The following is a 54482-nucleotide window of genomic DNA, read 5'->3' as shown; positions in this document are numbered from 1 at the left end:
GGGAGCGTCCAGTGTGCCGAGCGTTGGCAAGAACTGCAGGGCACGCAGCCGGCCGCTCCAAGCGTCATCGCCACGGGCGATGACGATATGGGTTGGCAGTTGGCCGGCGGGATGGTCGCCGATCTCTGCCATCGTCGAGCCTGACAAAGCGGCCACGAGCCACATGCCAATGCGCCATGTCTTCATGGTCCGCCCACCTGCGGTCGATAGACCGTTTGAAGCATCACGTTGATTTCCCTGTCCGTGCCAAAGCCGACAGCGGTAATGCGGAACAGCGAGGGCGCGTGTGCCGAGCCTGCGTGGACCCAATGGCCGGATAACCCATCGGGAATCGGCTCGATGACGTAGCGCGCCGGTAAGGCCGGCTGGCGTGCACCGGTTTGAACGGTAGGCGACAGGGTTGCCGCGTCGGGTTCATCGGCCAACAGTCTGGAAAGCGATTGCGCAGGCTGCTCCTGCAGCGGCCAGCACAGACCGCGCGTCATGCCGGTCCCGCAGCGGCCCGGCACAAAGCCGGCAAGTGTGGAGGGGTCCAAGGCTGCCATCTCCTCGGCGTCGAGCGTGGCATCGCAGCTCTCCCGACGGGGCGTGCCGGTGGCAACGGCGATCCGGCATTCAGCAGCAGCGAGTGCCGCTTCGGCTTCCTGCTGCGCGAGCGCGTGGTCGGCAAACAGGGATGCCCGGCGCCGATGATCGAGCACGAGGTGCAATGCGGCCGCCATCAGCAAGCTCATGATGATCAGCGCACCGGCGACGGAGATGATGGAGAAGCCGCCATCGCGCATGTGCGGGTTCAGCATGCGTCCACCTCGCAGCGCAGCGGGTTGCGCACGGCCAGCGTGATCGTGAAGCGTGCGCGATGGCGGCGCGGCTCCGCCGGCATGAAGCTCACATCCTCCGGCTGCATGCCCTCCGGTGATGCAAGCACCGGGAACAGCGCGATGTGTTCCGATTGTGCGGCATTGGCCGCAAACCTCTCGCCGCGCACAACCACTGCCACGTGGACACGCTGGACGCGATGCCAGTCGTTGTCGTCCATTGCGCGCGCTGATTTGGTCACGGCCGGCGATGTCGCCGTTGGGCCGAGCGTGTATAGCAGTTGAAGAGTTTCCACGCCCCGCACGAAGCCGTCGCCGGTGGCTTCCTCTGGTGAGTGCTCGTAATCGCGCTTGATGGATCTGCACATCAGCTGCGGCGCGCGCTCCGCGTCGGAGCTACGTGCGATATACAGGAGCATGTAACCCGCACGCGGGTCGCTTTCTCCAGCGATGCGCTCGGGTACGCCATGGCCAGTGCAGTCCCGCGTTGCACCATCGTTATCCCGGCCATTGGGTTCGGTGCTGCGACCCGCGAAGCGGATCAGCAGGGCATCGCTGTGCGCGACGACGGGGGCGCCCGCCTGGCAAGTCAGCGCCGGAAGCATACGAGGGCCTCCGCAGTCGTCTTGGCCGACCAGCGAGGGCGTCCCATCGGCATCAGGCCATCGGCGCACCGCGGAAGACGCCGGCGTATCCGTGATCCACCCAGCCTGTTGTACGGCGCGGCTGATGAGGTCCAGCGCCTGCATGCCGCGGTCTTCGATCAGTGCTTCGTCGGCCAGGCGCTCGTAGCGCGCTCGCGCAACCAAGGTGAGCTGCAGCGCGATGCCCAGGATGATCAAGGCGATGATCATGCCGACCAGCAACTCAACCAGCGACACACCGCGGGCCGCCCGGATTGGAGGGCGCCGCATTTCAGTGGGTCTGCGTCTGTTCGAGTGTGCTTCGTCCCGCAGCACCGAGCTGGCTGGCCGCGTGGCCGAGTCCTTCCAGGTAGTCGAATGCCCGGAAAAAGGTCGCCGCTCCGACTGACAGGACAGCGAGGGCGATGAGGGATTCGATGAGGATGGCGCCGTCTTGGCGGGCCGGGCGGAGATGGAGTGACATGAGTCGGCAGACGATTCGGAAAGCCACTCAAGTTAGTGCGAATCTGGCCGTATGACTGTCATATATGGTCAATATCCTGTTTGACCGTAAAGGTGGGTATTTGCCTTGACGTGCTGGCGTTTCGTTATGGTGCGGCGGAATTTCTCGGCAGACGCCTGTTCGGTGGTAATCGATTAAGAATCCCTGCTGGGGACGAACGATGTAGGGTGGGCCGGGGATCTACCGACCATTCCTGAAAGCCGCCCGTCATCTCGACCGGCGCCCCGTATTCGGACAAACCATCGGTAGGGGGTGTCCACTTGATCCCTGGGCAAACCCAGGGTTGCGTCGCTCCAACAAGTGACGTTCACCCGACGGCCAAGGCCTATTGACACTGATCAGCCGAATCCTCCATGATTGCGAAAATTCGACCTGGCGTCGGTCTGCCGGATATCACAGGCAGCAGAATCAAAAGAATGTAATCGGGTAATCGGGAATGGCGCACTGTGGTGCGTCTGTCGTTTAAAGCAGCCGGGGGGCTATATGTATTGGGTCAAGGAAACGCTTCCGCAGTTGATTATTCTGCGGCGACGCTGATATGTCTGCGCCGCTCTGCGCCAACGCAAGCGTGCCGCGTAAGTCCGGTTTTGCGGGTTCCTCTTCGATCAGAAGGGGGCGGTGCCGCCCGGCGGTTGCGCTTGCATCTGGGTTCACGCTTGTCGAACTCATGATCACCGTGGCAATCGTCGCCATTTTGGCCACGATTGCGTATCCCAGCTATACCGACTACATCACGCGTGGCAAGCTTGCCAACGTTACCAATATGCTCGCGGGCATCCGCGCGCAGATGGAGCAGTATTACCAAGATAACCGCACTTACGCGGCGGTCGGGTCATTTACGCCGCCTTGTCAGGCGATTTCGGCTGTCGCCGAGTTTTCGTTGGCTTGCACGATCGGGAACACAGGCAACACCTACACGATGACCGCGACGGGTTCCGGAACCACAGCGGGCTTCACTTACACGGTGAATGAAGCAAACGTTCAGCAAACCAAGACTGCACCCACCGGCTGGAACACTTCCACGACGTGCTGGGTGACCAAGCGAGGGCAGTCGTGCTGATCGGCGGGGGCGCCCGGCGCCATGGCTTCACATTGATCGAATTGATCGTCACGGTTTCCGTGTTTGCCTTTTTGCTGCTCATGGCGGCACCAGGTTTTACGAGCTGGATTCAGGATGCGCAAGTCCGCACTGCGGCCGAATCGCTGCAAAACGGTTTGCGCGTCGCTCAAGCCGAAGCCACGCGCCGCCATCGTCAAGTGGCGCTCGCGCTGACCAACAGCGCACCTGCGGCCGGGGTGACCGCACAAGCCAACGGCAAGAACTGGGTTGTGACAGTCATTGCCAACATTACCGCAAGCGAGACGGACAGCAGCGCAGCGATGATGGTGCAAAGTGGTGCCATTGGTGCGACTGCGCCGAACGCGCAGATTACGGGGCCGGCTTCGATCTGTTTCAATTCGCTGGGCCGCCTGACCACGCTCAACGATGGCACCTACAACTGCAGCATTCCCCCCTCGGGTACGGTCACTTACAACGTTACGAACAGCCGCTTCGCTTCCGCACGTGCGCTCAACGTGACCGTAAGTCTTGGCGGTTTGATCCGTGTGTGCGATCCGAGCAAGTCCCTGTCGCAGAGCAGCCCAGATGCGTGCGCCTAATCCAGTTTCCCATCGCGTTTGTAGCGGCCGAGGCTCGCAGAGCGGAATGACGCTCATCGAAGTGCTGGTCGCGATGATTCTGCTGACCGTTGCATTGACGGCCATGGTCATGGCGCAGATCCGTGCGTCCCAGGTATCCGTTGATGCCGAGGACCGGAATCGTGCTGCCTTGCTGGCCAATGAGCTTGCGAGCATGATGTGGCAGAACCATACAGTCAATCTGCCAGCATCCTCAGTGGCTGCATGGCAAACGATGGTTGGCACCAATGTCAGCTACAGGACCGCTACTGCATCAAGCCCCGTCAGTAGCGGCCTGGGCGGCCTGCCCAACGGCACGGGTTCGGTCTCCGTCGATAGCACCACCAATATCGCGACGATCACCATTACCTGGCAGGCGCCTTCTCACGGAGTGAATGCGTCCGCCGGTATGAGCGGTACGAGCCAGTATGTAACGCAGGTGGTGCTGCCGTGAGCGCCCGGATTCCATACAAGCGGCCATTGCGTGCTGCTCGCCAGACCGGCCTCAGCCTGATCGAGCTGATGGTGGCATTGGTCGTCAGCATGGTCATCGTGGGGGCGGTGTTTGGCCTGATGAGCGTCTCCGAGGGCCGAAAACGCACCACGACGTCTGTCAACGACATCAACCAAAGCGGCGTGTTTGCCTTGTACCAGCTCGACAAGGCAATACGCAGTGCGGGTTCCGGCTATTCCCAGAACTGGCCGCTAACCTATGGCTGCCACCTCAATGTCAATCTGAGCGGTGATCAGATTCTTCCATCACCGGCCAAGATTCCGGCGCCGTTTTCCAATCTACCGACACTGCTCGGCGGGTTCGGGCTGGTGCCGCTATTGATCGTACAGAACGGCACGCCGCTGGCAACCGGTAGTTCTGATGCGCTGATCACAATGGCAGGCAATGCCGGCTATGGCGAGATTCCTACTGAGTTTTCCGGTACCGCACCGTCGATCTCCGGAAGCGTGGTGAACCTCAGCCTCATCAACACCATGACGTTCAACGCGGGCAATCTAGTGCTCGTGGCGGACCGCAATAACGCCAAAGGCAACGTACAGCCCTGCTATGTTGGGCAGGTGCAAGCGGCTTTTACGGGCAGTGTCGCAACGCAATTGCCGCTGGCCGGTGCGTATGACGCATCGGTTGGCCTGGATGGCAACGCAAGCAGTATCTCTGCGACAGGTGTTGCGATGAATCTGGGCAACGTGGGGGGGGGCAACTTGCCGGGCTTCGGTTTGTATGGCGTGGGAGCGAACAACACATTGATGTTCTACGACTTGCTGCAATCGGCAGGCAATGGCTATTCTGCCGTCCCGCTTGCAGACGGCGTGATGGAAATGCATGCCCTGTACGGCATCGATCCGAACAACACCGGAAACGTCAGTTGGCAAGCTCCCACGGGCGCGTTCGACGCGACGACATTGTCCAATGGCACGCAGACCGCCGCGGCGAATCTTTATGCGATCAAGGCTGTACGTATTGGCCTGATCCTGCGCACGTCGTTGCCCGAGCGAGCACAGCAATTTGTGGGGGGGGGCAGCGCCGTCACCGCGACGGGCGTCGTCAGCCCGGGGCCCCTCGTTCTGTTTGCCGACGTACCGGGCCTGGCCTACACACGGACCCTTAAAGGCGCGGAGCAAAACTATCGCTACCGCGTTCTGGAAACGACGATCCCTCTGCGCAACACGTTGTTGCAGCGCTGACGATGCTGACCACGCCAAATGTTCGTCCGAGTCGTGCCCTGCGCATCGTGTTGCGCCGGCGTCAGTCGGGCGTTGTTCTCCTGATCGCGCTCATTGCCGTCGCCATCTTGGCCATCGGTACCGTGGCGGTGTTTCGCTCCTCCGACGCCGCACTGTTCAACGCGGGCAACCTTGCGTTCAAGCGGGATATGACCAATCGTGGTGAGCTGGGCATTGTTGCCGCCAAGACGGCCCTGACCAGTGGGGCACTCAACCTGGAAGCGACGCGACAGAGCAACCAACCGGCGAGCGGCTACTACGCGACGATGCAAGCAACGGACAAGCACGGCATTCCAAACAATCTGGTCGCCCTGACGACGGAAGTTGCCAACACCAAGATCAATGGCGGTGACGGCATTACTGTCTATTACATGATCGATCGCCTGTGTACCGCAGTAGGCTCGACTGACCCTGCGAACGCTTGCGTGGTCAGCTCCATTGGCTCTGCTAAGGGGGGGACGGTCCTACCGTATCGCGGTCAGGCCCAGCCTCCGTCGGTGCCCGTCTACCGTATCAGCGTACGAGTCGATGGGCCGCGAAGTAGCCAGACCTTCCTACAGACCACTGTTTCTCTCTGAGTTGCTGAACTACCATGCACGCCAATCGTGACCGAGGTTGGAAGGCCAGCGCTTCGCGGAGCCCTTCCTTGACGACTTTCCTGCGGCGCTTGCTCACGAGCGCCCTGGCGCTGGTTGTGCTGCAGGTGTCGGCAGCACAAACCGATCTTGCAGACCAGCCGCTCTTCAGTTCCGTGTCGGTGCCGGGCAATTTGCTGCTGTCGCTGTCGGTGGAATATCCGACTGCCAACAGCATTGCGTACGTCAGCAGCTATTCGGCGGGGGTCAAGTACCTGGGCTACTTCGATCCGCTCAAGTGCTATACGTACAACTACGACAGCAACGTCGACGCCAACAATTATTTCGTTCCGGCCACCGCGGCGGATAGCAATTTCCAGTGCGCCAGCGGTAAGAACTACTGGAGCGGTGCGTTCCTGAACTGGGCTGCAATGCAGACCATCGATCCATTTCGATGGGCGCTGACGGGCGGCTATCGCGTCACGGATACGGCATCGCTGACTGTGCTCGAGAAGGCCTGGGCCTCTGGTCAGGGCGGCTCTGGTGAAACCCCAAACCGCACCATCAGTGGCAGCTCCACCGTGGCGGCAATCTCGCCGTTTAGTTGGAACAGCATTGGCGTGCGCATCTACGGGGCGGGCAACAAACTGTATTTCACCAGTAGTGGTGATCTGGATAACGACACGGTCAATACATACGTTCCGGGAGCGACGACACGTTCATCCAAGGTATGGTGGGTCTATGCCCGTGTGAAGGTGTGCGACCCATCGCAACTGGAGACGAACTGTACGAAGTACGGCAGCAACTACAAGCCCGAAGGACTGATGCAGCAGTACTCCCAGCGCATCCGTTTTGGTGCGTTTGGGTACCTCAACGACTCGAACATCAAGCGCGATGGCGGGGTGCTGCGTGCCAGGATGAAGTTCATTGGCCCTACCCAGCCGGTTCCGGGCAAGAACCCCACGACCAACTCGGTGGCCGAATGGAGTGCAACGGACGGCACGATGGTGAGCAACCCCGACACTTCCGACGCCACGGCAACCGGGGTGACGAACAGCGGGGTCATGAACTACCTCAACAAGTTCGGCTCGACCTCGCAAAACTATAAGACGTATGACCCCGTTGGCGAGCTGTACTACGCGGGCATCCGTTACTACAAGAACCTCGGCAACGTGGCCAGCTATTCGTCCAACGCCACGACCACCCAGATAGACGGCTTCCCGGTCATCCAGACATGGGATGACCCCATCCAGTATTCCTGCCAGAAGAACTACATCCTGGGCATCGGTGACATCAATACCCATGCGGATGCCAATTTGCCAGGCAGTACGATCAGAAGTAGCAATGAACCGGCGCTGCCCTCGGAGGTTTCGAGCGATACCACGGTCAATGTGGATTCCGCGACCAACCTCGTGGGGCAAATGGAAGGCATCAGCAATCTCAACAAGATTTCGCCGCCGTGCTGTAACGGCAATACCTACCTGATGGCCGGGCTTGCCTACGATTCGCACGTGCGGGATATTCGCCCGAACGATTTCAAGGACAGCCTGGGTAACAAGTCCAAGATCCAGACCATCTCCACCTATTGGCTGGATGTGCAGGAGTACCAAACATACCGCTACCAGAACCAATTCTGGCTGGCGGCAAAGTACGGCGGCTTCAGTGTCCCGAGCAACTACAACACGAGCAACACTACGGCGCTGGCGCAGTCGCTTTGGAACGTGAGCGGCAATACCGACCCCAACGGCAAGCCGATGCCGGACAACTACTATCTGGCAGGTCAGGCTGACCTGATGGTGAACGGCCTGAATTCCGCATTCCAGAACATTTCCAACGATATTCAGGCGGCCACCACGGCGCTGGCGGTCTCTTCCGCTAATGTGAGCTTGACCGGCAACATTGGATATTCGGCTTCCTACAACTCGTCAACCTGGAGCGGAGACGTCGTCGGTAGTTCGCTCAGTTTTGATGCCAAGACCGGGCTGCCCACGCAGACGAAGGCTTGGTCCGCACAAGCGCAACTCGCGGGCCAATCGAGTTCGGCACGCCTGATTGCCACCAGCAATACCGTTGGGGCCGCGCAAGGTGTTCCGTTCCAGTTCGCGAAGCTGACGACAGCCAACCAGAGCGCGCTCAGCAATTCGGCGATGAAGAACTGGAACAACCAGGACTTCCTCAATTACCTGCGCGGAGACCGCACCAACGAAGGGACCAGCGGCAAGGCGGTCTATCGCCAGCGCACCAGTTTGCTCGGTGACATTGTTGGCTCGAAAGTGGATGCCGTGGGACCGCCCATTGCCGTGCTGTCTAGCGCGACCAACCCAGGCTATGCATCCTTCAAGAGCACCTACGCCAATCGCAACCCGGTCGTCTACGTTGGTGCGAACGACGGCATGATGCACGCGTTCGACGGCACGATCGGCAACACAACCAGTGGCAACGAACTGTTTGCCTATGTGCCGAGCTTCCTTTACCAAGGGCCGTGCACTTCAGGCACTTGCACGTCGACGGTCAATGGTCTGGCATCGCTCGGTTTGTCGGGCACCAATTTCGTCCACCATGCCATGGTCGATGCCACGCCGCAGGCATTCGATATCGACTTGGCCCGCGCGGGCGGCGCCAAGCCATCTTCGTCGAGCACGTCGAGCTGGCGCACGATTCTGATCGGCGGTCTGGGCAAGGGCGGCAAGGGCTACTATGCGCTGGACATTACCGACCCCACGACGGTGACCAGTGAGACTGCCCTGGCCGGGAAAGTGATGTGGGAATTCGGTGGCCCATCCGATTCACGACTGGGAACTCTGGGCTTCACCTATGGGGACCCGATTGTCGTCAAGACCAAGAAGTATGGGTGGATTGTTGCTGTTCCGTCGGGCTACAACAACGCCGACGGCGTGGGCTGGCTCTTCATCCTGAACCCTGCGACCGGTGCGTTGCTGGAATCGATTTCGACCGGAGTCGGTTCTGTAAGCAATCCCGCGGGCTTGGCATATGCGTCCGCCTACGTTGCCGATTACACCGATAACACTGCCGACTCGATCTATGCAGGCGATCTGCTGGGCAACGTCTGGCGTTTCGATCTTACGGGAACAAGCGGCGCTTATCCGGCACCGACGCAGATCGCGAAGCTGACCGACCCGAGCGGAAATCCGCAGCCCGTCACGACACCGCCGTTGATTGAGATTCAGCCCAACTCGCTCAAGCGCTACGTCATGGTTGGCACCGGCCGTCTGCTCGGCAGCACAGATATCGCCAGCACCCAGACGCAGAGCTTCTACGTCATCTACGATGGCGTGGTGCAACGCTTTAACAACAGCACTGATCTTCCGACCGGCGTCACTTTTCCGATCCAGCGCAAGGATCTCAATGCGGACGCCAATCTGTTGAAAGGGATCGGTAGTGCGCCGACATCGGTCATGGGGTACTACATTGACTTGAGCCAGTCGTCCAACGGCGTGGCCGAACGCGTCAACGTGGCGCCGGTTTCGAACTTCGGTACGGTGTCGTTTGCTGCCAATTTACCGAACGGAGATGCATGCAATCCGTCCGGGACGAATCGGGTGTTCTCGATGGACATCGGTACCGGTATCAGCCGCGTTGTCAATAGTGCGGGGGTGCTACAGCCGTACTTCGCGGGTGGCGGACTGGTAGTCGATCTGTCCTATCTGAATGTCAATGGTTCTGTCCGGCTGGAGGCGGGTACCGACAACAGCGCCATCAATTCCGTACCATTGGTACCGACGGTGGTGCAGGCGATTCGCCAGATCAATTGGCGTGAAGTTCCTACGGCTGACTAACGGCGACCGGACAATGGCACCGCTCCTCGACGTGCCGCAGAAGGTCAAGGAAAGATCGGTTGTATGAGGCGTGCGTGGATCGGCTGGGCGGTTGCTGCGGCGGGCCACTTGGCCCTTCTGCATGCTGCCGGATTTTGGACGCCACAAGCACTGGGCGACAAATCGTCAGGTGATCAGCGGCCGTTGTTCGTCAGCCTCCTGGTAACTCCCGCTGCGGAAGCCGCGAGCGATGGCGCGAAGCATGGCACAGGAGTGCCGTTCCCGCCTGCGCCTTCGGTGCTGCCGGTCTCTCCGCGAAAAGCCAGCTTACCCACCGAGGCAAGTCTTTCTCCACAAGCACCCACGCGGGGCGCCTCCCTTCCCGGGGAGGTTGAGGGGCTTCGGTTCTATACCTCTGCGGAAGTGGATCGCCAAGCCTTGCCGGCGAGCACGCTTGAGCTTCTGGAAGTGATGGGGCTCGTGACAGACCCATCATCGATGATGTTGCGCGTTTATATCGACCGTGATGGTGCCGTCGTGCGCGCCGAAATTATCCGCGCCAGTGAAGGAAATCGCGTAGCCGCAGCCAGATTGGCTCTGGTACTCATGGAGACACGCTTCGTTCCCGCCAAGCGCCTGGGTATGGATGTAGCGGCGATGCGGGACTTGGAATTTCAGATTGAACCGCCTGAAAAGCGCTAGCTTGCGTTGCAGTGGTGTATCGAGGGGTTCGGCGCGGGAATTCGTGGTCAGGCGCGTCCCGCTGTCGCCGTTTCGCGGCTAGTGCGAAGACGGCGCACGGCTGCGGTGTCACACCGCAACAACGACGGACTCGATCCGCTTCAAAACCCCGCCCAAAGCGTTATTTCCGCACATTCGTCGCCGCAACCTCGTCCAGCACGTCGCGAAACTCCGCGAGATCCTCAAAACTCCGGTACACCGACGCGAACCGGATGTACCCGATCTTGTCCAGCCGCTTGAGTTCGCGCATCACCAGCTCGCCCACGCGGTCGCTGCCGATTTCCTTCTCGCCGTGGCTGAGGAGTTTTTCTTCGATGCGGGCGATGGCCTCGTCGATGGCTTCGGCGGAAACGGGGCGCTTGCGCAGCGCCAGGCGCATGGAATCCTTGACCTTGTTACGGTCGTAATCGACGCGGCTGCCGTTCTTTTTGACGACGGCCGGGAAGAACAGCTCGATGCGTTCGTAGGTGGTGAAGCGGCGGTCGCAGGATTCGCAGCGGCGGCGGCGGCGTACGGTGTCGCCTTCTTCCGACATGCGGGTATCAATCACCTGGGTGGCCGCGTGGCCGCAAAAGGGGCATTTCATGCCGGTGGTCTCCTCGGCAACCTCAAAGAACGCACTGCGCTAAAAGAACAACGCCGCGATGGCCCGGGTAGGCGCATCGCGGCAGGGTACTACGTGGCCGGAAGATCCGGCCATCGGCGGATGCCTTAGGCGTAGACCGGGAACTGCTTGGTCAGCTCAGCCACCTTGGCGCGCACGGCGGCGATGTTCGCTTCGTCGTGCGGATTGTCCAGCACATCGGCGATCAGGTGAGCGACCTTCACGGCCTCCGCTTCCTTGAAGCCGCGCGTGGTCATGGCCGGCGAACCGAGGCGCACGCCCGACGTCACGAACGGCTTTTCCGGGTCGTTCGGGATGGCGTTCTTGTTGACGGTGATGTGTGCGTCACCCAGCACTTTCTCGGCTTCCTTGCCGGTGATCTTCTTGGCGCGCAGGTCGACCAGCATCACGTGGCTTTCGGTGCGGCCCGAGACGATGCGCAGGCCGCGGGCCATCAGCGTTTCGGCCATGGCGGCAGCGTTCTTCACCACCTGTTGCTGGTAGGCCTTGAATTCCGGCGACAGCGCTTCCTTGAACGCCACCGCCTTGCCGGCGATCACGTGCATCAGCGGGCCGCCCTGGATACCCGGGAAGATCGCCGAGTTGATGGCCTTCTCGTGCTCGGCCTTCATCAGGATCACGCCGCCGCGCGGACCGCGCAGGCTCTTGTGCGTGGTCGTCGTCACGAAGTCGGCGTGCGGCACCGGGTTCGGATACACGCCCGCGGCGATCAGGCCGGCGTAGTGCGCCATGTCCACCATGAAGTACGCACCGATCGACTTGGCGATCTTGCCGATGCGCTCGAAATCGATGCGCAGCGCAAACGCCGAGGCGCCGGCGATGATCAGCTTCGGCTTCTTTTCCTGCGCCAGGGCTTCAAGCGCGTCGTAATCGATGTCTTCCTGCGCGTTCAGGCCGTAGCTCACCACGTTGAACCACTTGCCGCTCATGTTGAGCGCCATGCCGTGCGTCAGGTGGCCGCCTTCGGCCAGGCTCATGCCCATGATCGTGTCGCCCGGCTTGAGCACGGCGAAGAACACACCCTGGTTGGCCTGCGAGCCTGAGTTCGGCTGTACGTTGGCGGCTTCGGCCCCAAAGAGTTGCTTTACGCGGTCGATGGCCAGTTGTTCCACCACGTCCACGTATTCGCAACCGCCGTAGTAACGCTTGCCGGGGTAGCCCTCGGCGTACTTGTTGGTCAGTTGCGAGCCCTGCGCGGCCATCACGGCCGGGGAGGTGTAGTTCTCGGAGGCAATCAGCTCGATGTGGTCTTCCTGACGCTGATTTTCCTTCTGGATGGCGGCGAAGATTTCGGGATCGATCTGGTCGATCGTATAGCGGCTGCGTTCGAACATGGCGAGTGTCTGGTCTGAAACGAAACGGAAATGGCGGAGATCGGGCGAGGCGTGGGGAAACATGCGCGCGGCTTGAACGACTGCGCCCGGTGTTGGCCGATCGCAGCGGGTGTCCAAGTCACCCTGTGCTTCCCATTCGCTGCCCAGGCGAGCGGCAGGCGCCGTTGTGCATGACGCCAGAAACCTTGCGCTTCCTCGTGGTCGCTGCCCACATGTCGAAGCCGCTGAAGCGGCTTCAGGATTCGCCAGTCGCGCAAGGTGGAATGGTTGCCCGCGAGTGTACGACAGCCCCATGGCGGCTGCAAGAAGCGGGCGTGCAGACACGCACATTGCGGTGCAATAGGGCACAAGGCTTCAGGTAAACTCTGATCTTTCGCTTTTTTAGGCCCGGAGACACTTCCATGATCGTATTCGTGACCGGCGCAACGGCCGGGTTCGGCGCGGCCATCGCGCGGCGTTTTGTGCGAGAAGGCCATCGTGTGATCGCGGCAGGCCGCCGCCAGGACCGTCTCGACGCGCTCAAGGCTGAATTGGGCGACGCCGTGCTGCCGTTCGTGCTGGACGTGCTGGATGCCGATGCCGTTGCTGCGCTGCCGGGCACGCTGCCCGAGGGCTGGCGCGAAGTCGACGTGCTGGTCAACAACGCCGGTCTGGCTCTGGGTCTCGAGCCCGCCCAGCGCGCTGACCTGACCGATTGGGATCGCATGATCGGCACCAACTGCTCGGGGTTGGTTCATATGACGCGTGCGTTACTTCCGGCCATGGTCGAGCGCAACCGCGGCCACGTCATCAACATCGGCTCGATCGCGGGGACGTACCCGTACCCGGGCGGCAACGTATATGGCGCCACCAAGGCCTTCGTCCGTCAGTTCTCATTGAACTTGCGGGCGGATCTGACCGGTACCCGCGTGCGCGTATCAAACGTTGAGCCGGGTCTTTGCTCGGGCACAGAGTTTTCCAACGTGCGTTTCAAGGGCGACGATGCCCGTGTGGAGAAGGTCTACGAAGGCACAGAAGCGCTGACTGCCGACGACATCGCCGAGGCCGTCTACTGGATGGCGGCGCTTCCCGCGCACTTCAATGTCAACGCGATGGAGCTGATGCCCGTTTGCCAGTCATTCTCGGCCACGAGCCTGACACGAGGCATGGCCTGAATTCCAGCGCAAGCCCTCGGCCGGTCGGTGGATGGCTGGCTGTCACTTGCGTCTTGGTAAAATTACCTGATGGCTTCTTTTGACTGGAACCTGCGCGTGTATTGGGAAGATACCGACGCAGGTGGCGTGGTGTTTTACGCCAACTATTTGAAATTTTTTGAGCGCGCCCGCACCGAGTGGCTGCGCGCGCTAGGGGTCGATCAGCAGGCGCTGGCCGACACGACCGGCGCCATTTTTGTGGTGCGCAGCACCGCCGTGGATTACCGCGCGCCGGCACGCCTGGATGACCTGCTGCAGATTCGTTCGCGTATGGAACGGGTCGGCCCCGCGTCGGTCCAATTCGCCCAGGAAGGCTGGCGTGGCGACGTTTTACTCGCATCAGGCACGATTCGTGTTGGATGTGTCGACCGGCTCACTTTCCGGCCGACCCCGATTCCCGCTCCCGTACTCGCAACCATCAAAGCCGCCGCATGAATCCCGTCGAGGTCACACAAGATCTGTCGATCGTCTCGCTGGTGCTGCACGCCAGCCTCTTGGTCCAATTCGTCATGGGCCTGCTGCTGGTGATGTCGCTGTTCTCCTGGACGTACATCTTCCGCAAAGCGTTTGCCCTGCGCGCCGCGCGCAGCCAGACCGAATCGTTCGAGCGCGATTTCTGGGCCGGCGGCGACCTGCAGGCGCTGTATCAAAGCGCCGCCAACAACCGACACACCACTGGGGCGCTTGAGCGCATCTTTGAAGCTGGCATGCGCGAATACCTCAAGGCGCGCGAACTGCAGCGCGGCGGTGGCGACCCCAGCGCCATTCTCGATGCTTCGCGTCGTGCCATGCGTGCGGCCTACCAGCGCGAGATGGACTCGCTCGAATCGCACCTGCCGTTTCTGGCGTCGGTCGGCTCGGTCAGCCCGTATATCGGCCTGTTCGGCACCGTCTGGGGGATCATGAACGCCTTCCGCGGCCTGTCCAACGTGCAGCAGGCGACGCTGTCGGCGGTGGCGCCCGGGATTGCCGAAGCGCTGGTCGCTACGGCCATCGGCCTGTTTGCGGCCATTCCGGCGGTGATCGCCTACAACCGCTACGCCACCGAGTTGGACCGCTTGGCCAACCGGTTCGAGAGCTTCATGGAAGAGTTCTCGAACATCCTCCAGCGCCAGACGCGCTAAGGAGCCGCGCTCATGGCTACGATCCAGCGAACGCGCCGCGCCCGACGGGCCAAGGCCGACATCAACGTCGTTCCGTACATCGACGTGATGCTTGTGCTGCTGGTCATCTTCATGGTGGCGGCACCCGTGGTGAACCCGGGCGTGGTCAATCTGCCATCGGTGGCCAACGCCACGCCGCAGCAGACCCAGCCGCCCATCGTCGTGACAATCAAGGGCGACGGCACGATCCTTGCTCGCGTCAAGACAGGTTCGGGAGCAACCGAGCAGAAGCTCGCCAACAACAACGAGCTGCGCGCATTTGTGAAGCAGCGCACTGACGAAAACCCCGATCAGCCCGTCGTGATAGCTGCCGACAAGTCGGTTCAATACGACCGCGTGTTGACGGTGATGAGCGTGCTCAAGGGCGATGGCGTGAAGCGCGTCGGCCTGATGGTGAAATCGTCATGAGCACGTTGATGAACCCGGGCGAGGCAATCTGAACGTCATGGCTACGACGTCATTGCACCGTTACGAGCCTGTTCGCGAGCGCGGAACGCTGCGCGCGTTCGGGCTGGCGGTCCTGACACACATTCTGCTGCTGGTCTTTCTGTACTTTGGCGTGCAGTGGCAGAGCAGCACCCCGCGCGGCGAAGAGGCCGAGCTTTGGGACGAGGCAGCGGTTCAGCAGGCCGTGCAGCAGGCCGCGCCGGTGCCGGACGTCAAGCCGGAACCGGTGATCAAGGCGCCGCCGGCCAAGGTGGAAGAGGAAGCCGATATCGCGCTGGAGCAGCAGAAGCGCAAGCGTGAGCAGGAAGCTGCTGCGGCCCGTGAGGCCGAACTCGCCCGCCGCGCCGCGGAAGAACGCGCCGAAACACAGCGTCAGGCCCGTCTGAAGGAAGAGCAGCAAGCCCGTCAGGCGGAACTCCAACGCAAGGCCCTGGCCGAACAGCAGGCCAAGGAAAAGGCCGCTGAAAAGGCCGCTGCGGACGCGGCGCAGGCCCGCAAGAATGCGCAACTGCAAGCCCAGGCAGAAGCGAAGGCCAAGGCAGAGGCCGATGCGAAGCAGAAGGAACTGAAAGCCAAGGCCGCCGCAGAAGCCAAAGCCAAGGCCGACGCCGAGCGTAAGGCGAATGAATCGCGCGCCAATGCACAACGCCAGGCGCAGCTGGATCGGCTACGCGCGATGGCGGGCGCGGGTGCGACTGGCACAGTGGCGGGCTCCGGCGGTGGTGTCGGCAATGCCCAGGGCACGGGCGGTACAGCGTCGGCCGGGTACGCCGAGCGTGTGCGGGCCAAGGTCAAGCCGAACATCCTGTTCGATCCTTCGGCCGTCAGTGGCAACCCGTCGGCGGTCGTGTCGGTGCAGATGGCGCCGGATGGTTCGATCCTGTCCAAACGCCTGACGAAATCGAGCGGCAACGGTGCCTATGACGAAGCTGTGATGCGTGCGGTCGAGCGTTCTGACCCGCTGCCACGCGATACCAATGGCAAAGCGCCGTCGAGCGTCATCCTGACGTTCCGGCCGAAGGAATAACCGGTCGGCGCCCGCCCGGGCGGCGCTGGCCACCGGTACTCAGATTCCGGATTTGATAGTAGGGAAGATGAACATGATGCGAACGATGTGGATCCCGATGTTCCGGCGCGCAGCGCAAGCACTGCTGCTGACCGCGGCGTGCGCGGGCGTGGCCCATGCCCAGCTCAACGTGGAGATCTCGGGCGTCGGCGCCAGTCAGTACCCGATCGCGATCGCCAACTTCCAGGGCGAGTCGCAGGCTCCGCAAAACCTATCGGCCATCGTCCGGGCGGACCTGGCGCGCAGCGGCCGCTTCTCCAACGTCGATGTTGCCGGCGCCGTGGTGCCGGAGAGCCCCGCGCCTGACCTCGGCGCGTGGAAAGTCAAGGGCGCTGCAGCATTCGTGGGCGGCACCGTGACCCGCAACGGCGACCGCTACGAAATCCGCTTCCGTCTGTACGACACCGCCAAGGGCGAAAGCCTGGGCGGCCTGTCGCTCACGCGGGGCCCTGGCCAACTGCGCCTGGCCGCGCACGAAATCGCCGATTACATCTACCAGAAGCTGATTGGCGAGCGCGGTATTTTTGCGACGCGGCTGTCGTACGTGTCCAAGGTGGGTCGCCGCTTCCAGCTGCAGATTTCCGACTCGGACGGCGCCAACCCGCAGATTGCATTGACGAGCAATGAGCCGATCATCTCGCCGTCGTGGTCGCCGGACGGCACCAAGGTCGCGTATGTGTCGTTCGAGAGCAAGAAGCCGGTGGTGTACGTGCATGACCTGGTGGCAGGCCGTCGCACGGTCATCTCGAACCAGAAGGGCAACAACTCGGCGCCGGCCTGGTCGCCGGATGGCCGCCACGTGGCGGTGTCGCTCTCGCGCGATGGCAATACGCAGGTCTACCTGGTCAACGCCGATGGCTCGGGCCTGCGCCGCCTGAGCCGCAGCAGCGCGATCGATACCGAGCCCTCGTTCTCGCCCGATGGCCGTTACATCTACTTCACCAGCGACCGTGGCGGTGCACCGCAGATCTATCGCATGTCGGTGGACGGCGAAGAGTCGGGCGGTGCGCAACGCGTGACGTTCAAGGGCGGCTACAACACGAGCCCCCGTGTGTCGCCGGACGGCAAGCTGCTGGCCTATATCTCGCGCGTGGGCGGCGCGTTCCGTCTGTACACGCAAGACTTGTCCAACGGCGATGTGAATGCGCTGACAGACACGTCGTACGATGAATCGCCGAGCTTCGCGGCCAACGGGAAGTTCATCCTGTATTCCACGCGCGTGGGCGGCAAATCGGTGTTGGCCGCCGTGTCGACCGATGGCCGTACGCGTCAGGTTCTTTCCCTCCAGGCCGGCGAAGTGCGTGAGCCGGCGTGGGGTCCTTTCATGCAATAACGAAACTGTTCCACTAGGAGAAATCGGACATGTCGAAGTCCCAAACCATGATCAAACTTGCAGCCATTGCCGCGCTGCTGGCCCTGGGCGCTTGCAGCTCGGGCGTGAAGCTCGATGACACCGCCAAGAACGGTACGGGCGGTGCCGCCGGCACGGGCGCTGATGCCCGTACGGTGACCCCGGTGGACGTGGGCCGTGACGAGCTGACCGACCCCAACAGCCCGCTGGCCAAGCGCAGCATCTACTTTGATTTCGACAGCTACTCGGTCAAGTCGGAGTACCAAGGCCTGCTGGGCCAGCACTCGCGCTACCTGCAATCGCACAACCAGCGCAAGGTCCTGATCCAGGGCAACACCGACGAGCGCGGCACGAGCGAATACAACCTCGCACTGGGCCAGAAGCGTGCCGAGGCCGTGCGTCGCGCCCTGTCGTCGATGGGCGTGCCTGACAGCCAGATGGAAGCCGTGAGCCTGGGCAAGGAAAAGCCGCAAGCGACCGGCCACGACGAAGACTCGTGGGCACAGAACCGCCGCGCCGATATCGTCTATTGATCGGTACGGTTTGAAGTGGAACGCGCCGGCTGCGAGGTTGCGGCCGGCGTTCTTACGTTGGCAATCACATGAATACGATGATGAAACAGCGCGCTTATGGGGCCACGCGTCGGGCCATCCTGATGGCGACGCTCGTCGCGGGTGGCGCCCTCACCATGGCCGGCCCGGCGGCAGCGGGGGTGTTTGACGACGATGAGGCGCGCCGCGCCATCATCGACATGCGCGACAAGTTCAACAACTTCCAGTCGACGGCGGCCCAGCGCATCGATCAGAACAGCAAGAACCTGATCGACGCGCAAAACCAGATCGAGACGCTCAAATCCGAAGTGGCGCGCCTGCGCGGGCAGAACGAAGTGCTGCAGAACAGCGTCGATACGCTGACCAAGCAGCAGAAGGACTACTACTCCGACCTCGATGCGCGCCTAAAGAAGTTCGAGCCGCAGCAAGCCACGGTCGACGGTCGCGAAGGCATGGTCCAGCCGGGCGAGAAGCCGGAATATGACGCTGCGCTCAAGACATTCCAGGCCGGAGACTTCAAGGGCGCGGGCAACCAGTTCTCGGCGTTCGTGAAGAAGTATCCGCAAAGCCCGTATCTGCCGCTGGCGCAGTTCTGGCTGGGCAATGCGCTCTATGCGCAGCGCGACTACAAAGGCTCGAGCTACGTGCTGGAGAACATGGCGCGCAGCAACCCGCAGCATCCGAAGGCACCCGATGCGCTGCTGCAGGTGGCGACCAACCAGGGCGAGTCGGGCCAGAAGGCAGCTGCACGCAAGACGCTGGAATCGGTGGCTTCGCAGTATCCTGGCACCGAGCAGGCCAAGACCGCGCAAAGCCGCCTGAAGACCATGCGCTGATCGGCAAGCCGCTCGGCACGTGAACAATCGCCCGCCCGTGGTTGCACCGGCGGGCGTTTTTCATGGGGCGCCAAATGGCCGGCATATGCCGCGCCGGGCGCGGGCGGGGCGGCGGCACGCTAAAATGCGGGCCTTCCCGATTTGCTTTGCAAGGCTTCGCACATGAAAAAACGCGCCATCGTCCTGCTCTCCGGCGGACTGGACTCTGCCACCGTGCTCGCCATCGCCAATGCCGCCGGCTTTGAGACTTACGCGCTGTCGATGCGGTACGGCCAGCGTCACTCGTCCGAGCTGGAGGCGGCCAAGAAAGTGGCGGCGGCGCTCGGCGCAGTGCGCCATGAAATCGTCGATCTGGACTTGCGCAAGTTCGGCGGTTCCGCGTTGACGGACGATGCGCTCGACGTGCCGACCGACGGCGCGCAATCCGGCATCCCCATCACGTATGTGCCGGCGCGCAACACGATCATGCTGTCGCTGGCGCTTGGCTGGGCCGAGGCGGTTGGCGCACGTGACCTGTTCTTTGGCGCGAATGCGGTGGACTACTCCGGCTACCCGGATTGCCGTCCCGAATACGTTGCCGCTTACGAAACGCTCGCCAACCTGGCGACGAAGGCCGGCGTGGAAGGCGAGCGCATCCGCGTGAACGCACCCATCATCGACATGACCAAGGCGGAGATCATCCAGGCCGGCGTGCGGCTGGGCGTGGACTATGGCATGACCGTGTCTTGCTACAAGGCCGACGACGACGGCCGTGCTTGCGGCGTGTGCGATTCGTGTCGCATCCGCAAGGCCGGGTTTGACGCCGCCGGCGTGCCCGACCCCACCCGCTACGTCTGACGCACCATGCCCGATATCGATCTCAACGCGTTGTCCCACACGGTGCTGTGGGGGACGTTCGCGCTTACGTTCGTGTTTGGCGCCGTCCTTCAGCGCACGCACTTCTGCACGATGGGTGCGGTGTCCGACGTCGTCAACATCGGCGACTGGAACCGGCTGCGCATGTGGGCACTGGCCATCGGCGTGGCGATGATCGGCACAGGGTGCCTGAGCTGGCTTGGCCTGATCGATACGAGCAAGACGATCTACACGGCGAGCAAGCTGCTGTGGCTGTCGTCACTGGTGGGTGGGCTGCTGTTCGGCTTCGGCATGGTGCTAGGCTCGGGGTGCGGCAGCAAGACGCTGGTGCGCATCGGCGGCGGCAATCTCAAGTCGGTCGTGGTGTTCGTGTTCCTGGGGCTGGCGGCGTACATGACGCTCAAGGGCGTGTTTGGCGTGGCGCGTGTGGCAACGGTGGACAGCGTTGCCATTGCGTTGACGACACCCCAGGATTTGCCCAGCGTACTGGGCCACGCGTTCTCCGTCGATGCGCGCATGCTGCGCCTGGTGCTGGCGCTGGTCATCGGCGGGGCGTTGTCGCTGTGGGCGCTGTTCGGACGCGATTTCCGCACGGGTGACAACCTGCTCGGCGGCATTGGCGTCGGGCTCATCATCGTCGGCATGTGGTACGTGTCGGGGCATCTTGGTTACGTACAGGAAGATCCGAACACGCTGCAGGAAGCGTTTGTGGCGACCAACAGCGGGCGCATGGAAGCGCTGAGCTTCGTGGCCCCGGTGTCGTACACGCTGGAGTGGCTGATGTTCTTCAGCGATACGTCGAAGGTGCTGACCGTCGGCATCGTGAGCGTGCTGGGCGTCATTGCCGGCTCGGCGGCAGTGGCGCTGGCGATGCGCACGTTCCGTTGGGAGGGCTTTGCCAATGCCGAGGACACCGGCAATCACATCGTTGGCGGCATCCTGATGGGCATTGGCGGAGTCACGGCGCTGGGCTGCACGATCGGACAGGGATTGTCGGGCGTGTCAACGCTGGCGATCGGCTCGTTCATTGCGCTGGCCGGCATCGTGATCGGCGCGGTGCTGGCGTTCCGCTACCAGACGTGGCGGATGGACCGCCTGATCTGACCTGACAGGCGTTGACAGAATCGCAGGTATCTTCCTATAATCGCGGTCTTTGGGGTCTTTAGCTCAGTCGGTAGAGCAGTAGACTTTTAATCTATTGGTCGCGGGTTCGAATCCCGCAGGACCCACCAAATTTCAGAGGGCTCGACAGCAATGTCGGGCCCTTTGTCTTTGTGCGGCGCTATCCTGCGCATGTCACTCCCGCGACTACGGTCATGCCTGTGCGCCTCTACCTCGCCGGTCCCGATGTCTTCCGCCCGCAACCCGCTTCCCATGGCGAAGCGCTCAAGATGCTGTGCGCGGAATTCGGCTTTACCGGCCTCTACCCGCTCGACAATGCAATCGCCCCACAGGCCGATGGCCGTGCGACCGCCGCGGAGATCTACCGCCAGAACATCGCGCTGATCGACTCTGCTGATGCTGTGATCGCCAACGTCGCGGATTTTCGCGGCCACGAGCCCGATTCCGGCACGTGCTTCGAAATTGGCTACGCCATCGCCCGCGGCAAAGACGTGTGGTGCTACAACGTGCCCGCGGTGCCGCTCGTCGAGCAGGTGCCGAACATCAATGGCAACGATGCCGACGGCTGGACCGTGGAAGATTTCGGCTTGCCGCGCAACCTCATGATCGCTTGCAGTTGCCACCTCGTGGTCGGTGATGCGCGCGAGTGCCTGGAGTGCATGCGCGCGCACTACGCATAGTTGCGCGCTGGATATCCGTATGCGGATTGCTTCCTTCAGGGCGGCTGGGGCCGTCCGTATAGTGCCTGCACCGGATAGCGTCTCCGAGGCGAGGCACGCGCATGAAGCTCGACGATCTGTATCAACTTCCTGACCTTACGCACCTGCTGGCTGAGCTGGCAGCAACCGCTGCGCAACGCGACCAGCAAGGCGGCCATGCCGCGCACGAAAAAGCTGCGATTGCGCGCGCGGGCTTGCTGCCACTGGTTATCCCCACGCAATACGGCGGAGCCGGCGTCAGTTGGGCTGATGCCTTTGCCACCGTGCGCGCCATTGCCGCGATCGACAGCTCGCTCGGGCACTTGCTCGCGTTCCAGTATCTGCAAACCGCGACCGTCTATTTATACGGCTCCGACGCGCAGCGCGAACGCTTCCTGCGACCGACCGCAGAGCTGGGCTGGTGGTGGGGCAACGCCGTCAATCCGCTCGACCACCGCCTGCGCGCACAGCGCGTGGGCGGCGGCTGGCTGCTCGATGGCGAAAAGGGTTTCTGTTCTGGCACGCTCGGCTCGGATGTGATGGTCGTGTCTGCCCACGACGCGGCCAGCGGCAACCCCGTTGTGGCGGTGGTGCCAACAGCGCGCTACGGCATCACGGTGCGCGACGACTGGCATCCGATCGGGCAGCGCCAGACCGACAGCGCGTCTGTGCAATTCCGGCACGTGCAGGTCAGCGAAGACGAAGTGCTGGTCCGCCCCGAAGTCGTCCTCACGCCATATCAGACCTTGCGCTCCTGCATCGCCCAGAACGTGCTCGTCAATCTCTACACCGGCATTGCCGCAGGCGCGCTGGACGAAGCGCGCAAGCACACGCTGCAATCGTCACGGCCGTGGATCACGTCAGGCGTGGAGCGCGCGGCGGACGATCCCTACCAAATCCACCGCTTTGGCGAGATGCGGGTGCAATCGCTGGCTGCAGAAGCGCTGGCCGACCGTGCCATCCAGCGGTTGGACCGCGCGTGGCGTAAAGGCGCTGCGCTCAGCGCCAATGAGCGTGCAGAGGTGTCGCTGGCCACGGCCGAGGCCAAGGTGTTGGCGCATCGCGCCGCATTGTTCATCGCGCAGGAATTGTTCGAGGCGACGGGCGCACGTTCGACCAAGGCGGCGCTGGCGCTCGACCGTTTCTGGCGCAACGCGCGCACGCACACATTGCACGATCCGCTCGACTACAAGCTGCGCGCCATCGGCCGCTACGCACTGGAAGGCATCCTGCCCGACGCCACCGTCTACGGTTGAACGCGTATCGATCTGCGGATTCCTTCGTTGGCGCGCGCGGGCGCAGACGGTGTAATGTGGAATTCATCGATTGCCGCGTGCTTTCATCATGTCAGACGCCGTTGTTGCCGCTGATGCACCCGCCGTTCACACGGCCCGCTTCCACGTTCGCCGCTTGCCTGATGCGCCGCTGGGCGCAGAAATACTGGGCCTGGGCGATGCGGCCGATCTGTCTGACGCCGACATCGCCGTCATCCGCCAGGCCTGGCTCGCGCACGACGGCTTGCTGGTCTTCCGTGACGTGCAGTTCACGCCGCAAGCGCAGGTTGCGTTCAGTCGCCGCTTCGGGCCGCAGCAGGTGCACGTGCTGAACCAGTTCCATCTGCCCGGATATCCGGAAATCCTGGTCGTCTCCAACGTGGTCGAGAACGGCAAGCCGATCGGCCTGGGCGATGCGGGGCGGGACTGGCACTCGGACCTCTCCTACAAGCCGCTGCCGAGCCTCGGTTCAATGTTGCTGACCCGTGAATTGCCGGAAGAGGGTGGCGACACGCTGTTCGCGAACATGGTTCGCGCATACGAAACGCTGCCCGCCGATCTCAAGCGCGTGATCGAAGGCCGCCGCGCGGTGCATTCGTATGTGTACCGCTACGAGCGACTGCGCGCGCTATCGACCTGGCGCCCGCCACTCACGCAAGCACAGCGCGATGCGGTGCCGCCGGTCGATCATCCCGTTGTGCGCAGGCATCCGGAAACGGGCAAGCGCGCGCTCTTCGTCAACGAGGGCTTCACCTCGCACATCCTCGGTCTGTCCGCAGGCGAAAGCACCAACGTGCTGGAGCAGCTCTTCGCCCACAGCATCCGCACCGACAACGTCTACACGCACCGCTGGCGCGACGGCGACATGCTGTTCTGGGATAACCGTTCAACCATCCACTTCGCGCCAGGGTGCCCGGACAAATATCGGCGCACGCTGCATCGCACCACCATTGAAGGCGACGTACCGGTTTAGGTGTCGATCGTCTACAGCCCGGCCTCGGCCAGGCGGGCATCGATGCTCGCCAGCGTCAACGTCTGCGCAAACAGCCGCGTGAGCGATTGGCTCGCATACTGCGGCACCTCGTCTACGGTGGCCCAGCGGTAGGCGTCCATCTCGGGGATGAGCCGGCCGGTGTGATAGCTGTTGAACATCGACGTGCACGTCAGCGTGTCGAGCGCAACTTCTGCGCGGCGCAGGCGCGTGGCAAACAGGTGCAGTTCCTTGTCACGGCGATAGGGGAAACGGCCGAGTTCGATCAGTGTGTGGCTGTCGAGCACCAGGCCGGTTTCCTCGCGGGCCTCGCGCAGGGCGGTATCGCGGTGGTTCTCGCCGGGGTCGGGCGCGCCTTTGGGGATGTCCCAGTGGCGCGTTTCGGTGGCGTGGGCGAGCAGCACGTCGCCATCTTCGTTGAGCAGCACGAGGCCGCAAGACAGGGTGATCGGCATGCTATTTCGCTCCGCCGCGCTGCGTGATGCGTGCACTCAGCAATTGATGATCTGGGCTGAACAGGCGGCGATAGGCCAGCAGCACGGCCGCGACCGTCCCCAGCCCGGAAGACGCCGCCAGCAGGAACATGATGACGATCTGGTAGCGCACGGCCTCCAGCGGTGACTGCCCGGCCAGCACCTGGCCCGTCATCATGCCGGGTAGGCTCACCACGCCCACTACGGTCATCTGATTGATGATCGGCGTCATGCCGGCGCGCACCGCCGTGCGAGCGGCATTGCGCGCCGCCTCCCACCGCGTGCCGCCGAGTGCAAGAATCGTCTCCACCTGATCGCGCGTGGCGGTGAGTTCGCCGGTCATGCGCTCCAGCGCAAGACCCACCCCGGTGAGCGTGTTACCCAGAATCATCCCCATGATCGGGATGGCGTATTGCGGCTCATACCATGGCCGCGCATGCAGCACGACCACCAGCCCGATCGCACCGATCAGCCATGTGCTGCCGAAGACCGACAACGTACCGTCCAGCCGCAGACCCGCATAGCCGCGTGCGCCCCGGCTGCCGGTGGCGTGCCCGGCAATCAGCGTCATGACGGTCACGATGCCCAGCACGACCGCCCAGTGCGCATTGGCAAATACCCATTCGAGTACGAAGCCCACCGCCAGCAACTGCACGACGGTGCGCACGGCTGCCCACGCCAGGCGTCGCTCCAGCCCCAGTCCTAGCCCGATGGACAGCGCGCCGTTGACGAGGATCAGCGCAGCCGCAATGCCGACCTGCCAGGCCGAGAGCGAGAGATCCTGCCCGTTCACCGCGCGGGCTCCGTGTCCAGTTGCCCGGCAACCATGCGCCAATGTTGACGGCCGATGCGTTCCGCTTGCGCCGGATCGTGCGTCACCCATATCCACGCATGCCGCTCGGGCGCCTGAGCAAACCAATGCTGCAACAGCGCCTCAACCGCGCGCGCAGAGGCAGGGTCCAGGGCGGCCGTAGGCTCGTCGAGCAACAGAACGGTCGGCCTTGTCTGCAGCGTGCGGACCAGCGCTGCGATCTGCGCCTCACCGCCGGAAAGATCGCCGGCATTTTTTTCGAGAAAGCTGGCGTCGCGCTCGGCGCCCGCAAGCAGGGCGAGGGCGGCGTCGCGGTCGAATCCGGTGCCGTGTCGCCGCGCGTGCAGGTGATAGGGCATGTGCAGGTTGTCTTCCACCGTACCGGGCAGCAGCGCGGGGCGTTGGCGCACGTACGCCACGTGACAGCGATAGGTCGGAATCGCGCGCGCGCCGACCGCCTGACCATGCCATGTCACCTGCCCGCCATCGAGCGGATCGAGCAGCGCCAGCGCGCGCAAAAGCACGCTCTTGCCCGCGCCGGACGGCCCGGTCAATGCAATGCGATCGCCCGCAAGCACGGCAAGCGTGGCGGGTTGCAGCAGCGTGACACCGGTGCGTGCATCGCGGCGTTGGAGGTGGGTGGTGGCCAGCATGGGGGGGCGAGTGTGTTGCGTACGGTACGGCATCAATGCATCGCTTTTATGCATTATGCATATGAGCGGGTGTGGCGGTCCTCCACCGTAATCCTGCACACGCCTGCGCAGGCGCCGTGCCGTCGTCCCGTTGTGACGCCATCCGCGTGCCGTGCGGAGGGGGCCCTAGCCCAAACGGATCAGCCCGAAGGCCTTGACGGGGTACCGATGTCGGACGAATCCCACATGCCATTCAGCGACGGCCGGCTCGCCATTTGCGCATGTGAGACTTAGGATCGAAGCATCACTAGAAGAAGCGACGGAGGGCGCCATGGAGACCGACAAAGTGCACGTTGCCCACCCATGGTGGCAACCGGGAGTCTTTGCATCCGCGCCGGCGATTTTTCTGTGGATCTGTGCGGAGTTGCCTCCGGATATGCTCGGCGCCATCTTCCATGCGGGCACGTCGCCCGATTCCCTCCGGCATGTGGGCGACACGCTCTTCGTGGTGGGGTGGACAGCCAGCGGCGCGCTGATGTGGCATGGCCGACGGCGCGTCGCGCATGACGCTGACGTGACAGCGCAACCCGTTCAAGCCGAGGTGGGCGCGCCTGGTCAACCGCACGGCCTCGCTGCTTTGCGCCAGAGCGTGGCCCGACGATGGGAGCGCATGCGGCACCCGATTCCGCTGCACTGATGTTGCGCCGCCACAAGCGAGAAAGGCCGGATTGCTCCGGCCTTTTTTGGCGTGCGCGCAGGACTCAGGAGGTACTGCCTGGGATGATCTCGTCGGCATCGACGTGAGGCGCCGACGTGGATGTGATGGCGTGCTCGCCTTGTGCTTCTTGCCATTTCTTGTAGCCCCACCAGGCCGCCCCGGCCACGATGCCCACCTTGCCGAGCTTGCGCGCAATCCGGCCGACGACGGTGCGGCGCAATCCTGCATACGCGAGCGAGAGGGCGGTGCCCACCAGCGGATATTCGCGCACGATGCCAAGCGTCCGCATCAGGCCGTTTGGCTGCGCCAGCGGACGGATCAGGCTTGGCAGCAGCGCTCCGAAGCCGCCCAGGCTGAACGTGCGGCTGGTGGCGCGATGTACATCATTGCGGGCTTGGGCGTAGTCGTAGCGCTCCAGCGCGGCGCGCGTCAGCAGCAATTCCTTGCGGACGCTCAATGGCAGACGTGTTTCGGCACCGCGGCGTGATGGCCGCACATGATGTCGCGCGCTCGATGCGGGTTCGTTCAGGGTCGTGCCGGGCGACGGCGCGTGTTCGGTCGGATCAGTCATCGGCGCAGGATCTCCCGGTCTTTGTCGAGTTCGGCCAGGGTGGCCTCGAACAGCGGCGGTGCGTTGCGCAGCAGCGAGCGAACCTTCCAAAGGCACGCCGCCGCGCCCAGGGCGTACAGCGCCGCCATCACGGCCAGGGACTGCCAGCGATACGTATCCCAGCACAGGATGACCACCAGCGCCGTCAGCGTCATGATGGACAGGGCGATCAGGCTCACGGCCAGCATGCCCAGGAAGGCGGTGCCGAGCAGCCGTTCTTTTTCTTCAGCCAGTTCGACGCTCGCCAGCTCGAGCCGCGTCTGCAGCATCGAGACGACCGTGCCGGCCAGTTTCTTCAAGGAAGCGAACAGCTTTGGGCTGGTGTCGTCGGTCATGAGGTGTGGAAAGGGTGCGAGGTGAACGGCGCCACTACGGACGCAGCACGCGCCATGCCCGGAATGAAACCGCCAGAATGCAACTGGCCGATGGCGCGATCCACAGGGTACGCGCCATCGGCCAGAAAGGGTGCTGCGGGTTACTTGCGGTTGAGCAGAAGGCCGATCAGCAGGCCCACGCCGGCTGCCACGCCCACGGCTTGCCACGGATGATCGTGCACATAGTCATCGGTGGCGCGGGCGGCAGCCTTGCTCTTGTGGACGACCGCGTCTTGCAGGTCCTGCGCCTTTTCCTTGGCTTGGCGGAGCATCCCCATGCCGCGCTCGCGCAGCTCGGCAGCCTTTTCGCCGCTGCTGGAAGCAGCTTGTTTGAGCAGGGTTTCAGCGTCGGACAGTACAGTCTTCACGTCGGTCATCAGTTTCTCCTTATTGACGGAATCGGCCAGGTTGGGGGAAGTATTCGTCATGGTCGGGTCCTTAGTATCGGGGGTAGTTCAATCGTCAATATGTCGGCGCGCTTATTCGCTAGCATATGTGTGGGCGCTGCGAAACTTCAAGCGCCTGCGTCGCGCATGCTGAGATGGATCAAGGCTTCGGTCATTGTCCGGCAATGTGCGCACGCCTTCCACCATGTCGTCAGCAAATGCCGCGCCTAATGACGAAAAGTGATGTTGTTGTGAATTTATAGTCGTTTTGGTTGGATGGCAATCTGGCTATAGTGGTTCCCAATCTGTGTATGGAGGACACGATGTCTCTACGTTTGGGCGATATCGCCCCTGATTTTGAGCAGGATTCCAGCGAAGGCCGCATCAAGTTTCATGAGTGGCTGGGCAATAGCTGGGGCGTGCTTTTTTCGCACCCGGCCGATTACACGCCGGTTTGCACCACCGAACTGGGCCTGACCGCCAAGCTGAAGGATGAATTTGCCAAGCGCAATGTTAAGGCGATTGCGCTGTCGGTCGATTCGGTCGAGTCGCACAAGGGCTGGATCAACGATATCAACGAGACTCAGAACACCCGCGTCAACTTCCCGATCATTGCCGACTCGGATCGCAAGGTCTCGCAGCTGTACGACATGATCCACCCGAATGCGAGCGAGACGTTTACCGTGCGTTCGCTGTTCGTGATCGATCCGAACAAGAAGGTTCGCCTGACGATTACTTATCCGGCCTCGACGGGGCGCAATTTCAATGAAGTGCTGCGCGTGATCGACTCGTTGCAGTTGACCGACTACCACAGCGTGGCCACGCCGGGTAACTGGCAGGACGGCGACGACGTCGTCATCGTGCCGTCGTTGAAGGACGAAGAAGTCATCAAGCAAAAATTTCCGAAGGGCTACAAGGCGTTGCGGCCGTATCTGCGCCTGACGCCGCAGCCTAACAAGTGACCGTCTCCTTGGTAGTGTGATTGCCGCCCGGCCTTCGTGCCGGGCGTTTTTTGCTTTTGCACGACAGGCTGGCTGCGCGGGAATGCGCAGCGCAAAACAAAACCGGCCAGCCCTTTCGGGTCTGGCCGGTTTGTCTTTTGTGAAGACGGTTCAGTGTGCGATCAGATCGCCCAGCCGCCTGCGTAGAAGGCCACCAGCGCACCGGCAATCGCCACGGTGCCGATGTTCAGCTTGCGCCATTCGCCGGCCACCAGGCGGCCGATCACCAGCGTGCTGAAGCCGAGCATGATGCCGGTGACGATGTTGCAGGTCAGCACGATGAACACGGCGCAGACCAGGCCGGACAGTGCGTCAACCATGTCGTCCATATGCAGCTTGCTCACGCTGGAGAGCATCAGCAGGCCGACATACATCAGTGCCGGGGCCGTTGCGTATGACGGCACCAGGCCAGCCAGGGGCGAGAAGAACATCACCGCCAGGAACAGCAGGCCGACCACCACAGCCGTCAGCCCCGTCTTGCCGCCGGCGGCCACACCAACCGTCGACTCTATGTAGGCTGCCGCCGGAGCACCGCCGAAGAACGCCGAGAAGATCGAACTGATCGAGTCGGCGGTCAGAGCGCGGCCACCATTGATGATGTGGCCCTTGTCGTTGAGCAGGCCGGCTTGACCGGCGACGGCGCGGATCGTGCCGGTGGCATCGAACACGGCGGTCATGACCAGCGCCAGCACGCTCGGCAGCACCGCGGCCGTGAGCGCGCCGCGGATGTCCATTGCGCCGATCAGCGAGGCATGGCCTGCAGCGGCGAGCGAGGGCAGGGCGAACACGCCGGTGAACTTCACGGCCGGGTCAAAGATCAGGCCCAGGATCGAGATGGCGACGATCACGATGAGGATGCCCCCCGGCACGCGGCGACGCTCCATGCCGAAAATGGCGGCCAGACCCAGCACCGACATCATCACCGGGAAGGCGGTGACATGGCCGAGTGACACGGGCAGGCCCTCACCGGCGTTCTTGACCACCAGACCGACGTCGTTGGACGCGATCAGCAGCAGGAACAGACCAATGCCAATGCCCGTGCCATGCGCCACGCCCGAAGGCAGATTGCGCAGGATCCAGGAGCGCACGCCGGTGGCGGAGATGGCGGTGAAGACCACACCCATCAGGAACACCGCGCCCAGTGCGATTTCCGGCGTCAGTTTTTGCCCCAGCACCAGGCCAAAGGCCATGAATGCGGTCAGCGAAATTGCACAGCCGATAGCGATCGGCAGCTTGGCCCACAGGCCCATCAGCAGCGAACCGAAGGCGGTGGTCAGGCAGACCGCAACGAAGACTGCGCTGGTATCAAAGCCGGCCTTGCCCAGCATGCCGGGCACGACAAATACGGCGTACACCATCGCCATGAAGGTGGTGATGCCAGCCACTACCTCGCGCTTTTGCGTGCTGCCGCGTGCAGAAATCTGGAAATAGCGATCAATGGCACGCGCATCGGCGATGCCAGCGGCGCCAAGTTCCGTCGATGACGGAATGGACTGTTCAGCCATGGTGGGTTTGTCTCCTGGCAGGACTCCGCGCCGGCCGATCGAGGTCGTCCGCGTAGGGTGCCCTGTTCTGGTTTTGATATCGGTACGGGTGCCTGCGTACGCGCGCTGACATTCTCCAGACCGTTGTCTCGCGATTGGTTTTGTCGCGTGGCGCTGCAATCTGCGTGTGGACTGCGCGCTCGTTCTATCGGTGTGAGGGGCGTGCGGCCCAACAATCCGCCGACACTTGGACCGAAGCATAGACGCGCGCTACTGCCGATTCATGCGGCGTGGCGTATCCCGGTCATTTGCAAATTGGTATATCGCGTGGGAAGGAGAACAACGGTGCCCAGGACGGGCGAGACATGCGGCGACGGGTGTGGCGAGTCGTGCACGAGTGTGCCCCAACTCGCCCAAAAAACAAAGCGCAATTAGAAGAAGGCCTGAATGCCGGTCTGTGCGCGGCCCAGGATCAGCGCGTGGATATCGTGCGTGCCTTCGTACGTGTTCACCACTTCCAGGTTCACCACGTGGCGGATCACGCCAAACTCATCGGAGATGCCGTTGCCGCCCAGCATGTCGCGTGCGACGCGGGCGATGTCGAGCGACTTGCCGCACGAGTTGCGCTTCATGATCGACGTGATTTCCACCGCGGCCGTGCCTTCGTCCTTCATGCGGCCCAGGCGCAGGCAGCCTTGCAGGCCGAGCGTGATTTCGGTCTGCATGTCGGCCAGCTTCTTCTGCACCAACTGGTTGGCGGCGAGCGGGCGACCGAACTGCTTGCGATCGAGCACGTACTGGCGCGCGATGTGCCAGCAGACTTCGGCTGCACCCAGCGCGCCCCACGCGATGCCGTAGCGCGCCGAGTTCAGGCACGTGAACGGACCCTTCAGGCCGCGCACGTCCGGCATCAGGTTCTCTTCCGGCACGAACACTTCGTCGAGCACGATTTCACCGGTGATCGATGTACGCAGGCCGACCTTGCCGTGGATGGCGGGTGCCGTCAGACCCTTCCAGCCTTTCTCCAGGATGAAACCGCGGATTTCGTCCTCGCCGTTGTCATTCGGCAGCTTGGCCCACACGACGAACACATCGGCGATGGGCGAATTGGTGATCCACATCTTGGCGCCCGACAGCGAATAGCCGCCGTCGACCTTCTTGGCACGCGTGATCATCGAGGCCGGGTCGGAACCGTGGTTCGGCTCGGTCAGGCCAAAGCAACCGATCCACTCGCCGGTCGCCAGCTTGGGCAGGTACTTCTGCTTTTGCGCTTCGCTGCCGAATTCGTAGATCGGCACCATCACCAGCGACGACTGCACGCTCATCATCGAGCGATAGCCCGAATCCACGCGTTCGACTTCACGCGCGATCAGGCCGTAGCTGACATAGTTCAGGCCCGGGCCGCCGTACTGCTCGGGAATCGTCGGGCCCAGCAGGCCCAGCTCGCCCATCTCGCGAAAGATCGATGCGTCGGTCTTCTCATGCCGGAACGACTCCAGCACGCGCGGCATCAGCTTGTCCTGGCAGTACGACGCTGCGGCGTCGCGCACCATGCGCTCGTCGTCGGTCAGTTGTTGGTCGAGCAGCAGCGGGTCGGCCCAGTTGAAGGCATTGCGAGCAGTCACAGCGGTAGTCTCCGAGTCGTTGTTGTTCCGATATGCGGAACACAGTTTCGAAATTTAGAGCTATCATAGCGCAACCACCGACGATTTCCAGGGCTTTTTTGCCATGAGCACGACCCGTCTCCTCGATCCCGAATTCGATACTGCGCCTGTGGAGTCGAGCGATCCGAATTTCGTCACGGCACTCGCGCGCGGGCTGGAGCTGCTGCGCGCATTCCGCCCCGGCGACACGTTGCTCGGCAACCAGGAATTCGTGCGGCGCACGGGGTTTCCCAAAGCCACGGTCAGCCGGTTGGCCGGCACGCTGGTGTCGCTCGGCTACCTGCGTTACGACGAGGCGCTCGGCAAGTACGGACTTGACGCCGGTGTGCTCGCGCTCGGTTTTGCCTATCTGGCATCGAGCGACGTGATCCAGCTTGCGCGGCCGCACATGAGCGCGTTTGCGCAGCGCTTTGGCGTATCGATCTCGCTGGGTAAGCGTGATCGGCTGGATATGGTCTATCTGGAAACGATCCGCCACGACAGCCCGTCGATGAGCGGGTCGTCCGGGCTGGGCGTGGGCTCGCGGCTGTCGCTGCTTTCGAGTTCGATGGGACGGGCGTATCTCGCATCGCTGCCGGCAGCGCGGCGTGAGCGCTTGTACGAAGCATTGCGCACGCAGCAGCCGGCGCAATGGGCGGCAGAAGGTGCCGCTGCAGATGACGCAGTGAAAGCCGGCGTACGCAATGGCTACGCTGTATCCCTGCGCGATTGGCATCCGGCCATCCACGCGTGCGCAGTGGCGTTCTTCGCCCCGAGCCAGCGCGAGCCGTACGTGGTGAGCTGCAGCGCGCCCTACACGGCCGCCGACGCAGAGCGCATTCGCGACGAACTCGCTCCGGCGTTGCGAGAGTTTGCGGCAAGGCTCGGCCGGGTGGTCGAGCCAGCCATGTAGCTCCTGCGTGATCTACCAGAGGTTGCTCTGACTACAGCATTGGCGCCACGACGGTTTGGCCGTTGAGGCCCCAGATGGCACCTTTCTTTTGACACCGCCAATCACAAATCCGTCCGCAACTTCCACAGCTCCGGAAACAGCACCACATCCAGCATCTTCCGCAGGTAGCTGACGCCTTCGGTGCCGCCCGTGCCGCGCTTGAAGCCAATCACGCGCTCCACCGTGGTCACATGCCGGAAACGCCATTGTCTGAACGCGTCTTCCAGATCGACGAACTTCTCGGCCAACTCGTACAACTCCCAGTGGTGCGTCGGGTCGCGATAGACCTCTAGCCACGCCGCTTCCACCGAAGCGTTGTAGGCGACCGGGCGCGACCAGTCACGCTCGATGCAATCTGCGTCGAATGCAAAGCCGTGACGCGCCATGTAACGCACCGCCTCGTCGTACAGCGACGGCGTTTCCAATGCAGTCTTGACCTGTTCGTAATGCTCGGTGCGATGCGCGTGTGGCTTGAGCATCGCCGCGTTCTTGTTGCCGAGGATGAACTCGATCTCGCGGTACTGGTACGACTGGAAGCCCGACGATTGCCCCAGGTGCGGACGCATGGCCGAGTACTCCGGTGGCGTCATCGTGGCGAGCACGTTCCACGCTTGCACCAACTGATCCATGATGCGCGACACGCGTGCCAGCATCTTGAACGCAGGCGGCAGGTTGTCGTTGCGCACGCAATCCCGCGCAGCGCGCAACTCGTGCAGCATCAGCTTCATCCACAGCTCGGTGGTCTGATGCTGGACGATGAACAGCATCTCGTTGTGATCCGGTGAGCGCGGGTGCTGCGCGTTCAGAATCTGGTCGAGCGCGAGGTAGTCGCCATAGCTCATCGACTTCGAAAAATCGAGCTGTGCGTCGTGCCAGCCTTCGCCCTGGGCGGCGTGCATGGGGCAGCCCGAGGCTGCAGGTTGATTCGGGTTCGACATCTCAGGTCACCAGCGTACGTTCGTTGAATTGGGCCGATTGCCATGCGCCGGTTTCCAGCACATCGCGCAGCACCTCCACGGCATCCCACACATCGGCAAAGCTCGTGTACAGCGGCGTGAAACCGAAGCGCATGATGCGCGGCTCGCGGTAGTCGCCGATCACGCCGCGCGCGATCAGAGCCTGCACCACGGCATAGCCGTTCGGGTGTTCATAACTGACGTGGCTGCCTCGCACGGCGTGGTCACGCGGCGTGATGAGCGTGAGCGGAAAGCCCGCACAGCGCGTTTCCACCAGCGTGATGAAGAGGTCGGTCAGCGCAAGCGACTTGCTGCGCAGCGCGGCCATCGACGTCTGCGCGAAGAGGTCGAGCCCGCATTCGACCATCGCCATCGACGTAATCGGCTGCGTGCCGCAGAGGAAGCGGCCGATGCCGGCGCCGGCGTCGTAGCGCGATTCCATCGCGAACGGCCGCGCGTGGCCCCACCAGCCCGACAGCGGCTGCCAGAAGCGCTCGCGCAGGGCGGGTGCGACCCACACGAAGGCCGGCGAGCCGGGGCCGCCGTTCAGGTACTTGTACGTGCAGCCGATGGCGTAATCTGCGCCGCCGGCGTGCAGGTCCACGGGCACGGCACCGGCCGAGTGCGCCAAGTCCCAGATGGCCAGCGCGCCGTGCTTGTGCGCCAGTGCGGAGACGGCCGCCATGTCATACATGTGCCCGCTCTTGTAGTTCACGTGCGTGAGCATGGTGATGGCCACGTCGTCGCCCAGCGCGCCTTCCAGTTCGTCTGGCGAGTCGATCAGGCGCAGCTTGTAGCCGTCGCGCAGCAAGTCGGCCAGTCCTTCGGCGATGTACAGGTCAGTCGGGAAGTTGTGTGTTTCCGAAACGATGATCTTGCGGCTTGGCGCGTCTTCGCGCTGCACGCGAATCGCCGCGGCCAGCACCTTGAACAGGTTGATCGACGTGGTGTCGGTAACGACGACTTCGTCTTCGCGCGCACCAATCAGCGGGGCCAGTTTGTTGCCCAGGCGGCGCGGCAGCTCAAACCAGCCGGCCTGGTTCCAGCTGCGGATCAGGCCGTCGCCCCATTCATTGGCGACGACTTCCTGCGCGCGGGCGAGCGCAGCTTTCGGACGGGCGCCGAGCGAGTTGCCGTCCAGGTAGATCACGCCGTCGGGCAGCGCAAAGGCGTCGCGCAGCGGGGCGATCGGATCGGCCGCGTCGCGTTCGAGGCAGGAGTTGCGGGTAATGGTCATGTGAATGCGGGGGCGAAGAAAGCGGTTGGTGTTCTCTCGTCGTATCGATCAGCGCAGCCTGCGCAGTACAGCGCGTACCGGGCTTGCATCGAGCGTGGCGAACTTGAGCGGCAGGGCGATCAGTTCGTAATCACCGGCAGGCACGTCGTCGAGCAGCAGCCCTTCGAGGATGGCGAGGCCGTGAGCGCCGACAGCGTGGTGCGCGTCCATGGTCTTGGAGGTCTGCGGATCGAGCGACGCGGTGTCGACGCCGATGAGCTTGACGCCGTGCGCGGCCAGCAGCGCGATGGTCTCGGGCGCAACGGCGGCAAAGCGGTCGTCCCACGCGGTCTGCGGCATTTGGGCGTACGTGCGCAGCAGCACGCGCGGCGGCACGTCGGTCAACGCATCACGCACGTGTTCCGGCTCGACGCGCGCGACGCCCATGCAGTGGATCACGCGACACGGGCCGAGGTAGGCGTCCAGCGGCACTTCCCCGATGGCAGCACCGTCGGCGCGGTAGTGCAGTGGCGCATCGGCATGCGCACCCGTGTGCGGCGAGAGCGTGATGCGTCCGACGTTGACCGGGCAGTCACCTTCGAGCTTCCACGCAATTTCCTGCGAAAACGGCGTGTCGCCGGGCCAAGTCGGCGTGGCGGGCGAAAGGGCGGGGCTGATGTCCCACAAAGTGCGTTCCAAGGCGGCTCCAGGGCAGGAAATTCGGTGAATCCGTGCCGAAATGATAGGGAAATCCACGCGCAATGGGTGTGCATAATCGTGCGTGTGATTTCAATAAATTCGCATAAAATTCAACGTATCAACGTAATCACGCAAAGAACAACGACAGATGCAACTCGACACCACCGATCTGCGCATTCTCAAGGTCTTGCAGGAAGATGGCCGCATCAGTAACCAAGACTTGGCCGAGCGCGTCGCGCTGTCGCCGTCGGCCTGCCTGCGGCGCGTGCGGATGCTGGAAGAGGGCGGTGCCATCACCGGTTACCGGGCGCAACTGGGCCGGACGGCGCTCGGGCTCGAACTGGAAGCCATCGTGCAGGTGTCGATGCGCCAGGACGTGACCGGCTGGCACGAGACCTTCATGGCTGCCGTGCAGAATTGGCCCGAGATCGTGGCCGCCTACATCATCACCGGGGATTGCAACTACATCCTGCGCGTGCAGGCGCCCAACCTGCAGCACTACTCGGAGTTCATCATCGAGCGGCTGTACAAGACGCCCGGCGTAATGGACATCCGCTCGAATATCGTCTTGCGGACCATCAAGGACCGGGATGGCGGCCTGGCGCTGCTGATGGAGGCGCGCGGCGTGCGCCCGCTGGAAGGCGGGGCCACGGGCAAGCGCGGGAAGGCAAACTAGCGCTGTACTTTCTGACGAGAATCAATCCCCTACTGAAAGCATGCGCGGATAGTGCTCCTGTGTTGTCGACCGGAGCGGGCCATGGCCAAGAAGTTTCCGCTGCATCCTGTGCACCCCGAGCGCATCTGCTGGGGCTGCGACAAGTATTGCTCCACCGACGCCCTGGGCTGCGGCAACGGCTCGGGCCGCACGCAGCACCCCGCTGAGCTGCTCGGCGACGACTGGTATGAATTCGGGGATTGGGGCATCGACGCGGAAGCGCCGCAGAAGGCAGGCACTCCCGCCTGATGTGGTTGGCTTGTCAGTCGCCGATGGACGTGAGCGACGAGAACGCGCCGCGATGGAACACCAGCGGTGCACCATCCGCGTTGATCACGCCGCAGCGCTCGACTTCACCCACGAAGATGACGTGGTCGCCCTCGTCATATCGGCTGCGGTTATGGCACTCGAACCACGCCAATGATTGCGCGAGGATCGGCAAGCCGGTGGGGCTCAGGCGGTACTCGATGTTGGCAAAACGGTCGCCCTTGAGCGTGGCAAAGCGCTTGCACAGGTCCAGCTGCTCGGCCGCCAGAATATTGATGACGTAGTGCGAGCCGGCGTGGAACAGCGGAAATGAATTCGCCTGCGTGCCCAGGCTCCACAGCACCAGCGGTGGGTCCAGCGACACCGAATTGAACGAGCTGGCCGTCACCCCGACGAACGCCGGCCTACCCGGGCCACCTTCCGAGCGCGTGGTGACCACCGTCACGCCAGTGGCAAACTGGGACAGTGCATGCCGGAAATGCGCGGCATCGAAATCGGGCGGGGTGGCGCGGCCATGTGGGCGACGAGTTGCCGACGTCTCGCGCGCGGAAGATTCCCTGTCGCGCGCATCCATGGGAATGGCTCCGTGTTGGTCCATGCGAACTACCAAAAGTAATACTCAATTGTAACGGACGCCCGATAGGCCGCCCCGGGGTAGGGCTTTGCGTGATGCGGCGGGCACATGGCGGCGACTGTGTCAGGATTAGAGCCCTCGGCCGACCAATGGCAGCCCCATCAACCGCAGGAGAACCCGAATGACCGAACAACGCACCCTTGAAACCGCCGTCCTGGGCGGAGGCTGCTTCTGGTGCCTGGAAGCCGTGTTCCAGCAGGTGCAAGGTGTCCAGAGCGTGGTGTCCGGCTATGCCGGTGGCCATGTCGATCGCCCGAGTTACCGTGCCGTGTGCAACGGCAACACCGGCCACGCTGAAGTGGTGGCTGTGAAGTTCGACCCGGCCGTGATCCCGTATCGCGAGATTCTCGACATCTTCTTCGCCATTCACGACCCGACCACGGTAGACCGCCAGGGCAACGATGTCGGCCCGCAATACCGTTCGGCCATCTTTGCGCAAACACCCGAGCAGTTAGCGGCGGCGCGCGCGGCCATTGCGGAACTCGGCGCCAGCGACATCTTTGAAGCGCCCATCGTGACGGAACTGGTGGATGCCGCCGACGGCAAGGTGACTTTCTGGCGCGCGGAGGATGAGCACCAGAACTACTTCCGCGACCACCCGGCCCAGGGCTACTGCGCGTTCGTCATCTCGCCCAAGGTGGCGAAGTTCCGCAAGCAGTTCGCGCACCGCTTGCAGGGTTAAAGAGGACGCCGAGGCTACGCTGCGTCCGCCGGCAGGCGCGCGGCAATGGCCTCGGCCAGCTTGATGCACGATAACGGGGACGATCCTTCCGCCTTGTTGCTGACCAGGATCGTTACCTTGCGCCCAGCCGCCAGCGCGGCGACCGCCATGTCGGCCAGCGTCTCACGCGAGAACGGATCTTCATCGACGAGCTTGTTGAACGGCTTGTACGCCGCTTCGGCTTGCGCATAGCGATAGCGGCTGTTCAGGTTCCAGCGCACCACCAGCGGGCCCCCCGCGCCTTCATCCAACAACGCAACGGCGGCGGCTTGCCGGTCCACCGCGGGCATCCGCTCATGCAGGCCAACGCAATAACGCACGCCTGCCGCGCGCAGCATCTTGATGAAGCGAGGCGTGAGCAGCGTGGCATCGCGCAATTCCACCGTGTAGACGGCATCGGGATTGCGTTGCGGATCGAGCGGCGGCAGCGAGGTGAGGAACACCTCAAGCCGTTCCACAAAGCCGGCGCCATCTTCGGCCAGCGCCCCCAGCGGCGAAAGCTGAAACACCAGCGGCCCGCACTTCGTCCCGAGCCCGCGGGTGGCCGGCTTAACAAAATCGCGGATCGCAAATTCGGCATTCAGGAAGGCGGGATTGGCCATGCGCCCGCGCCCGTCCGATTCCCGAATCCACGCGTCGCATACGGCAGAGGTTGCCTTGACTGCAAAGCGGAAATCTTCCGGCACGCTAGCCGCGTAGGCGACGTAGTCCGCCAATGGGATCGGCGAATAGAAACCGCGATCGATGCTGACCGTGCGCAGCAACGGGTGTTGGGCATAAGCCGCCAGGCCTTTGCGCGCGAGCATCGACTCGGAATACTCGCCCGCATACACCAGCCCGTCCCACCCCGGATACGACCACGACGAAGTACCGATGCGCAGCGCGCGCGGCAAGCGCTGCGCGAGCCCAGCCACGTCGGGCGCTACCAGGGCCGGCAGCACGCCTTGGCGGGTAGGTGAGCGTTTGGGTTTCGGCGCGGACTTGCCTGGCTCGGCCGCCGCGTTGTCGCTGGAGGCGGGCGGCGCGCCGAACAGATCGTCGATGGGGGAGCTGGCGGTCAAATGGTTACGCGTAGATATAGCGGCGCGACCACGGGATCGACGTCGCCGACTTGCCGGCCTTCTGCAGCACGGTCTGGAAGATCGAGATTTCGTCGGCGTCGAAGGCGTGCGCGCAGCCGGCCAGGTAGACGCGCCAGATGCGGTACTTCTTCTCGCCCACCAAGTTGCGGATGGTCTCGCCGTTGGTTTCGAAGCGCTCGGCCCAGTGCTCAAGCGTGCGCGCATAGTGGCGGCGCAGGCTTTCAACGTCAAGCGCTTCCAGGCCGCCGTCCTGCGCGGCGCTTAGCGCCAGAGAGATGTGCGGCAGTTCACCCTGCGGGAAGACGTAGCGATCGATGAAATCGCCGCCGCCCATCGAGCTTTCGCCGCCAGCCGTGTCGGAAGACGTGATGCCGTGGTTCATGGCGACACCGCCGTCGGCCAGCAGATCGTGCATGCGGCGGAAATACCCCGGCAGGTTCTTGCGGCCGACGTGCTCGAACATGCCGACGCTCGTGATGCGATCAAACTGGCCGGTGAGGTCGCGGTAGTCCTGGATGCGGATTTCGATCTGGTCCTGCAGGCCGGCCGCACGCACGCGTTCGGTGGCAAGGTCGTACTGGTTTTGCGACAGCGTCACGCCCAGGCAGCGTGCGCCGTACTTCTGGGCGGCACGCAGCACCAGCGCGCCCCAGCCGCAGCCGATATCGAGCAGCGTTTGCCCGGGCTGCAAGCGGATCTTGGTGAGGATGTGGTCAATCTTCTTGAGCTGAGCCTCGTCGAGCGTTTCATCGCCGTTCTCGAAGTAGGCGCAGGAGTAGACCATGTTCTGGTCCAGCCACAGCTTGTAGAAATCGTTGGAAACGTCGTAGTGGTACTGGATCGATTCCTTGTCGCCTTCCTTGGTGTGGGCAAAGTGGCGCACCACGCGGGCCAGCGCATTGCCGCTGCGGGCCGCAGCCGCAGAAGCCAGGCCGTAGCTCACGTTGATGATGTCGGCCAGCTTGCCGTCCAGGTCGATCTTCTCCTGGACGTACGCCTCGCCAAGGTTGTTGAGCGTGGGGGTCAGCAGCAGCGGCAGGGCGCTTGCTTCGCGCACGGTGAGCGTGACGCGGGGCTGCTCGAAGCGGCCCAGTTCGTATTGGTCACCATTCCATAACCGCAGGCGTACAGGAAGGTTTGCAGACTCGCGGATGTCCCGGATCCATTGCTCGAGCTTGCGGTCAATCGCCTGTTGGAAAAACATGTCGACGCCTCCCTGATGTGCAAATGTTCGGGACGGCCATCGGATTGCCGCCCGAACGGATCACATTAGCTTACGACAAACTTTCCCGTTGTGCTGTGCGGGTCTTACGGGCGCGTACCGGGCTAGTCCATTGCCAGCAAGCGCCGTGCCGGCATGACGCGATGCGCAATAACGTATTGCGCGTCTGCCCGTCCGACTATGGGGCAAGGCGCACGATCGTCCAGCTGCCGTCTGCCTGTTTGCGGTATTCCAGCCGGTCGTGCAGGCGCGAGGGCCGGCCTTGCCAGAATTCCAGCCGCTCCGGCAGCAACCGGTAGCCGCCCCAGTGCGGCGGGCGTGGCGGCGCATCGCCAAAGCGCTGGCTGTACTCGGCTTCGCGGGCTTCCAGCGTGGCGCGGTCGGGCACTTCGCTGCTCTGTTCCGACGCCCAGGCACCCAGGCGCGAGCCCAGCGGGCGGGAGTGGTAGTACGCGTCGCTCTCTGCGTCGCTCACTTTCTCGACGATGCCCTGGATGCGCACTTGTCGCTCCAGCCCGATCCAGTGGAACAGCAACGCCGCCCGCGGATTGGCGGCCAGTTCCTCACCCTTGTGGCTGGCGTAATTGGTAAAAAAGGTGAAGCCGCGTTCGTCCAGATTCTTGAGCAGTACAATGCGCGCCGCCGGCTGGCCGTGCGGGTCGACAGTGGCGAGCGTCATGGCGTTGACTTCAGCCACCTCGGCCTTCAGGGCCTCGTCGAACCAGCGGCGGAACTGGCGCAGGGGGTTGGCGTCGACGTCGGCGATGTCGAGCGAAGCGCGGGCGTAATCGGTGCGGATATCGGCAATGGAGGTCATGAGCGGCGGATGCGGCATGAGAACGGGCCGAGTATAGACAAACATCGCCCGCCGTCCTTTGCTTGCGCGCAAAGGGCTGGCACGGTTCGCGCTTTGCGCGGGTTGCTGGCGATCTGTTCTGCGCCGCCTATATTGGCTAGTCAAGGGCGTCAGCCTGGCGGCGCCTGCCATGCTCCCCACAAAAATTTCAACAGGATGTCGAAATGGCCCCCCTTTCCCATTCTCCTGACACCGCCTCCGGCCTGACGCGCCGCCAGTGGCTTCAGGGCACGCTGGCATTGGCTGCGGCCGGGCTGGCGGGCTCGCAGATGCTGCGTGCGGTGGCCCAGGCTCCAACCGAATCGCTCGATGCGTTCATGGCGTTGTCACAGGCGCTGACGGCACGGCCGGTGCTGGATCGTGGCGTCGGCACGCGGTTGCTGGCAGCGCTGGGCAAATCCAGTACCGACTTTGCCGCGCAATTGCGGCCGCTGGCGCAGGCATTGGCAGCGGGCTCGCTTTCCGATGCGCAGCAGAAGACCGCGCTGCAGATTCTGGAGGCGTGGTACCTGGGTGTGGTCGACGGCAATGTCGTCACGTACGAGCAGGCGCTGATGTACAGCGTGGTGTCCGATACGCTCGTCATCCGCACGTATTGCCCTAACCAGCCCGGCTTCTGGGCCGAGCCCCCTGTCGAGAGGCAAGCCTGATGGCCGACACCCAACAAGCCGATATCGTGGTGGTGGGCTCCGGCGTGGCCGGGGCGCTGGTGGCGTACGAGCTGGCGCGTGCGGGCAAGTCGGTGCTGATGCTCGAGGCCGGCCCGCGCCTGCCGCGCTGGGAGATCGTCGAGCGCTTCCGCAACCAGGCCGACAAGATGGATTTCATGGCGCCGTATCCATCGTCGCCATGGGCACCGCATCCGGAATATGGCCCGCCCAACAATTACCTCGTGCTCAAGGGCGAGCATCAGTTCAACTCGCAGTACATCCGGGCGGTGGGCGGCACGACGTGGCACTGGGCCGCATCGGCGTGGCGTTTTCTGCCCAATGATTTCAAGCTGCGCAGTGTGTACGGCATCGCGCGCGACTGGCCGATCCAGTATCAGGATCTGGAGCGCTATTACGGCCTGGCCGAAGCGGCCCTGGGCGTGTGGGGTCCGAACGACGAAGATCTCGGCTCGCCGCGTAGCCAGCCGTATCCGATGGCGCCGCTTCCGCTCTCGTTCAGTGAACGCACGATCAAGGAAGCGCTCAACGCGCACGACGCGCGCTTCCATGTGGTGACCGAGCCGGTGGCGCGCAACAGCCGCCCTTACGACGGCCGCCCGACATGCTGCGGCAACAACAACTGCATGCCGATCTGCCCGATCGGCGCGATGTACAACGGCATCTTCCACGTTGAGAAGGCCGAGCAGGCCGGCGCACGGCTGATCGAGAACGCCGTGGTCTTCAAGCTGGAGGTCGGTCCCAACAAACGCATCGTGGCGGCGCGCTACAAAGACTCGAAAGGTGTCGAGCACCGCGTCGAAGGCAAGTGGTTCGTGCTGGCCGCCAACGGCATCGAAACGCCCAAGCTGATGCTCATGTCGACCAGCCAGGATTTTCCGAAAGGCGTGGGCAATAGCTCCGACATGGTGGGGCGCAACCTGATGGATCACCCCGGCACCGGCGTGAGCTTCTATGCCGACCGCAAACTGTGGCCGGGGCGCGGGCCGCAGGAAATGACCTCGCTGATCGGCTTTCGCGACGGGCCATTCCGCGCCACGCAGGCTGGCAAGAAGCTGCACCTGTCGAACATCTCGCGCATCGAGCAGGAGACGCAGCGCATCTTCAAGGAAGGCAAGCTCATCAAGCCCGTCGAACTGGATGCGCGCATCCGCGACCAGGCCGCGCGCTACGTGCAGTTCGACAGCTTTCACGAGATCCTGCCGCTGCCCGAGAACCGCATCGTGCCGAGCGCGACGGAAGTGGATGCCATCGGCATTCCGCGCCCAGAGATCACGTATCACATCGACGACTACGTCAAACGAAGTGCGGTGCATACACGCGAGGTCTACGCTACGGCGGCGCAGGTGATGGGCGGCACCAATGTGGAATTCCACGACGACTTTGCCCCCAACAACCACATCACCGGCGCGACCATCATGGGTGCGGACCCGAAAGACTCCGTGGTCGATAAGGATTGCCGGACGTTTGACCACCCGAACCTGTTCATCAGCAGCAGCTCCACCATGCCGACGGTGGGCACCGTCAACGTGACGCTGACCATCGCGGCGTTGGCGTTGCGTATTGCCGATCAACTGAAGAAGGAGGCGTGAGATGAAAGCGATCGCTTCTTTCTCGTTGGTGGTGCTGACCGGCTTGGTGGCCAACGCATGGGCGAAGGACACACCGGCTGACACCGCGCAGATCAAACGCGGCGAATACCTCGCGATTGCGGCGGACTGTGTGGCCTGCCATACGGCGCCGGGCGGCAAGCCCTTCGCGGGCGGCTTGCCGATGCAGATCCCGATGCTCGGCACGATCTACACGAGCAACATCACGCCCGATGAAGAGACTGGTATCGGCAAATGGAGCTACGAAGAATTCGTGCGGGCCGTGCGCCAAGGCGTGGACGATGAGGGCCACAACCTTTACCCGGCCATGCCATACCCCTCTTTCGCGAAGATCAACGACGCAGACATGCGCGATCTTTACGCGTACTTCCGCAACGGCGTCGCGCCCGTGCGGAACGATCCGCCGCCGAGCACGATTCGGTGGCCATTGAACATGCGCTGGCCGCTCAAGCTGTGGAACCTCGTCTTCCTCAAGAGCGAGCCGTACACCCCCAGGGGAGACAAGTCGCCGACGTGGAATCGCGGTGCGTACCTCACGCAAGGCCTCGCACACTGCGGCACGTGCCATACACCGCGCGGTTTCGCCATGCAGGAGAAGGCGCTGGATGAGCACGGCAGCGGTTATCTGGCGGGCGCAACGCTTGCGGGCTGGACGGCGTTCAATATCACCTCGGACCCAACGAGCGGCATCGGCGCGTGGAAGCCCGAACAGCTCGTGCAATACCTGCGTACCGGCAGCGTGCCCGGGGTGGCGCAAGCTGCAGGGCCGATGGGCGAAGCGGTGCAGCACAGCTTTTCGCGGATGACGATGCAGGATGTCGAGTCCATCGCCGAATACCTGCGCACGGTGCCCGCGGTGAGCAACAACCTTGAACGCGCACGGCAGGATTGGGGCAAGCCCGCCACCGATGTGACTGCGTTGCGCGGCAAGCCCATCGAAACCACCGTCGACGCCGCACGCCTGTACCTCGGCAATTGCGCCACGTGTCACCAAGCCGATGGACGCGGCACGCCCGACGGTTATTACCCGCCATTGCTGCACAACACCACGGTGGGCGCGCGGGACACGACCAATCTTGTGCAGGTGATTCTGTTCGGTATTGAGCGCAAGGCGGGTGACAAGCACATCGGCATGCCCGCGTTTGGGCGTCAGTTGTCCAACGAACAACTCGCCGCGCTGACGAACTACGTCACGCGCCAGTTCGGCGATCCGGCCACGCCGGCGGTGACTGCGGAAGCCATCGCAAAGCGGCGCTCAGCAAAGTAGCAGCGACGATGCCGGCGGCAGGTCAGCCGCCGGTTGTCAGCGGATCGCGCGATGCGGGTGCTGCGCGACGCTGGCGCGCGCCGGTCTTGCTCGAATCGGGCTGCGTCGATTTCAAGTCGCCTTCCGGTGTGCGCCCCGGGTTATTGCTGTGATACGTTTTGCCTGGCGGCGGCGCGGTCGGGCGCTGGCGCACATCGGCCAGCAGCTTGCCGCAAGCGCTCTCCGGTGCAGGCTTGAGTTCCAGCACCGGTAGTACGGCCGCCACCGGCGCCGTCAATGCCAGCGCCACTGCGCCGCCCGCACGCAGCGCCACGACAGCCGGGTTGACCGACACATCCGGATGCTTGTATGTGCCCTTCACATACAGCGGCGTGCGCAGCGAAAACACGCGCAGCCCTTTCGAATCGGGGTGAATGGTGAAGTCCAGCGCCTCTTGCTTGAAGCTCGTCGCGCCGGTCACGTCGATGACGGCATCCTGCGTATCCACCACAAACGTGCGCGCCTGCGCCAAGCCATTGCTCACGGCAAAGTCGCCGGCCGCGCAATTGATGGTGACCTGCTTGTCGCCGAAGAGCTTGGTAAGGATCACGTTGCCCACGTTCAACCCCATGGCTTCCAGGAGGAACTTGCTGATGGTGCCTTGCTCCACCAGGAGCTTGACCTCGCCGTTGGATGAGCCGAGCAGCGCCGCCACCGAGTTGCCTGTGGCCGAGAGCCGCGCATCTCCGTTGATTTCGCCCACGCTGGCGCGTACGGATTCGATCTTCGGGAACAACTGCTTGATCTTGAAGTGACGTGCCGCCAGTGCGGCGCGCGCCTGCATGGGCGTAGCGTGTCCGTCGAGCTGGATGTTGGAGGTGAGCGTGCCGCCCGCAATGCCGAAGTTGAGCGGGTCGAGTGTGAGCACCGCGTTCTGCAGCTTGACGTGCGTGACGAGGTGGTTGATCGGCAGATCTGCTGTGTGGACGATGCGCTCGCCGGTGAACTTCACGTCGGCATCGATGGCGTTCCAGCGATCGGTGCGGAAGGGCTCGACCGGCAGTACCTTGTCTGCGGGCTGGCGCACGGTTTTGCTGTCGCCCGGATCGGCGCTCGGGTCGGCGCGCTGTGCCTTGCTGGCGTTGGAGTCGGCACCGATGATTGGCGCGAGGTCGGCAAACAGCAATTGATGCGAGACCACTTCGCCTGTCAATTGCGGGCGGGGCTCGCGCATCGCAAAGGTGAGCGTGCCGCTCAAATCGGAACCACCCACGCGGCCCGTGAACTTCTCGTAGCGCCAAGTCGATCCTTGCTTGCGCAGTTCGCCGATCAGTTGGCCACGTGTGTCGAACGGCGGCGTGTCGGGCAGCACCACGCCCGTCAGCGGATACAACTGCGCCATGCTCGCGCCCGACAGGTGCAGGCGCAAATCGATCGCCGTCAGGCTTGCGGGGTTGGTGAGCGTGCCAGCCAGATCAATGCGTGTCTTGCCGACGGTCACATCGGCCTGCAGCGGGTAGGGCCGTTGTGCATCCTGCAGACGCAGCACGCCGCCGGCCTTGCCGCTGCCCTTGATGGCGGCGTTGTTGTAGGTGCCCTTGACCGTCCAAGCGATGCCGTAAGGCTGCTGCGGATCCGGCACTACCGGCGTCTGTGCCGCGGTGTCGGATGCTGCCGCGCCGGAAGCATCCGACACCTTGTCGGGCTGGTCCGCGCTCTTGATGGGCGTGCCGTTGGTGGCGGTGTACAACGCTTGGTTGTCGACGGTGTCGATGGTCGCCGCCAGGTGAATGCGCTTGATGTCATCATCCAGCGCCAGCGAGCCCTTGCTGAATGCGATCTCGCGCAGGTCCAGTTTCCAGTCCGAGGGCTTCTTGTTGTCGCCCTCGCTGCCCGCCAGGTTGAATGTCCAGTTGTTGCGGTTCTGCTTGTCGCGCTCCAGCGCAATGGCGGGCGTGTCCAGTGTCACGCTCGGGACGACGATGCGATGTGCCAGCAGTGGCAGCGCCTCCAGCACAAACGTGAGTTGATGGATGGTGGCCACATTCGGCTGCTTGGCCCAGTCCGGGTTGCCGACGGTGATGTCGTTGGCGACCAATCGCGGCCAGGGCACATACGCACGCCAGCCGGATTCGCCCTCGGGCTTCTTCCACGTGAGCATCAGGTCGCCGTTGATGGCGAACGGGCGCCCGATGGCTTGCGAGACGCGGTCGTTCAGATAGGGCTTGGCGCGGTTCCAGTCGAACGTCAGCACAAGAATGGCCGCCGCTGCCACGATGACGACGGGTGAGATGACCAGTCCGAGGGCGAGTTTGCCGGATGTACGCATCGTCTTTTTGTTGGTATTGGCACAAAAATGCGACTGCGCACGTTGATATATAGTTCGGCGCAACCACGATTCAATTGTGTCATGAGCCAAGTAGCAATCAGCGCGCCCGCGCACCCGCCCATCCTCGATGATGAATACGCACGCCGGTTTGGCGGCGTTGCCCGGCTGTACGGCCCGCAAGCGCTCGAGCGTTTTGCGGCGGCGCACGTGTGCGTGATCGGCATCGGCGGCGTGGGGTCGTGGGTAGCCGAGGCGGTGGCGCGCTGCGGTGTCGGCAGGTTCACGTTGATCGACCTCGATCACATCGCGGTGTCCAACACCAACCGACAGATCCACGCGCTGGGCGACGCGTATGGCATGGCCAAGGTCGACGCCATGGCCGAGCGCATCCTGCAGATCAATCCGCGCGCCGAGATCAGCCGCATTGACGATTTCGTGACCGTCGAAAACGTCGAGGCATTGCTCGGTCATCCGTTCGATTACGTGATCGACGCCATCGATGCGGTGAAGGTGAAGACGGCCATCATCGCGTTCTGCAAACGCACCGGCAAACGCGTGGTGACGTGCGGCGCCGCCGGTGGGCAGCTGGACCCGACGCGCATTCGCGTGACGGACCTCTCGCGCACGATTCAAGACCCGCTGCTTGCCAAGGTGCGCGGCAACCTGCGCCGCCAGCACGGCTTCTCGAAAAACCCGAAGTCGCGCTTCGGTATCGACGCAGTGTTCTCGGATGAGCCGCTGCGCTACCCCGAACCCGGGCAGCAGGCGTGCGCCGTCGAGTTGCCGGTCGAGTCGAGCCACGCCGGCATTGACGACCTCGCAGCTGCGGGGGACATTGCTGTGGTCAACGCACCGCCAGCGCCGCAGCCCATGCAGGGCCCGCAAGGCCTGGCATGCGCGGGCTTTGGTTCCTCAGTATGCGTGACGGCGGTGTTCGGGATGGTGGCAGCGTCAACGGCGCTGCGCGCGATTGCCGCCGTATGACGGCATGCCTTAGCGCGGGATGACCTGATCCAGCTTCTCGCGGATGGTGTCGGCATACACGCCCGACCACCCGTCTCGCGGCTGGCTGTTGGCGAAGACCACAAACCCAGGCATGACCGACACGCCGTATCGATCGGCGGTGCCCTGGTTCTCGTCGAAATCCATGGTGACGAATGTGGCGCGTCCGGCGTAGCTCGATTCCATCTGTTCCAAGCTGGCTACGGCGGACTGGCTCGGATGGCTCCACTTTGCGGCAAAGCACACCACCACCGGGTTGCGTTGCGAGGCGTCGATCACATCGGATTGAAACGAGGCATCGTTGACGATCTTCATGGGCGCTCCCAGGGTGGAGTGGACGCCCGCGCAACCAGGGCCAGCGGGCAGGGCCACTCTGACTCTAGGCAGCGGACCGCCGATCGACAACCCGCGTTCAGCCGACGTGCTCGATGTTGCGCATCGAATTGCCCATTTGCGCCAGATATGTCGTCATCATGCGGTCCATCACGTCGACATGCTGGGCAAACCAGGCGGGCAATTCCGCCACCAGCCGGCGGCCCAATTCCATCTCGCCGGCCGCCGCGCGCTTGCGCACTTCGCGGCACAGCGCCAGCACGTTGTCGTGCTCGCCGCGGTGGCAGTGACGCGGGGGAAAATCCGCCGCTTCCATCCATGCGTTTTCTTCGCCGAAATGATGCTCGGTGTGGTCGATGAAGGCGTCGAGCGCGGGGATGAACTCGGCGTCCGATGCATCGGCAACGGCGTTGAGCAGCGCACAGAATTCGACGTGGTTGGCGTCGGTGGCGGCATCTCCGAGGTGGAGTGCTTCAGACCATTCGATCACGGGCATGGCGGCGCAGGGGTAGGGTGGAATGGGCCATCAGCTTACGCGATGGCCCGTGCGCCCGGGTTTGACGTGGGGCAAATCGCCTATTCGGCGTCGGCTGCGGGATGCTGCTGAAGCACTTCTATCGCACGCGTGTACAGCGCGACCGACGGTGCATAGCCGCGCCCGATCTGGTACAGCGTGCCGCCCTGTTCCGCCAGCAGGCTGGGGAAGCCGTTGATGCCCCAGCGGCGTGAGAGGCGGAAGTCTTCACGCGTTTCGTCGCGCAGGGCAGCCGTGTCGAACACGGCATCGAAGTGTTCCGCCGCAACGCCATTGGCGAGTGCAACGTCGCGCAGGACATCGGCGTGTGTGGTGTCGCGGCCGTCGGCATAGAAGGCGCGCTGGATGGCGTGGAAGACGGTGAGCACGCGTTCGTCGTCCTCGGCCCAGTGTTCGCGTGCCATGACGACGGCACGGCAGGCGGGTTCGGTGTCGTACACGAAGCCCTCGCGGCGCATGGCCACCTCGGGTGACTGGTCGAACGGCATGCCGCTGCGTTCGGCCACGGCATGCCAGTGGTGGAGGATTTCGTCGCGCTTGTCTGCGGCCATCGGTTCGCGCTGGCCGGGGCGCAGGCCGCCCGTGACGAGCGTAACCGGCACCGGCGCACCCAGCGTGTCGGCGAGCCGCTTGCGCAGGTCAGCCAACTGCGGGCCGAAGCCGTAGCACCAGGAACACATCGGATCGGCTACGTAGATCAATCGCATGATGGCTCCTCAATTCAATTTGGACGCCAGTTGCCGGCGCCAGTGCGATACCGCCTGCGGCGCGTCGCGCATCATGTCGAATACCGAGACCATCGTCTTGCGGGCAACGTCGTCACGGAACGCGCGATCCCGCTCAACGATGGCGAGCAATTGCTCCAAGGCTGCTTCGTAATCCTGGCCGGCGATGTACTGCTGTGCCAGATCGAGCCGCGCCTGCAGATTACCGGGCTCTGCCTCCACGGCCGTGCGAAGGGCGCTGGCGTCGGGCAGCGTATCAGCCCGTTCTGTGGCCTTCAGGCGCGTTTCCAGCGTAGCGTAGCGCTCGTCCTGCGGCGCCTTGGGCGAAAGCAAGGCGAACTCGCCCTGCGCGGTATGCGCGTCGCCGCTGTCCAGCAGCAGGTTCACCAGTTCAAAGCGGGCGGCGTCGAAACCGGGGTCGAAGGCCAGCGCGTTCTGGAACGCTTCGCGCGCGTGGGCGGTTTCGCCCGCTTGGCTCGCGGCCAGTCCTTCGCGATAGGCGACTTCCGCAGGCTGCGGAATCACACGGTCCAGGAATGCGCGCAATTGTGCTTCCGGCAAGACACCGACGAACTGGTCGACCGGCTTGCCATCCACGAACGCCACCACATACGGGATGCTGCGCACGTGAAACTGGGCGGAAAGCTCGGGGTGTTCGTCCGAGTTGACCTTGGCGAGCTTCCATTTGCCAGCGTACTCGGCCTCCAGCTTTTCCAGCATTGGCCCCAATGTGCGGCACGGACCACACCACGGCGCCCAGAAATCGACCAACACCGGGATTTGGCGAGAGGTTTCGATCACTTCGTGCGCGAAATTCTGCGAGGTGATGTCGCTCATCGTCGGGATTCTCCTGAGGGCAATGGCGCCGGCATGCACCGGCGAGAGGTATCGTGCATTTTAGTTGGGGGTGGACCGGGCCGTTTCCAGGCCGTCCGCCGGCAGTCTGTCCGCCGCAATAACGTATGTCAGGGCAACGGTTGAAAATAGAACGATCGTTCGGATACCATCCGGTAAAAACAACACACAGATTCACGGAGACATGGCATGACACGACCGCACTTCCAGTTCTGGCCCCGACGTTTGCCGCACAACATCAGCTCGCCGCAAACGAGCCTTTGGTACAACCTGGAAGTGTCTGCGCGACGCTATCCGGACAAGGACGCGATCATCTTCTACGGTCGCCATACCCCCTTCCGTGAGCTGCACGACGATGCCGTGGCCGTGGCGGGCTGGCTGCAGCAGGTGGCGGGCGTGCAGAAGGGCGACCGCGTGCTGCTGTACATGCAGAACTGTCCGCAGTTCATGGCCGCGTACTACGGCATCTTGCGCGCGGACGCGGTGGTCGTACCGGTCAACCCGATGAACCGGCCCGAAGAGTTCAAGCATTACATCACCGATTCGGGCGCTGCCACGGTCATCTGCAGCGCAGATCTGGCCGTCAACGTCACCACGGCCAACGCCGAGTTGCCGGAGGCGCAGCGCACCAAGCATCTGCTGGTCACGTCGTACGCCGATGCGCTGCCGGCCCAGTACGAATACCCCGAAGACGCCCCGCCCGCGTGGATCACCGCGCAGCATCCGGCGCAGCCCGGCGCCGTGGCATGGAACGACGCGCTCGCGCAGCGCCTCGTGCCGGGCCCGCACACCGCCGGGCCGGACGACCTGGCCGTGATGCCATACACGTCGGGTACCACCGGCTTCCCAAAAGGCTGCATGCACCCGCATCGCACGGTCATGCACAACGTGGTGGGCGGCTCGCTGTGGTCGAGTTCGACCAAGGAGGGCGTGAGCCTGTCGATCATCCCGCTGTTCCACGTGACCGGTATGCAGTACGGCATGAACGCGCCGATCTACATGGGCTCGACCGTCGTGATGCTGCCGCGCTGGGATCGCGAGGTGGCGGGGCGGCTGATCTCGCGCTACAAGATCACGCATTGGACGAACATCCCCACCATGGTGATCGACTTCCTGGCGAGCCCCCAACTGGCGGAGTTCGACCTGTCGAGCCTGGCCTACATCGGCGGCGGCGGCGCGGCGATGCCCCAGGCCGTGGCCGAGCGGCTGCTGAAGGATTTCAACCTGGCGTACCAGGAAGGCTACGGCCTGTCGGAGACCATCGCGCCCACGCACAGCAATCCGGCCGATCGGGCCAAACAGCAATGCCTGGGCATTCCCGTGTTCAACACCGACGCTCGCATCGTCGATCCGCAGACGCTGAAGGAGCTGCCGATTGGCGAGGTGGGTGAAATCATCGTCAGCGGCCCGCAGGTGTTCCTGGGCTACTGGGGCAAGCCGCAGGCCAGCGCCGAAGTCTTCATCGAGTTCGAGGGCAAGCGGTTCTTCCGCACGGGCGACCTCGGCAGGATGGACGAAGACGGGTACTTCTTCCTCACTGACCGTCTGAAACGCATGATCAACGCGTCGGGCTTCAAGGTCTGGCCGGCTGAAGTGGAAAGCCTGCTGTACAAGCACCCCGACGTGCAGGAGGCCTGCATCATCGGCACGCGCGACGCGTATCGCGGCGAGTCGGTCAAAGCGGTGGTGGTGCTCAAAGCCCACGCCAAGGGCAAGACCACCGAAGACGACATCATCAACTGGGCGCGCGACAATATGGCCGCCTACAAGTACCCGCGCGTCGTGGAGTTTGTGGATGCGCTGCCCAAGTCGGGGACGGGCAAGGTGATGTGGCGCACGTTGCAGGAGCAGGAAAACGCAAGAAATGAAGCCACCGAGAAACCGGCGGCGGCGTAAAGGAGAAAGGGAGAAAGGGGCCCGAGTGGCCCCTTTTTCAATGTCCGCGCGCCTTGAACAGCAGTGCGCCGATTCCGTGGAAACCACGCTGACGCGCGTGCCGCATCGGCGTGACGCCACCGCGGTCGGCCAGGTTCGGGTCGGCGCCGCCGTCGAGCAGGAGTTGCACGGTCTTCTCGTATTTGTCGCTGCCATCGCCCAGGGCCACGGCTTCGAGCAGCGCGGTCAGGCCCAGGTTGTTGGTGGCATCGGGCGGTACGCCGGCCTTGACGAGTTCGTTGACCACTTCTACGTAGCCACGGCGCGCGGCCGGAATGAGCGCGGTGTCGCCGTCAGCGTTGGTGGCGCGCAGATTGGCGCCGTGCGACAGGGCTAGGCGCACCGTTTCCGCATCGCCCTGGATGGCAGCGAGCAGGAAGGCGCTGTTTTGCGTGTTGTCCTGCAGGTTGACGTCGGCGCCAGCCTGGATGAGCAGGCGTGCCGCTGCACCCATGTGCGCCGTGACGGCGGCGATGAGGGCCGTGCGGCCATCGGCATCGCGTGCCTTGAGGCTGGCGCCTTCGGCCAGCAACTGCTGGATGGCCATCGTGTTGCCGGCCTGCGCGGCGAGGATCAGGTCGCGGTCGCGTGTGGCGGGTTCGCTGCGGCGGACGGGGCGTGCGTCGGGCGTACGGGCCGCGCCGGGTGCCACTTTGGCGCTGGCGTTGGCCGCGACGTGCAGGACCGGCAGATGCTGCTCCTGCCACGCGTTGGCCATGTCGCCCACGGCCAGTGCCATCCCCAGCATGACGCCGATGAGCTGGTTGAGCGCGGGATGCGGGGCGATAAGCATGGCGGGCGGGTTCAGGCGCTGAGATAGGGGTCGGGCAGCGGCGCGGTGTCCGTTGTGTCTGCTGCCGTGGCGGGGCTGTTTGCCGCGTCGGTGGCCTGCAGGCGCGACCACAGGCGGTCCAGATACGGATCGTGCAGCCCATTGCTGGCCAGGCCGATCAGCGTGCGCTGCAGGTATTCGCGTGCCGGGCCGTACAGCCCGACTGCCTCGCGCAGGCAGCCCACCACGCGCTCGTCGGGCAGGCGGCCGGCATAGGCTTCGTGCGAGCGGTTCATAACGAAGGCCAGCGCCAAGACACGTCGACCGTTGATCTCGGTGGGCAGCCAGCGGGGGAGGTAGGCCCCGGTCAGCATTTCGCGGCGCCAGAGCACGCGGAATTCATGCTCGGCATGCTCGCGCGGCACGCGGAAGGCCACGCCCCGGCAGCTGCCGCCACGGTCCAGGCCGAGCACCAGCCCTGGGTTGTCCCAGGTGCCGCGGTTGATGCGGGAATAGAGATAGAAGCCACGGTGATAGCCGTGCACCGTGGCGCGGGCGGCCTCGGTGTGGAAGATCATCGGGTTCCAGATGAGTGAGCCGTAGCCGAACACCCAGGCGTCCTGGCATTCGCCGTGCGCAGCCGACAACCGCGCGAGCGTCGATGCAAGCGACGCTTCCAGCGCAGCCTCGGTCAGCAACGACGACGCGACGGGCGAATCACCCAGGGCGGCGCGCAACCGGTTCTGTTCGAGATCCTCTCGGGTGACGGCCATGTCGCAAGCATAGAGCAATCGTTACGAGTGGTCACGCAGGCGGACGGCCTATAGCCCGGAAACAGGGCGTTGCGAGTCGCGGGGAGGGTTGACTATGGCGCGGCCGCAACGGTGAAGCATTGCGCAGCCGGAAAACTGGAGGCGGGGGATCGGAATTGAACCGTCTTATACGGCTTTGCAAGCCGCAGCATTGACCACTCTGCCACCCCGCCGGGGGAGGCGGGGGGGGGGGGGGTGGGGGGGGGGGGGGCGGAGGGGGGGCGGCGCGGCG

General features: G+C 63.6%; 59 protein-coding genes, 2 tRNA genes and 1 riboswitch (1 of these 62 running past the window's edge). Of the genes, 32 read left to right on the top strand and 29 right to left on the bottom strand.

Annotation, left to right across the window (positions count from 1 at the left end; all coding sequences use genetic code 11):
• The 4 genes in view from R2N16_RS00305 to R2N16_RS00290 are tightly spaced (at most 1 nt apart) and all read right to left on the bottom strand, a layout consistent with a single transcriptional unit that may run on beyond the window.
• On the bottom strand, positions 1 to 186 hold the 5' portion of the coding sequence (locus R2N16_RS00305) for a pilus assembly protein (RefSeq protein WP_316663395.1). Its footprint begins 1644 nt before the window's first position; the window shows 186 of its 1830 coding nt (coding positions 1-186); it begins with the start codon at positions 184 to 186; its stop codon lies beyond the left edge, outside the window.
• Positions 183 to 800: a pilus assembly protein PilZ gene (locus R2N16_RS00300; protein WP_316663393.1), complete on the bottom strand. Its 618-nt coding sequence runs from the start codon at positions 798 to 800 to the stop codon at positions 183 to 185. Before R2N16_RS00300 ends, R2N16_RS00305 begins: the two co-directional genes overlap by 4 nt.
• Complete coding sequence (locus R2N16_RS00295; protein ID WP_316663391.1) at positions 794 to 1732, bottom strand: PilW family protein; 939 nt, start codon at positions 1730 to 1732, stop codon at positions 794 to 796. The genes R2N16_RS00300 and R2N16_RS00295 overlap by 7 nt, the downstream gene beginning before the upstream one ends.
• A gap of 1 nt (position 1733) precedes the next feature.
• Positions 1734 to 1925: a type IV pilus modification PilV family protein gene (locus R2N16_RS00290; protein WP_316663389.1), complete on the bottom strand. Its 192-nt coding sequence runs from the start codon at positions 1923 to 1925 to the stop codon at positions 1734 to 1736.
• 577 nt (positions 1926 to 2502) lie between these two features.
• On the opposite strand from R2N16_RS00290, the gene R2N16_RS00285 reads away from it, so the two are divergent.
• The 7 genes from R2N16_RS00285 (at position 2503) to R2N16_RS00255 (ending at position 10431) form a co-directional block, all read left to right on the top strand.
• Positions 2503 to 3024, top strand: coding sequence for a type IV pilin protein (locus tag R2N16_RS00285; RefSeq protein ID WP_316663388.1), 522 nt, complete (start codon positions 2503 to 2505; stop codon positions 3022 to 3024).
• Positions 3018 to 3623, top strand: a complete 606-nt coding sequence (locus R2N16_RS00280; RefSeq protein ID WP_316663386.1) for a GspH/FimT family pseudopilin — start codon at positions 3018 to 3020, stop codon at positions 3621 to 3623. Before R2N16_RS00285 ends, R2N16_RS00280 begins: the two co-directional genes overlap by 7 nt.
• On the top strand, positions 3610 to 4095 hold the full coding sequence (locus R2N16_RS00275; RefSeq protein ID WP_316663384.1) for a type IV pilus modification PilV family protein: 486 nt from the start codon (positions 3610 to 3612) through the stop codon (positions 4093 to 4095). The genes R2N16_RS00280 and R2N16_RS00275 overlap by 14 nt, the downstream gene beginning before the upstream one ends.
• Entirely contained in the window at positions 4092 to 5339 is a 1248-nt protein-coding gene (locus R2N16_RS00270) for a PilW family protein (protein WP_316663382.1), read from the top strand. Before R2N16_RS00275 ends, R2N16_RS00270 begins: the two co-directional genes overlap by 4 nt.
• Positions 5340 to 5341: 2 nt before the next feature.
• On the top strand, positions 5342 to 5956 hold the full coding sequence (locus R2N16_RS00265; protein ID WP_316663381.1) for a pilus assembly PilX family protein: 615 nt from the start codon (positions 5342 to 5344) through the stop codon (positions 5954 to 5956).
• Between the two features lie 14 nt (positions 5957 to 5970).
• Entirely contained in the window at positions 5971 to 9750 is a 3780-nt protein-coding gene (locus tag R2N16_RS00260) for a pilus assembly protein (RefSeq protein WP_316663380.1), read from the top strand.
• A 108-nt stretch (positions 9751 to 9858) separates the two neighbouring features.
• Positions 9859 to 10431 (top strand): energy transducer TonB, encoded by a 573-nt coding sequence (locus R2N16_RS00255; protein WP_316663379.1) that lies wholly within the window; start codon positions 9859 to 9861, stop codon positions 10429 to 10431.
• A gap of 160 nt (positions 10432 to 10591) precedes the next feature.
• On the opposite strand, the gene nrdR is transcribed toward R2N16_RS00255, so the two are convergent.
• A complete protein-coding gene (gene nrdR / locus R2N16_RS00250) occupies positions 10592 to 11056 on the bottom strand; it encodes a transcriptional regulator NrdR (protein WP_004629525.1) in 465 nt (154 codons plus the stop codon).
• Positions 11057 to 11181: 125 nt separating this feature from the next.
• Positions 11182 to 12429, bottom strand: coding sequence for a serine hydroxymethyltransferase (gene glyA, locus R2N16_RS00245; protein WP_027677962.1), 1248 nt, complete (start codon positions 12427 to 12429; stop codon positions 11182 to 11184).
• 134 nt (positions 12430 to 12563) lie between these two features.
• A riboswitch (ZMP/ZTP riboswitch) is annotated at positions 12564 to 12692 on the bottom strand.
• Between the two features lie 138 nt (positions 12693 to 12830).
• On the opposite strand from glyA, the gene R2N16_RS00240 reads away from it, so the two are divergent.
• From R2N16_RS00240 to R2N16_RS00175, 14 genes are all read left to right on the top strand, one after another.
• Positions 12831 to 13583 (top strand): SDR family NAD(P)-dependent oxidoreductase, encoded by a 753-nt coding sequence (locus R2N16_RS00240; RefSeq protein ID WP_316663375.1) that lies wholly within the window; start codon positions 12831 to 12833, stop codon positions 13581 to 13583.
• Between the two features lie 69 nt (positions 13584 to 13652).
• The gene (gene ybgC, locus R2N16_RS00235) at positions 13653 to 14057 is read left to right on the top strand and encodes a tol-pal system-associated acyl-CoA thioesterase (protein ID WP_004629519.1); all 405 of its coding nucleotides are present in this window, start codon (positions 13653 to 13655) and stop codon (positions 14055 to 14057) included.
• Complete coding sequence (gene tolQ, locus R2N16_RS00230; RefSeq protein WP_316663372.1) at positions 14054 to 14746, top strand: protein TolQ; 693 nt, start codon at positions 14054 to 14056, stop codon at positions 14744 to 14746. The genes ybgC and tolQ overlap by 4 nt, the downstream gene beginning before the upstream one ends.
• A 12-nt stretch (positions 14747 to 14758) precedes the next feature.
• On the top strand, positions 14759 to 15193 hold the full coding sequence (gene tolR, locus R2N16_RS00225) for a protein TolR (RefSeq protein ID WP_124381876.1): 435 nt from the start codon (positions 14759 to 14761) through the stop codon (positions 15191 to 15193).
• A 37-nt stretch (positions 15194 to 15230) separates the two neighbouring features.
• Positions 15231 to 16259 (top strand): cell envelope integrity protein TolA, encoded by a 1029-nt coding sequence (tolA, locus tag R2N16_RS00220; RefSeq protein ID WP_316663368.1) that lies wholly within the window; start codon positions 15231 to 15233, stop codon positions 16257 to 16259.
• Positions 16260 to 16326: 67 nt separating this feature from the next.
• On the top strand, positions 16327 to 17631 hold the full coding sequence (gene tolB / locus R2N16_RS00215) for a Tol-Pal system beta propeller repeat protein TolB (RefSeq protein ID WP_316663366.1): 1305 nt from the start codon (positions 16327 to 16329) through the stop codon (positions 17629 to 17631).
• A gap of 29 nt (positions 17632 to 17660) precedes the next feature.
• Positions 17661 to 18182 (top strand): peptidoglycan-associated lipoprotein Pal, encoded by a 522-nt coding sequence (gene pal, locus R2N16_RS00210; protein WP_004629508.1) that lies wholly within the window; start codon positions 17661 to 17663, stop codon positions 18180 to 18182.
• A 68-nt stretch (positions 18183 to 18250) separates the two neighbouring features.
• Complete coding sequence (ybgF, locus tag R2N16_RS00205; protein WP_316663364.1) at positions 18251 to 19036, top strand: tol-pal system protein YbgF; 786 nt, start codon at positions 18251 to 18253, stop codon at positions 19034 to 19036.
• 162 nt (positions 19037 to 19198) lie between these two features.
• Entirely contained in the window at positions 19199 to 19873 is a 675-nt protein-coding gene (gene queC, locus R2N16_RS00200) for a 7-cyano-7-deazaguanine synthase QueC (protein ID WP_316663362.1), read from the top strand.
• 6 nt (positions 19874 to 19879) lie between these two features.
• Positions 19880 to 20995 (top strand): YeeE/YedE family protein, encoded by a 1116-nt coding sequence (locus R2N16_RS00195; protein WP_316663360.1) that lies wholly within the window; start codon positions 19880 to 19882, stop codon positions 20993 to 20995.
• Between the two features lie 52 nt (positions 20996 to 21047).
• Positions 21048 to 21123: transfer RNA gene (locus R2N16_RS00190), tRNA-Lys, on the top strand.
• A gap of 84 nt (positions 21124 to 21207) precedes the next feature.
• Positions 21208 to 21693 carry a nucleoside 2-deoxyribosyltransferase gene (locus R2N16_RS00185; protein ID WP_316663358.1) on the top strand — a complete coding sequence of 162 codons (486 nt, stop codon included), beginning with the start codon at positions 21208 to 21210 and terminating at the stop codon, positions 21691 to 21693.
• A gap of 101 nt (positions 21694 to 21794) precedes the next feature.
• Complete coding sequence (locus R2N16_RS00180; RefSeq protein ID WP_316663355.1) at positions 21795 to 22967, top strand: acyl-CoA dehydrogenase family protein; 1173 nt, start codon at positions 21795 to 21797, stop codon at positions 22965 to 22967.
• 88 nt (positions 22968 to 23055) lie between these two features.
• Positions 23056 to 23958, top strand: coding sequence for a TauD/TfdA dioxygenase family protein (locus R2N16_RS00175; protein WP_316663353.1), 903 nt, complete (start codon positions 23056 to 23058; stop codon positions 23956 to 23958).
• An 11-nt stretch (positions 23959 to 23969) separates the two neighbouring features.
• Here the strand turns inward: R2N16_RS00175 and R2N16_RS00170 are convergent, their stop codons facing one another.
• The 3 genes from R2N16_RS00170 to R2N16_RS00160 are packed head-to-tail and all read right to left on the bottom strand — an operon-like array spanning position 23970 to position 25913.
• Complete coding sequence (locus R2N16_RS00170; protein WP_316663351.1) at positions 23970 to 24431, bottom strand: NUDIX hydrolase; 462 nt, start codon at positions 24429 to 24431, stop codon at positions 23970 to 23972.
• A gap of 1 nt (position 24432) precedes the next feature.
• The gene (locus tag R2N16_RS00165; RefSeq protein WP_316663349.1) at positions 24433 to 25242 is read right to left on the bottom strand and encodes an ABC transporter permease; all 810 of its coding nucleotides are present in this window, start codon (positions 25240 to 25242) and stop codon (positions 24433 to 24435) included.
• Positions 25239 to 25913 carry an ABC transporter ATP-binding protein gene (locus tag R2N16_RS00160; protein WP_316663347.1) on the bottom strand — a complete coding sequence of 225 codons (675 nt, stop codon included), beginning with the start codon at positions 25911 to 25913 and terminating at the stop codon, positions 25239 to 25241. Before R2N16_RS00160 ends, R2N16_RS00165 begins: the two co-directional genes overlap by 4 nt.
• A gap of 310 nt (positions 25914 to 26223) precedes the next feature.
• Here R2N16_RS00160 and R2N16_RS00155 point away from each other — a divergent pair, with 310 nt between their 5' ends.
• Entirely contained in the window at positions 26224 to 26589 is a 366-nt protein-coding gene (locus R2N16_RS00155) for a hypothetical protein (protein WP_316663345.1), read from the top strand.
• Between the two features lie 64 nt (positions 26590 to 26653).
• Here R2N16_RS00155 and R2N16_RS00150 read toward each other — a convergent pair whose 3' ends face one another.
• The 3 genes from R2N16_RS00150 to R2N16_RS00140 all read right to left on the bottom strand — a co-directional run bounded on the left by R2N16_RS00150 (position 26654) and on the right by R2N16_RS00140 (position 28022).
• A complete protein-coding gene (locus R2N16_RS00150) occupies positions 26654 to 27181 on the bottom strand; it encodes a DUF3318 domain-containing protein (protein ID WP_316663343.1) in 528 nt (175 codons plus the stop codon).
• Positions 27178 to 27555 carry a phage holin family protein gene (locus R2N16_RS00145; RefSeq protein WP_027677941.1) on the bottom strand — a complete coding sequence of 126 codons (378 nt, stop codon included), beginning with the start codon at positions 27553 to 27555 and terminating at the stop codon, positions 27178 to 27180. The genes R2N16_RS00150 and R2N16_RS00145 overlap by 4 nt, the downstream gene beginning before the upstream one ends.
• A 140-nt stretch (positions 27556 to 27695) precedes the next feature.
• Complete coding sequence (locus R2N16_RS00140; protein WP_009238780.1) at positions 27696 to 28022, bottom strand: ElaB/YgaM/YqjD family protein; 327 nt, start codon at positions 28020 to 28022, stop codon at positions 27696 to 27698.
• A 281-nt stretch (positions 28023 to 28303) separates the two neighbouring features.
• On the opposite strand from R2N16_RS00140, the gene R2N16_RS00135 reads away from it, so the two are divergent.
• Entirely contained in the window at positions 28304 to 28942 is a 639-nt protein-coding gene (locus R2N16_RS00135) for a peroxiredoxin (protein ID WP_316663334.1), read from the top strand.
• A gap of 161 nt (positions 28943 to 29103) precedes the next feature.
• On the opposite strand, the gene R2N16_RS00130 is transcribed toward R2N16_RS00135, so the two are convergent.
• Complete coding sequence (locus tag R2N16_RS00130) at positions 29104 to 30486, bottom strand: NCS2 family permease (RefSeq protein WP_428984075.1); 1383 nt, start codon at positions 30484 to 30486, stop codon at positions 29104 to 29106.
• Positions 30487 to 30896: 410 nt separating this feature from the next.
• Complete coding sequence (locus R2N16_RS00125; protein ID WP_316663332.1) at positions 30897 to 32090, bottom strand: acyl-CoA dehydrogenase; 1194 nt, start codon at positions 32088 to 32090, stop codon at positions 30897 to 30899.
• Positions 32091 to 32193: 103 nt separating this feature from the next.
• On the opposite strand from R2N16_RS00125, the gene R2N16_RS00120 reads away from it, so the two are divergent.
• The gene (locus tag R2N16_RS00120; RefSeq protein ID WP_316663331.1) at positions 32194 to 33021 is read left to right on the top strand and encodes an IclR family transcriptional regulator; all 828 of its coding nucleotides are present in this window, start codon (positions 32194 to 32196) and stop codon (positions 33019 to 33021) included.
• A gap of 101 nt (positions 33022 to 33122) precedes the next feature.
• Here the strand turns inward: R2N16_RS00120 and kynA are convergent, their stop codons facing one another.
• From kynA to kynB, 3 genes are read right to left on the bottom strand one after another with little or no spacing between them, the layout of a single operon-like run.
• Complete coding sequence (gene kynA, locus R2N16_RS00115; protein ID WP_428984078.1) at positions 33123 to 33959, bottom strand: tryptophan 2,3-dioxygenase; 837 nt, start codon at positions 33957 to 33959, stop codon at positions 33123 to 33125.
• A gap of 40 nt (positions 33960 to 33999) precedes the next feature.
• Positions 34000 to 35253 carry a kynureninase gene (gene kynU / locus R2N16_RS00110; protein WP_316663326.1) on the bottom strand — a complete coding sequence of 418 codons (1254 nt, stop codon included), beginning with the start codon at positions 35251 to 35253 and terminating at the stop codon, positions 34000 to 34002.
• A gap of 48 nt (positions 35254 to 35301) precedes the next feature.
• Complete coding sequence (gene kynB, locus R2N16_RS00105; protein ID WP_316663323.1) at positions 35302 to 35931, bottom strand: arylformamidase; 630 nt, start codon at positions 35929 to 35931, stop codon at positions 35302 to 35304.
• A 148-nt stretch (positions 35932 to 36079) separates the two neighbouring features.
• On the opposite strand from kynB, the gene R2N16_RS00100 reads away from it, so the two are divergent.
• Both R2N16_RS00100 and R2N16_RS00095 read left to right on the top strand, forming a co-directional pair.
• Positions 36080 to 36607: an Lrp/AsnC family transcriptional regulator gene (locus tag R2N16_RS00100; protein ID WP_316663322.1), complete on the top strand. Its 528-nt coding sequence runs from the start codon at positions 36080 to 36082 to the stop codon at positions 36605 to 36607.
• An 81-nt stretch (positions 36608 to 36688) separates the two neighbouring features.
• Positions 36689 to 36895: a DUF3079 domain-containing protein gene (locus R2N16_RS00095; RefSeq protein ID WP_316663319.1), complete on the top strand. Its 207-nt coding sequence runs from the start codon at positions 36689 to 36691 to the stop codon at positions 36893 to 36895.
• A gap of 13 nt (positions 36896 to 36908) precedes the next feature.
• On the opposite strand, the gene R2N16_RS00090 is transcribed toward R2N16_RS00095, so the two are convergent.
• The gene (locus tag R2N16_RS00090; RefSeq protein WP_316664201.1) at positions 36909 to 37487 is read right to left on the bottom strand and encodes a flavin reductase family protein; all 579 of its coding nucleotides are present in this window, start codon (positions 37485 to 37487) and stop codon (positions 36909 to 36911) included.
• Between the two features lie 181 nt (positions 37488 to 37668).
• On the opposite strand from R2N16_RS00090, the gene msrA reads away from it, so the two are divergent.
• Positions 37669 to 38229: a peptide-methionine (S)-S-oxide reductase MsrA gene (gene msrA / locus R2N16_RS00085; RefSeq protein WP_316663317.1), complete on the top strand. Its 561-nt coding sequence runs from the start codon at positions 37669 to 37671 to the stop codon at positions 38227 to 38229.
• Between the two features lie 14 nt (positions 38230 to 38243).
• On the opposite strand, the gene R2N16_RS00080 is transcribed toward msrA, so the two are convergent.
• The 3 genes from R2N16_RS00080 to pdxH all read right to left on the bottom strand — a co-directional run bounded on the left by R2N16_RS00080 (position 38244) and on the right by pdxH (position 41389).
• Positions 38244 to 39329 carry a DUF72 domain-containing protein gene (locus R2N16_RS00080; protein ID WP_316663315.1) on the bottom strand — a complete coding sequence of 362 codons (1086 nt, stop codon included), beginning with the start codon at positions 39327 to 39329 and terminating at the stop codon, positions 38244 to 38246.
• Between the two features lie 4 nt (positions 39330 to 39333).
• The gene (locus R2N16_RS00075) at positions 39334 to 40554 is read right to left on the bottom strand and encodes a class I SAM-dependent methyltransferase (RefSeq protein ID WP_316663312.1); all 1221 of its coding nucleotides are present in this window, start codon (positions 40552 to 40554) and stop codon (positions 39334 to 39336) included.
• Between the two features lie 196 nt (positions 40555 to 40750).
• Entirely contained in the window at positions 40751 to 41389 is a 639-nt protein-coding gene (pdxH, locus tag R2N16_RS00070) for a pyridoxamine 5'-phosphate oxidase (protein ID WP_316663310.1), read from the bottom strand.
• Positions 41390 to 41592: 203 nt separating this feature from the next.
• On the opposite strand from pdxH, the gene R2N16_RS00065 reads away from it, so the two are divergent.
• The 3 genes from R2N16_RS00065 to R2N16_RS00055 are packed head-to-tail and all read left to right on the top strand — an operon-like array spanning position 41593 to position 44973.
• On the top strand, positions 41593 to 42078 hold the full coding sequence (locus tag R2N16_RS00065) for a sugar dehydrogenase complex small subunit (RefSeq protein ID WP_316663308.1): 486 nt from the start codon (positions 41593 to 41595) through the stop codon (positions 42076 to 42078).
• Complete coding sequence (locus R2N16_RS00060; protein WP_316663306.1) at positions 42078 to 43688, top strand: GMC family oxidoreductase; 1611 nt, start codon at positions 42078 to 42080, stop codon at positions 43686 to 43688. The genes R2N16_RS00065 and R2N16_RS00060 overlap by 1 nt, the downstream gene beginning before the upstream one ends.
• A 1-nt stretch (position 43689) precedes the next feature.
• Positions 43690 to 44973, top strand: a complete 1284-nt coding sequence (locus R2N16_RS00055) for a c-type cytochrome (RefSeq protein ID WP_316663304.1) — start codon at positions 43690 to 43692, stop codon at positions 44971 to 44973.
• A gap of 22 nt (positions 44974 to 44995) precedes the next feature.
• Here the strand turns inward: R2N16_RS00055 and R2N16_RS00050 are convergent, their stop codons facing one another.
• Positions 44996 to 47281, bottom strand: coding sequence for an AsmA family protein (locus R2N16_RS00050; RefSeq protein ID WP_316663302.1), 2286 nt, complete (start codon positions 47279 to 47281; stop codon positions 44996 to 44998).
• 81 nt (positions 47282 to 47362) lie between these two features.
• On the opposite strand from R2N16_RS00050, the gene tcdA reads away from it, so the two are divergent.
• Entirely contained in the window at positions 47363 to 48265 is a 903-nt protein-coding gene (tcdA, locus tag R2N16_RS00045; RefSeq protein ID WP_316663300.1) for a tRNA cyclic N6-threonylcarbamoyladenosine(37) synthase TcdA, read from the top strand.
• 9 nt (positions 48266 to 48274) lie between these two features.
• Here tcdA and R2N16_RS00040 read toward each other — a convergent pair whose 3' ends face one another.
• The 4 genes from R2N16_RS00040 to trxA form a co-directional block, all read right to left on the bottom strand.
• On the bottom strand, positions 48275 to 48598 hold the full coding sequence (locus tag R2N16_RS00040) for a thioredoxin family protein (protein WP_316663298.1): 324 nt from the start codon (positions 48596 to 48598) through the stop codon (positions 48275 to 48277).
• 97 nt (positions 48599 to 48695) lie between these two features.
• Complete coding sequence (locus R2N16_RS00035; RefSeq protein WP_316663297.1) at positions 48696 to 49112, bottom strand: bacteriohemerythrin; 417 nt, start codon at positions 49110 to 49112, stop codon at positions 48696 to 48698.
• 80 nt (positions 49113 to 49192) lie between these two features.
• Positions 49193 to 49858 (bottom strand): DsbA family protein, encoded by a 666-nt coding sequence (locus R2N16_RS00030; RefSeq protein ID WP_316663295.1) that lies wholly within the window; start codon positions 49856 to 49858, stop codon positions 49193 to 49195.
• Between the two features lie 9 nt (positions 49859 to 49867).
• Positions 49868 to 50713, bottom strand: coding sequence for a thioredoxin (gene trxA, locus R2N16_RS00025; RefSeq protein WP_316663293.1), 846 nt, complete (start codon positions 50711 to 50713; stop codon positions 49868 to 49870).
• A 207-nt stretch (positions 50714 to 50920) separates the two neighbouring features.
• On the opposite strand from trxA, the gene R2N16_RS00020 reads away from it, so the two are divergent.
• The gene (locus R2N16_RS00020) at positions 50921 to 52627 is read left to right on the top strand and encodes a long-chain fatty acid--CoA ligase (RefSeq protein ID WP_316663290.1); all 1707 of its coding nucleotides are present in this window, start codon (positions 50921 to 50923) and stop codon (positions 52625 to 52627) included.
• Positions 52628 to 52664: 37 nt separating this feature from the next.
• On the opposite strand, the gene R2N16_RS00015 is transcribed toward R2N16_RS00020, so the two are convergent.
• The 3 genes from R2N16_RS00015 to R2N16_RS00005 form a co-directional block, all read right to left on the bottom strand.
• The gene (locus tag R2N16_RS00015) at positions 52665 to 53459 is read right to left on the bottom strand and encodes an ankyrin repeat domain-containing protein (RefSeq protein ID WP_316663288.1); all 795 of its coding nucleotides are present in this window, start codon (positions 53457 to 53459) and stop codon (positions 52665 to 52667) included.
• 11 nt (positions 53460 to 53470) lie between these two features.
• Entirely contained in the window at positions 53471 to 54211 is a 741-nt protein-coding gene (locus tag R2N16_RS00010) for a gamma-glutamylcyclotransferase (protein WP_316663286.1), read from the bottom strand.
• A gap of 136 nt (positions 54212 to 54347) precedes the next feature.
• Positions 54348 to 54423 (bottom strand) — tRNA-Cys (locus tag R2N16_RS00005).
• Positions 54424 to 54482 lie beyond the last annotated feature (59 nt).

It is taken from the genome of Ralstonia psammae, assembly GCF_958405935.1.
Classification (GTDB): Bacteria; Pseudomonadota; Gammaproteobacteria; order Burkholderiales; family Burkholderiaceae; genus Ralstonia; species Ralstonia psammae.
This window is presented reverse-complemented; position numbering and strand designations above follow the sequence as displayed.

What these genes read in the sequence shown, in the direction of transcription:
- queC (WP_316663362.1), top strand. Translation starts at nt 19,199, where the DNA reads ATGAAAAAACGCGCCATCGTCCTGCTCTCCGGCGGACTGGACTCTGCC.
- R2N16_RS00065 (WP_316663308.1), top strand. Translation starts at nt 41,593, where the DNA reads ATGGCCCCCCTTTCCCATTCTCCTGACACCGCCTCCGGCCTGACGCGC.
- tcdA (WP_316663300.1), top strand. Translation starts at nt 47,363, where the DNA reads ATGAGCCAAGTAGCAATCAGCGCGCCCGCGCACCCGCCCATCCTCGAT.
- tolQ (WP_316663372.1), top strand. Translation starts at nt 14,054, where the DNA reads ATGAATCCCGTCGAGGTCACACAAGATCTGTCGATCGTCTCGCTGGTG.
- R2N16_RS00140 (WP_009238780.1), bottom strand. Translation starts at nt 28,022, where the DNA reads ATGACGAATACTTCCCCCAACCTGGCCGATTCCGTCAATAAGGAGAAA.
- R2N16_RS00100 (WP_316663322.1), top strand. Translation starts at nt 36,080, where the DNA reads ATGCAACTCGACACCACCGATCTGCGCATTCTCAAGGTCTTGCAGGAA.
- glyA (WP_027677962.1), bottom strand. Translation starts at nt 12,429, where the DNA reads ATGTTCGAACGCAGCCGCTATACGATCGACCAGATCGATCCCGAAATC.
- pdxH (WP_316663310.1), bottom strand. Translation starts at nt 41,389, where the DNA reads ATGACCTCCATTGCCGATATCCGCACCGATTACGCCCGCGCTTCGCTC.
- R2N16_RS00260 (WP_316663380.1), top strand. Translation starts at nt 5,971, where the DNA reads ATGCACGCCAATCGTGACCGAGGTTGGAAGGCCAGCGCTTCGCGGAGC.
- R2N16_RS00015 (WP_316663288.1), bottom strand. Translation starts at nt 53,459, where the DNA reads ATGCTTATCGCCCCGCATCCCGCGCTCAACCAGCTCATCGGCGTCATG.
- R2N16_RS00075 (WP_316663312.1), bottom strand. Translation starts at nt 40,554, where the DNA reads ATGTTTTTCCAACAGGCGATTGACCGCAAGCTCGAGCAATGGATCCGG.
- trxA (WP_316663293.1), bottom strand. Translation starts at nt 50,713, where the DNA reads ATGAGCGACATCACCTCGCAGAATTTCGCGCACGAAGTGATCGAAACC.
- R2N16_RS00240 (WP_316663375.1), top strand. Translation starts at nt 12,831, where the DNA reads ATGATCGTATTCGTGACCGGCGCAACGGCCGGGTTCGGCGCGGCCATC.
- tolB (WP_316663366.1), top strand. Translation starts at nt 16,327, where the DNA reads ATGAACATGATGCGAACGATGTGGATCCCGATGTTCCGGCGCGCAGCG.
- R2N16_RS00195 (WP_316663360.1), top strand. Translation starts at nt 19,880, where the DNA reads ATGCCCGATATCGATCTCAACGCGTTGTCCCACACGGTGCTGTGGGGG.
- R2N16_RS00145 (WP_027677941.1), bottom strand. Translation starts at nt 27,555, where the DNA reads ATGACCGACGACACCAGCCCAAAGCTGTTCGCTTCCTTGAAGAAACTG.
- pal (WP_004629508.1), top strand. Translation starts at nt 17,661, where the DNA reads ATGTCGAAGTCCCAAACCATGATCAAACTTGCAGCCATTGCCGCGCTG.
- R2N16_RS00050 (WP_316663302.1), bottom strand. Translation starts at nt 47,281, where the DNA reads ATGCGTACATCCGGCAAACTCGCCCTCGGACTGGTCATCTCACCCGTC.
- R2N16_RS00160 (WP_316663347.1), bottom strand. Translation starts at nt 25,913, where the DNA reads ATGCTGGCCACCACCCACCTCCAACGCCGCGATGCACGCACCGGTGTC.
- tolR (WP_124381876.1), top strand. Translation starts at nt 14,759, where the DNA reads ATGGCTACGATCCAGCGAACGCGCCGCGCCCGACGGGCCAAGGCCGAC.
- R2N16_RS00095 (WP_316663319.1), top strand. Translation starts at nt 36,689, where the DNA reads ATGGCCAAGAAGTTTCCGCTGCATCCTGTGCACCCCGAGCGCATCTGC.
- R2N16_RS00180 (WP_316663355.1), top strand. Translation starts at nt 21,795, where the DNA reads ATGAAGCTCGACGATCTGTATCAACTTCCTGACCTTACGCACCTGCTG.
- R2N16_RS00090 (WP_316664201.1), bottom strand. Translation starts at nt 37,487, where the DNA reads ATGGATGCGCGCGACAGGGAATCTTCCGCGCGCGAGACGTCGGCAACT.
- R2N16_RS00130 (WP_428984075.1), bottom strand. Translation starts at nt 30,486, where the DNA reads ATGGCTGAACAGTCCATTCCGTCATCGACGGAACTTGGCGCCGCTGGC.
- R2N16_RS00040 (WP_316663298.1), bottom strand. Translation starts at nt 48,598, where the DNA reads ATGAAGATCGTCAACGATGCCTCGTTTCAATCCGATGTGATCGACGCC.
- R2N16_RS00175 (WP_316663353.1), top strand. Translation starts at nt 23,056, where the DNA reads ATGTCAGACGCCGTTGTTGCCGCTGATGCACCCGCCGTTCACACGGCC.
- R2N16_RS00265 (WP_316663381.1), top strand. Translation starts at nt 5,342, where the DNA reads ATGCTGACCACGCCAAATGTTCGTCCGAGTCGTGCCCTGCGCATCGTG.
- R2N16_RS00290 (WP_316663389.1), bottom strand. Translation starts at nt 1,925, where the DNA reads ATGTCACTCCATCTCCGCCCGGCCCGCCAAGACGGCGCCATCCTCATC.
- R2N16_RS00185 (WP_316663358.1), top strand. Translation starts at nt 21,208, where the DNA reads ATGCCTGTGCGCCTCTACCTCGCCGGTCCCGATGTCTTCCGCCCGCAA.
- R2N16_RS00135 (WP_316663334.1), top strand. Translation starts at nt 28,304, where the DNA reads ATGTCTCTACGTTTGGGCGATATCGCCCCTGATTTTGAGCAGGATTCC.
- R2N16_RS00295 (WP_316663391.1), bottom strand. Translation starts at nt 1,732, where the DNA reads ATGCGGCGCCCTCCAATCCGGGCGGCCCGCGGTGTGTCGCTGGTTGAG.
- R2N16_RS00150 (WP_316663343.1), bottom strand. Translation starts at nt 27,181, where the DNA reads ATGACTGATCCGACCGAACACGCGCCGTCGCCCGGCACGACCCTGAAC.
- R2N16_RS00285 (WP_316663388.1), top strand. Translation starts at nt 2,503, where the DNA reads ATGTCTGCGCCGCTCTGCGCCAACGCAAGCGTGCCGCGTAAGTCCGGT.
- R2N16_RS00030 (WP_316663295.1), bottom strand. Translation starts at nt 49,858, where the DNA reads ATGCGATTGATCTACGTAGCCGATCCGATGTGTTCCTGGTGCTACGGC.
- kynU (WP_316663326.1), bottom strand. Translation starts at nt 35,253, where the DNA reads ATGACCATTACCCGCAACTCCTGCCTCGAACGCGACGCGGCCGATCCG.
- R2N16_RS00120 (WP_316663331.1), top strand. Translation starts at nt 32,194, where the DNA reads ATGAGCACGACCCGTCTCCTCGATCCCGAATTCGATACTGCGCCTGTG.
- R2N16_RS00155 (WP_316663345.1), top strand. Translation starts at nt 26,224, where the DNA reads ATGGAGACCGACAAAGTGCACGTTGCCCACCCATGGTGGCAACCGGGA.
- R2N16_RS00275 (WP_316663384.1), top strand. Translation starts at nt 3,610, where the DNA reads ATGCGTGCGCCTAATCCAGTTTCCCATCGCGTTTGTAGCGGCCGAGGC.
- nrdR (WP_004629525.1), bottom strand. Translation starts at nt 11,056, where the DNA reads ATGAAATGCCCCTTTTGCGGCCACGCGGCCACCCAGGTGATTGATACC.
- R2N16_RS00020 (WP_316663290.1), top strand. Translation starts at nt 50,921, where the DNA reads ATGACACGACCGCACTTCCAGTTCTGGCCCCGACGTTTGCCGCACAAC.
- R2N16_RS00035 (WP_316663297.1), bottom strand. Translation starts at nt 49,112, where the DNA reads ATGCCCGTGATCGAATGGTCTGAAGCACTCCACCTCGGAGATGCCGCC.
- R2N16_RS00060 (WP_316663306.1), top strand. Translation starts at nt 42,078, where the DNA reads ATGGCCGACACCCAACAAGCCGATATCGTGGTGGTGGGCTCCGGCGTG.
- R2N16_RS00170 (WP_316663351.1), bottom strand. Translation starts at nt 24,431, where the DNA reads ATGCCGATCACCCTGTCTTGCGGCCTCGTGCTGCTCAACGAAGATGGC.
- R2N16_RS00010 (WP_316663286.1), bottom strand. Translation starts at nt 54,211, where the DNA reads ATGGCCGTCACCCGAGAGGATCTCGAACAGAACCGGTTGCGCGCCGCC.
- ybgC (WP_004629519.1), top strand. Translation starts at nt 13,653, where the DNA reads ATGGCTTCTTTTGACTGGAACCTGCGCGTGTATTGGGAAGATACCGAC.
- ybgF (WP_316663364.1), top strand. Translation starts at nt 18,251, where the DNA reads ATGAATACGATGATGAAACAGCGCGCTTATGGGGCCACGCGTCGGGCC.
- R2N16_RS00055 (WP_316663304.1), top strand. Translation starts at nt 43,690, where the DNA reads ATGAAAGCGATCGCTTCTTTCTCGTTGGTGGTGCTGACCGGCTTGGTG.
- R2N16_RS00300 (WP_316663393.1), bottom strand. Translation starts at nt 800, where the DNA reads ATGCTGAACCCGCACATGCGCGATGGCGGCTTCTCCATCATCTCCGTC.
- msrA (WP_316663317.1), top strand. Translation starts at nt 37,669, where the DNA reads ATGACCGAACAACGCACCCTTGAAACCGCCGTCCTGGGCGGAGGCTGC.
- kynA (WP_428984078.1), bottom strand. Translation starts at nt 33,959, where the DNA reads ATGCACGCCGCCCAGGGCGAAGGCTGGCACGACGCACAGCTCGATTTT.
- tolA (WP_316663368.1), top strand. Translation starts at nt 15,231, where the DNA reads ATGGCTACGACGTCATTGCACCGTTACGAGCCTGTTCGCGAGCGCGGA.